Below are 55117 nucleotides of genomic sequence, written 5' to 3'. Positions count from 1 at the left end.
GCTTAGGCTGACCCCATGAGCGATGACTGGATCGCGTTGGGGACGAGCCGGGGGCGGTGGGTGCTCGCGGCGACGGCGCTGGGGTCGGGCATGGCGTTCCTGGACGGCACGGTGGTGAACGTCGCTCTGCCGGCGATGGGCGAGGACTTCAACGCGGGCATGGCCGGCCTGCAGTGGATCGTCAACGGCTACATGCTGATGCTGGCCGCCCTGATCCTGCTCAGCGGCTCCCTCGGCGACCGGCTCGGCCGGCGGCGGGTGTTCGTCATCGGGGTGATCTGGTTCGCGGTGGCCTCGATGCTGTGCGCGGTGGCGCCGACGCTCGAGGTGATGATCGCGGGCCGGGTCCTGCAGGGCATGGGCGGCGCGCTGCTCACTCCGGGCAGCCTGGCCATCCTGCAGACATCGTTCCAGCGCTCCGACCGCGCCAAGGCAGTCGGCATCTGGTCCGGCCTCACCTCGGTCGCCGCGGCGGTCGGCCCGTTCGTCGGCGGCAGCCTGGTCGACAGCGGCTCGTGGCGGCTGATCTTCGTACTGAACGCACCCATCGCGCTGGTGACCGTCCTGGTCACTCTCCGGCACGTGCCCGAGACCCGCGACGAGACAGCGACCGGCAAGCTCGACCTCAACGGCGCAGCCCTGGTGACGATCGGTCTGGCCGGTCTCACCTTCGGCCTGATCGGTGCCGGCGATGATGGCTTCGGTTCTGCGCGCGTCCTGATCAGCCTCGCGATCGGCGTACTCGCGCTGGTGGCCTTCGTCGAGGTCGAGCGCCGCAGTTCGCACCCGATGCTGCCACCCGGCATCTTCGCCAACCGCCGCTTCACCGGCGCGAACCTCGTCACGGTCGCCGTGTACGGCGCTCTCGGCACCTCGACCTTCCTCCTGGTCGTGTACCTGCAGACCGTCCTCGGGTACTCCGCTCTCTGGGCCGGCGCGTCCCTGCTGCCGATGACCCTGCTGATGCTCGGCCTGAGTGGGTACGCCGGTGGTCTGTCCGAGCGGATCGGCGCCCGGATCCCGATGACGGTCGGACCGCTGCTGATGTCAGCCGGATTCCTGCTGATGCTGCGGATCAAACCGGGCTCCAACTACTTCATCGACGTACTGCCCGCCGTCGTCGTCCTCGGACTCGGCCTGGTGTCGACGGTGGCGCCGCTGACCGCCACCGTGCTGTCGTCGGTCGACGACCACCACGCCGGGATCGCGTCCGGGGTGAACAACGCGGTCGCGCGGTCGGCGCAACTGATGGCGGTCGCCGCGATCCCGATGGCGGCCGGGATCACCGGCGACAGCTACCGCGATCCCCTTGCCTTCCAGAACGGGTTCGACAACGCGCTGTGGATCACGGCGGTGCTGGCCATAGCCGGCGCGGCGATCGCCTGGTTCAGCCTCGCCGAGCCGAGGACGAAGCCGAGCAAGATCCGGGGCCTCGTCCACCACCACACCACCTGCGCTCTCGAAGCCCCGCCCTACGCCGATCCCCGGCTGAATCAGCGCAGCGCGAGGTAGTGCTTGCGTACGGCTGGATCGAGCCGCTCGATCGCATAGCGGAGCATGGTGCGAGGCATCTGCGTCGCGTGCTGGTCGAGGAACGCCAGTAACTCCTCCTCCGAGACTCGCTTCCCGGCTTCGCGCAACATCCAGCCGGACGCCTTGTGGATCAGATCCTCCCGATCGCCGAGGACCTCGGCGGCCAGCGCGTAGGTGTCCGCGGTCTGACCGACCCCGATCAGGAACTGCGTCGCGATCAGCGCGATCCGGCGCTCCCACAGTGATGCCGAGCGGACCAGCGTGTAGAGGATGTCCCGGGGCTTGTCGACCACGTAGCCGCCGACGACCTGCGGAGCACTGCAGTCGACCAGGTCCCAGTTGTCGACGTACGCCGTACTGCGTAGATAGAGTTCGTGGATCGCGGTGAGTTCGGCCGGGTTCGCCGTACGCGGCTTGAGACTGCGGGACGCGCGATCGGCGAGCAGGCAGAGGATCGTCAGCCGGTGCTCGTGAACCGGGCTGGTCAATGCTTGCTCGAGCTCGGGCAGCGGGAGGTCGGCGCGCAGGTACGGCTTGAGGATGCCGCGGATGGTCGACAGCTTCACCCCGATCATCCGGTCGCCGTGGCCGTAGCCACCCGGCTGCAGCTGGAAGTACCGTGACAGCGCCTCGGCCACCGCCGGGTCGGCCGCGGCGTCGACCTCGGCGAGCAGGTCCTTCGTGGTCAGGTCCTTCGTGGTCAGATCAGCAACCCTCCGCTGGCCTGGATGTTCTGACCGGTGAGCCAGCGACTGTCGGGTCCGGCCAGGAAAGCGACCACGTCGGCGATCTCGGCGGGCTGGCCGAGGCGACCGAGGGCGGTGATTCCGGCCAGCTTCGCCTCGGCTTCCGGCGGATTGGCTCCGTGGAACATGTCGGTGCTGGTCGCGCCCGGCGACACCGTGTTGGCGGTGATCCCGCGGGAACCGTACTCGCGCGCGGCGACCTTCACGAACTGCTCCAGCGCACCCTTGCCGGCGGCGTACAGGGAGATGCCCGGCCCCGGGAGGGCCGTGTTGACCGTGGAGATCGCGATGATCCGGCCGCCGTCCGGGAGACTGCGGCCGGCGCGTTGGAGAGCGAAGTACGGTCCCTTGACGTTGACCGCGAACGTTGTGTCGAAGTCGTCCTCGATCACGTCGGCGATCAGCTGGACCGACGCCTGCGCCGCGTTGCAGACGAAGATGTCGAGGGTGCCGGTCGGCTCGGCCGCGCGGTCGAACAGCTCGTCGACAGCGGACAGGTCGGCCTGGTCGGCCTGGATCGCGATCGCCTCACCGCCGGCCGCTTTCACCTCGGCGACCACATCCGCGGCCGCGGCCTCGCTGCTCGCGTAGGTGAAGGTGACCACAGCACCGTCGGCGGCCAAGCGCCGTACGATCGCGGCGCCGATGCCGCGCGAGCCGCCGGTGACGAGAGCTGCCTTGCCTTCGAGTACGCCCATTGTTCTTGTCTATCACCGCGAGTGGGTCTTTCGTTTGCTTGAGTCTTCGAATCGCTTGCCTGCCAATTGGCAGCGCTTACAGCGGTCAGGTCACGCTCCGAGGTCATCCGCACGAGAACCGTTGTGACGCCGGCGCGTTGGGGCATACGGTGAGAGCAGGGCAGTTCCGTTCCGCCAGGACCGACCGGTGGTCATGGTGCTGCCCGGGGGAGAGACCGGCGTGACAAGCCACCGAGACCCGCGGGATGGCGAGATGATCAGAACCACGTTCGACGCTGAGACCCAGGAACTCGAACCCGGCGTACTGCTGGTCCGGCTGTCCGGTGAGATCGACATTGCCAGCACCGACTTCGCATCCGCGTCGATCCGCGCCGCGGTGGCGCCGCCGGCCCGGCTGGTCCTGATCGACGTTTCCGACGTCACCTTCTGCAGTTCCGCCGGTCTCGGCAACCTGGTCGAGGCCCGCAACCTGGCCGGCGAGCACAACATCACCCTGGCCCTGGTCGGCGTCGGCCGGCCGATCGACCGGCCGCTCGAGGTCACCGGTCTCGGCGCCCAGTTCCGCATCTTCGCCACGGTCCCGGAGGCGCTGGCGCAGCTCTGATCGTCGGATGCGGTAGTTTTCCTTGTCTCCGACAAAGGAAAGTCATGGGTGAGCTGACCAAGATCGTGGTCGTCGTGCCGACCTACAACGAGCGGGAGAACCTGCCCGTGCTGGCCGGACTGCTGGCCGACCTCAACCTGCCCGGCCTGGAGATGCTCGTCGTCGACGACAACTCCCCCGACGGCACCGGTGACATCGCCGACGAGCTGGCGAAGGAGTCGCCGGAGCGGGTCGGCGTACTGCACCGGACGGTGAAGGACGGTCTCGGCCGCGCGTACATCGCCGGGATCACCCGCGCCCTCGACGAAGGCGCCGACATCGTCATCCAGATGGACGCCGACCTGTCCCACCCGGCCTCGGTGATCCCGACCATGGTGGAGACGCTGCGGACGACGGACGCCGGCGTGGTGATCGGGTCCCGGTACGTCGAAGGCGGCGAGGCGGCGGCCGAGTGGGGCTGGCACCGGCGGGCGCTGTCCGCGTGGGCCAACTTCTACGTGAACGCGATCCTGCGGCTGCATGTGAAGGACGCCACGGCCGGGTTCAAGGCCTGGAAGGCGGACACGCTGCGCTGGATCGACGTGGGCACGATCGAGAGCAACGGGTATTCGTTCCAGGTCGAGATGAACTACCGGACGGTCAAGCGCGGCCTGCGCATCGCCGAGGTTCCGATCCGCTTCGAGGAGCGGACCGTGGGTGCGTCGAAGATGACCCTGAAGGTGCAGCTCGAGTCGGCCCTGATGCCGTGGAAGCTGCTGTTCTCGCGCTCCTAGCCGTAGCCCAGTTCGTGCAGGCGGGCGTCGTCGATGCCGAAGTGGTGCGCGATCTCGTGCACCACCGTGATGTGCACCTCGTCGACGACGTCCTCGACCGTGGCGCACATCCGCAGGGTCGGGTTGCGGTAGATGGTGATCCGGTCCGGCAGTACGCCGCCGTAGTAGTGCCCGCGCTCGGTCAGCGGGATGCCTTCGTAGATCCCGAGCAGCTCCCGATCCCCGGCCGGCGGCTCGTCCTCGACGAAGATCGCCACGTTGTCGATCAGCGCCGCCAGCTCGCCCGGCACCTCGTCCAGCGCCTCCGACACCAGCACCTCGAAGTCCGCCCGACTCATCTCGATCACGCTGCCAGCGTAGTGACCTAAAGCCAGCCCTGACGCGACGCTTGCACGCCGAGCTGGAACCTGGTCTGCGCCCCGAGCGCCTCCTGCAGGCGGCCGATCCGGCGCGCGATCGTGCGCTCGCTGACCCCGAACTCGCGGGCAATCGACTCGTCCGTCAGCCCTGCACTCAGGTAGGTCAGCAGCCGCTTCGCGTCCAGGCTGGGTCCAGCGGTCACGTCGTTCAGCTCGGTGCCGCCGGTGATCGGTACCGCGATCCGCCACAGTGCCTCGAAGATCCGGGCAAGCCCACCCAGCAGCGGCGAATCGTGCACCACCATCGCCACGAACTCCGGCCCCCGCTGGACGTCTGACCGTGCGCCGACCAGCGCCCACCGATCGTCGACGATCGTGATGTTGAGCGGTACGTGCGGGAACACCCGGGCCTGCTCACCGGCCTCGATGCACGCCTGTACCAGGTGCAGCGCGTCGGCGTCCTGGAGGACGTGGGCGCCGTAGATCACGTCGTACCTGACACCCCGCTCGAGGGCGTCGAACATGCCGTCGACGATCCGCAGCTCACGGGCGGCGATGTTGCCCATGGTCATTGCCCGGACCTGCTCCTCGGCCTCGGTCTGGACCGAGTTCAGGACCGCCTGCGCGGCGGCGTACGTCGGCAGGACCTCAAGGTAGTCAGGTTTGCCGGTGGCCGCCTTCCAGAGCTCCGACAACAGCTCGGCGCTGTCCCGGGCCAGCGCGGCCTGCTGCGTATGACGCTCCGCGAGAGCGCCGAGCGCGAGGCGGGGCGGCCGAACCACCACCGCGTCGGCGGTCCGCTCGATCAGACCGAGATCAGTCAGCTCGCAGAGGACGACGTCGAGGTCGTCGTGGCTCGCGGCCAGCTCGGCCGGGGTGGTCTCCGGATTCTGCAGCAGCTGGAGCAGGACCCCCTCCGCGCCGGCCGACAGACCCAGGGCCCGGAGCGCTTCCATGCCTCTGTGTATCACCGGCGACAGGTTCTCGCCATGCCGGTTTCTGACAGCTCCAGCCCTCGTAGCGTCCGCTACCTGCGGCAAATACTGATGCCGCCCAAGTCCCCCACGCGTTCCCAGGAGTCCCCGATGAGAAAACGCCTGATCTGGCCGGTGGTCGCCGCTCTCGCCCTGACGTTCGGCCTCGCGATCCCGTCCACCGCCACTGCGGCCCCTGTCGTGCAAAGCGCCGTACCGCAGAACCTGTCACCTGAGCTGCAGCAGATTGTCGACAACCTGCCGGCGATGCGCGAGCGGGCCGAAGCGGTCAAGGCCAAGCTCGGGCTGAAGGACAACACGGCCCAGGACGCCGTACTCGAGGCCATCGACCCGACCCAGTACGAGTGCTCCGACGCCACCCCGCCGGTGGTGTCCGCGATCATGCCGGACGTCACCGACTGGACCTTCGAGCAGCGGCTCGCCGTCCTCCACGTCCTGTTGTTCAACATGGCGCTCATGGACGCGGCGTACCTGCCGCAGACCGGTCCGTTCACGTACGGTGCACGGGGCGAGTTCAGCAACCAGGTCAACCGCACGATCCGCGACCTGAAGACGTTCTGGGACATTCCGTCCGGCGACGTCGAACTGGTGCCCGCGCACGGCCGAGCCATGCTCGACCCCGAGGTGAACTACCGCGTCTTCACCACGCTCTACGGCTTCGACCCGGCCGCGTCGCGCATCTCCGCGGACCTGGTCGCGCACGAGCTGAACAGCCCCGCGCTCGGGTACGGCGACCTGCCGATCTTCACGTTCAACGCGTACGCCGCACCGGGCGGTGAGGACATCCCCGGCCTCGGCAAGTCCCCACGGCGGATCGCCTTCGGTGACGGCGTGCTTGAAGGCTTCGCCCGGATCGGGCTGGGCGACGTGGCGCCGCAGGCGATCCTCGCGCATGAGTTCGGTCACCAGGTCCAGTACTCCGACGGCCTGATGCGGCCCGACCTGCCCGGGCCCGAGGCGTCCCGCTGGGCGGAGCTGATGGCGGACGCGTTCAGCGCGTACTTCCTCACCCACGCCCGCGGCGCCGCGATGCAGTGGAAGCGGGTGCAGGCGTTCGGCCAGATGTTCTACCAGCTGGGCGACTGCGGCTTCGCCGCGGACGGCCACCACGGCACACCCAACCAGCGGATGCGGTCCGCCCTCTGGGCCTACAGCGTCGCGGATTCGGCCCGCCCGCAGGGCCACATCCTTCCGGCCCTCGACTTCTACGGGCTGTTCGCCGCTCAGTACCCGCAGTTGGTTGCCCCTGACGCCACCAGCTGATTCCAGGGCGCCGTACGCCTCCCCCCAGGGCGTACGGCGCCCGCCCCGGAACTCGTTTTGGCTGCGGGCGCGGTCTCCTCTATGCTTACGGCTGTCCCTGGAGCTTCGGCTCCCGCGGGTCCGAGTCCCCATCGTCTAGTGGCCTAGGACGCTGCCCTTTCAAGGCGGTAACGCGGGTTCGAATCCCGTTGGGGATACGGTCGAAAGACCGGTGTCAGAAGCACCTCGAAGATGCTGTAGGATCATCGAGTCATCTGGCCCAGTGGCGCAGTTGGTTAGCGTGCCGCCCTGTCACGGCGGAGGTCGCGGGTTCGAGTCCCGTCTGGGTCGCCAGGAGAAGGCGGCGGTGTGAACACACCGCCGCCGAACTTTCTCCCGGTCAGGTAGCTCAGCTGGTAGAGCGTCCGCCTGAAAAGCGGAAGGTCGGCGGTTCGAGACCGCCCCTGACCACACCTCTCACCTACGGTTTCTCCTTCTGAGAATCGCCGACCCTCCCGCTAGTACAGCAACGGGTCCAGCAACGTCTGTCGGCTAGGTGTTCCGCGAGAGCTGATCCAGCCCCCGCCCGCCCTCACGGGATGCGTGCGCGTAGGCCGCGATCGTGACCTGGATGTCGGCATGACCCGACGATCGACTGAACGTTGTGCGGCGGCACCAAAGCCACTGATCACACCAGTGGTGGCTCTCCGAGACCCTGCAGGTGCTGGGTCTCGTTCAGAGACACGACCTGATGGCTGAAGTGGGTGTCGTTGCGGCGGAGGGTGGTGATACCGCCTGCAGCCAGGGGAAAGAAGACCCGGTCTGTCGACGTCATCGGCATGCCGATCCAGGCAGCAATCAGATAGCTCGATGCGGACCCGTGCGACACCACTATCTGGTTCGCGACTGGTCGACGGAGGATGTCATCGAGGGCCGGGTACAGACGTGCGACCAGTTCCATTCGTGTCTCCGCACCGGCTGGTCCGTCGTGGTGGCCGAGTCGATCGCCGTATTCCGGAAGTGGGATGCGGCGCTCGGCGAGCCACGCTTGGGGACGCCCGTCAGCCTCACCGTTGGACCTCTCGCGAAGCCGCGCATCAGTCTGGACCTCGACGACGAACCTCCGAGCAATTCGCTCTGCCGTTTGGCTGGCTCGCCGCAGATCAGAGGAGTAGACCTCGACCGGCTGGAGTCCGATCCTGCTCGCCAGAACCTCGGCGATGCGTTCGGCCTGCACGCGCCCGAGGGCTGTCAGATCTGAGTCGTGCCAGCCTCCAACGACGCCGTCAACGTGATGCTGTGCCTCGGGATGCGTGACGAGGTAGATGTGTCTCATTACCCTCCTTCGACCCACCTTTGCAGGCTCAGAGCCTCTCACCAGTCAGCGATACACGCCGAGGAGACGCTCTGCACGGGTCCCATCTGGGTCATGACGACGAGAGGTTTGGCGCCGGCAGGGCGGGTAGAAGCAGCTCCTCACCTCCGCTTGCGGACCCGGCGACAGGGGCTGACTCCGCGACTAGCATTGTCGTGCTGGCCTGGGGGACGTTCGGGAGGGCCACCGTGGCCGATCAGCAGAACTCAGCGAGCCGTATCGCCGAGAGCGTCATCGCCGCGATCATCCTCGCCGCGGTCACCTGGGCCTGGAAGCGGGATGTCGTCGGCACGCTCTGCATGTTCGTCGCCGTCGGCTGCGCGTACTACGTGATCAGAGGCGCCCGGAAGTCCGGCAACAGCAAGGCCTACTGGCGTGCCGCAGTTCCGTACTTCCTCGTCGGCGTCTTCCTGGCTGTCGTCCTGATCCTCTTGTTCCCGTAGCCCTCTGCGCTCCCCCAACGATCGTCGTACCCCGCAGGGCCGTGATCCTTCAGAGATCTCCGATGCCCTTAAAGGTCAAGCTGACACCTGCTCCGTGGCCGGGCGCTAGTGCCGCGTCAAGCAAGCAGGGGAGGTAATCCGCAGTGACCACCACCCCGAAGCCCGTCCCCCCTGCGGCCAGGTGCGGGGTTCACCCCTGATCTGGTCCCTTCACCCTGGGAATGCGTAGGTAGAAGGGTGCAGCTGCGAGGTTCTCCCCCAAAATTGACCGGGCGGAAGGCAAGTGCCGTAACGACCTCGACGCTTCCTGGCGAGGCACTAGCTTGTGTGTTGGCTGTTAGAACCCGAAGTTCCCGTGATGACCGAGGCCCTCCCGACGTTTGCCTTCGATCGGGGCTCAGGACCGCAGCGCCGGGGCAGGGGCCGGATCTCTTCGGCTCAACTGACCCGTCACCGCGCGCCCGGCTTCCCGGAACCACGCCTACAGGTTTCGTTCCCACTGAAGTCTTCGGTGACCGCAACCCGGGACCGCAACGGCTACCCGGCAACCAGCTCCGCGAGCTGATCGAGGGCCTTCCGCTGATCGTCCAGCGATACGTGCGCGTAGATCGTCTCGTCACGTGAATGTCCGCGTGCCCGACGATCACCTGCACGATGTGCGGCGGAACCCCGAGCAGCAGGAGCAGCCTCACGCAACTGTGGCGTTCACGCGCAGGCCCGACGACATCAAGCGGCCGGCGTGGCGATGTGCTTAGTGCGGGATTGGCGCGATGACTCCGACATCGGCCAGGCCGTCGAGGACCAGCTGCACAGCGATCGCAGCGATCAGGAAGCCGAAGACCTTCTCGGTGACCAGCATGCGGCCTTCGTCGAGCTTGTCGCTCACCCGGTTCGCCCAGCGGAACACCACGACGTCCAGCAGCAGGACGAACACGAGGATGCCGAACTCCACGGCGAAGACGCTGAGTGACTTCGCCTCAGCGGAGATCGTCATCAGGCCGACGATACCCACCGGGTTGAGCAGGTAGGGCACGGCCAGCGGGAACTGCGCAAGCTGCATCGGGTCTTTCCCGGCGGTGCGGTGGCTGCTGTCAGTGGGTGGCCCGAGAACCATCCACACCGCCAGCACGAGCAAGATCACGCCACCTGCGATCGACAGGGATCCGATCGTGAAGTGCAGCAATGCGCGCAACAACTCGCCCAGCACCATGAGTGCCACGGCCACCACCGCCGCCGTGGTCAGCATCTTGCGCAGCACCCGCCGCTTGACGGCCGGGTCAAGGGAAGCGGTGATTTCCAGGAACGGGACCAGCGCGAGCTTCGGCCCAATACCGATCAGCAGGACCAGGAACGTGTCGATCGCACCAGCGGCAGTGATCGATGTTTCCATCCACCAAGTGTCGCGGACGCCGCTCTCCGGCGCCTAGTCTGATTACCTGTCGTCTTTCGCGCCTTGGCATGTACGGACTTTCACGAACCTTCAGCAGCGCACGGGGTCGCGCCTTGTTCTGCTTTACCACCGGCCCAGACAACAAGCTGGATCATTGATCGGCGCTGTCGCCACGTCCCGGCGCCGTGAACCGGCCGCACGTGCGCAGTGAGGCAGGGGTTCTGGGAGTTGCTACTTCCCTCCATGAAGTGCCCCCTTGTGCCGGGGGACCGGGATGCCGACTAGCGAGTGGACCATGGCCAACGAGGAATACGGCTCGCGTCCGCGCCGCAGGCGGAAGACTTACATGATCATCGCCTTGGGTGTGCTGGCGTTCCTGGCGTCTTCGCCGTGCTCTATGTGATCGGTGAGCCAGGGGGTGCGAAGAGCTACAGGACCACCGTCGATTGCCAGGTGAACACAGTCGGATCGCAGGGCACGGTAACGATCAGCGGCACGATTTCAGGCGACGCGGCGAGCTATTCAGTTACCGCCGACGTCTTGGATGCAGCCTCTCACCAGGGGATCGTCGGTCAGACCTTCGAGGTTCGCGGCACGACCACATTCGGAGGAACCACCCCGGCGCAAGCTCCCATTGGATCGGCCGGCATCGAATGCAAGATCGCCAAGGTGGCCTAGCAGTCCTGACCAGGGAGGCTGGTTAGGCGGGTGAGGCCCGCGAGCCACGTTCGTGTCAGCGGCTGGGGCAGTCGAAGATGAGCTCCAGGCCGTCCTCCTCGTCCCACTGTTCGCCGTTCTCGACGAAGCCGAAGCCGGCGATGGTGGCCAGCGATGCCTCGTTGGTGGGGCTGATTGTGGCCCGCACGGTCCGTACTGCGGGTTCGGCCGCCGCACGTTCCAGGAGCGCGGTCACGATCGCCCTGGCGAAACCCTGTCGCCGGTACGGCGGGTCGACTGTGTAGCCGATCTCCACCATGCCGGCCTCGTCCGGTGGACCGTGGAAACCGGCATAGCCGACCACGATCCCGTCGGCCACGACGAGCTTGACGAGCCACCCGAAGGTGCTGGGATCCCGGGTCAGCTGATCGAGGCGGTACTGCCAGAGCCACTTGGCCCGGTCAGTGAGGAACTCGTCGCCGAGTGGGAAGCCGAGCTCGGTCTCTGCCGCGGGACGGTCGTCGGCCAGCAACGCGCTCAGCGCGGTACTGGTCATCTCGACGAAGCGAACCGCCCGGGGGGAAGTAGTAGTCATCGCACTCATCCTCAGCCCCGGCAGCCCGCGAGGCCAACCATTAACCCGCCAGCGCCTCGGCGTACCTGGTCGCGTCGACCCCGGCGCAGCGATCGGTACGGCGGCGGCCGAGTGGCTCCGGGGCAATCCGGTCACTCACGGCGAACCGAGGTACAGCGTTGATACGCGGAGGGTCTGCTCAGAGTAATCTGGTGACATGACTGCTCAGCCGATGCAGAGCTCGCTGGATGACCCCAGCGAGATCCTCCGCCTATTGCCGGCGAAGTGGCATGAGCAGTTCCTCAGCGAGTACCACGGCGCACTGGACGCTGCCCACGAGGTGTGGCGCTTCCAGCAACTGCGGGACGTATTGCACCTCTGGCGCCTGAGGGCGGCCGCGTACTCCGATCCGGGCTTCGATCATGCGCTGCAAGCGACCCGCGAGGATCGAGCTGACGAGTTCGTGCCGGCCGAGCAAGCGATACCCCCACGGACCTCAGTGCCCGCCGTCTCGGCCTAGGCCGAGGCCGAGAGCTTCGGCGTGATCAGGCCCTGTCCGAGGGCGATCATGATCGCGTTCGCGCGATTGACGGCGCCCAGCTTCTCGTACACGCGGGAAACATAGGTCTTGGCCGTCGAGAGACTGACGAACATCGCGCCGGCGATCTCAGGCACTGAATGACCCATGGCCAGGAGGGACAGAACCTCTTGCTCGCGCGGACTGAGCGCCAGACCAACCGGCACCCGATCACTGACAGACTGCCCACCGGTGGGCAGGCCGGCGCCGCGACGAGCCAACGCGTGCATCAGGCCGGTTGCGGTGAAGGAAGCGGCTGCCACGGCGGCGTGCCGGATCGCCCCGAGGACCTCGGCGTTCGGCGCGGTCTTGTCGACGAAGGCGGAGACGCCGGTCTCGAGCGCCCTGAACAGTAGGTCGTCCTTCGCCTGGGCCGTGAGTACGACGATGCCGAGCTCGGCGTACCGGTCACGGAGTTCACGGGCGAGCTGGAGGCCGTCCGCGTCAGGCAGAGCGACATCCAGGACCACGACGTCCGGCCGGGCGGACTCGACCAGTGCCGGCGCCTCAGCGGCGAGGCCGCATTCGCCGACGACGGTGATGTCGGCGTCAATGCTGACGAGCCTCATCAGTCCGTACCTGGTCAGTGTGTGGCCGTCGATGACGACGACTTTGATCGAGCTCTGCATTGCTTGCCCCCGCCGGACTCTCGGTGGCCCCCAGCCGGAGATGAGTAGATGTCACTTACTGGTCCGTTGATCGGCAATCGCCTACAACCCGTTACGGGATTCGGATGGGTGCTTTTTGCCGTAACAATCAGACAGTTGGTGACATAGTTCCTGCAGGCCACGCTCCACTCGTCACGCGACGGCGAGGATGGCCACCAGTGCGCCGCCGAGCATGAACGGGCCGAAGCTGATGCTGTGCTGGAGCGTGATCCGGCGTGCGATCAGCAGCACGAGGCTCACGACACCCATCAGGACGAAGCCCAGGGACGCCCCGACGAGCAGAGTCGGCCAGCCCAGCCAGCCGAGCGCGATGCCGATTCCGCCGGCGAGCTTGACGTCCCCGCCACCGAGCTGGCCACGGCTCAACACCGCCAGTACGAAGTAGCCGCCACCGAGCACCAGCCCGCCCAGCAGTGCACGCAGCAGGTACGACGGATGCCCGTCGACCGCCGTCGCGAGTCCGAACAGCGCAATCAGGCCCGGGTACAGCAGCAGAGTCAACCGGTTGGGTAACTGCTGGACCGCGATGTCGATGGCGGCCAACGCGACCCCCAACGCGCCGATGAAAGCGAACGGGGCCGCATCCGGAAGACCGGCGAACCGCCACAGCAGCAGGGCAACCACCGCAGCGGTCACCAGCTCGAGGACGAACGGAACGCCGAACCAGCCATGACACTGCGTACACCGGATCGCGAAACGTCCGCCGACCCTTGCCCCGCAGCGCGCGCAGCAGGTGGGGGCGGGTTCGCCGGAAGCCACCGACAGCCGGAAGACCGTGCTACGCAGCAGCAGTCCGGCCACGAAGCCAATGATGCCCCCGGCAACTGTCCACGCGATGTCCATGCCGGCCAAGGTACGGCGCACGTCACGCGCGAAGGAACCACATCACCGCAGAACCGGCCGACCGGAGCCGCGAAGCCGGCTGACCGGCCGACGGTGTCAGCCGAACGACCGACAGACCCTGTCATCTCCTGTCGGCCGGTCGGCGCTGGTCTCCGCCGTTGTCGGTCGATCGTCCTGCGCTGTCTGGCCGGTTGACCGATGCCGGGCCAGGCCGGCGATCCCGCACTGTTTCGGTACCGATCGGCAGGTCGCCGTTCGAGCAACGGGTGGGTCCCGCACCCGCCGCCAACTGAAGGAGTTCCCATGATCAACACCCTGCTTGCCTACGTGCAGAACGCTGTCCAGCAGACGCGTCGCGACGAGCGCGGCGCCACCATGATCGAGTACGGCCTGATGGTCGCGCTGATCGCCGTGATCGTGATTCCCGCGCTGGTGGTACTGGGCCCGGCCGTCCGCGACCTGTTCGCCGGCGTCGCCGGCAACCTCTGACCGATCGAACGATCTGCCGATCCCCTCCGTTCGATCGCGAGGGGTGGTGCGGCCCGGCCGGACGGTCGGGCCGCCACCGCCTCGCCCAGGTTGGAGTTCCGATGCTCAGTCTCGCGAGGTTGGTCAAAACCCTTGCCGGCAAGGTGATCCGCGACGATCGCGGCGCGAACCTGATCGAGTACGGCCTGGTGGCAACGCTGATCGCGCTCGTCGTCATGCCCGCTGTCATCATCCTCGGCCCTTTGGTCGCCGCTTTGTACACCGGCGTCATCGGCGCCTTCTGATCGATCTTCATCAACCGGGAGAGCTCATGTATCCGAGACGAGGGAAGCGCGGCGGGGAAACTCACCACGGCCGTCACGTATCTCGCATCCGGCCCGCGGCACGGGTACGCCGCATGCTCCCCTCGTCCGTACATGGGGGCAGCGGCGCGGACCGCGGCGCCGTCGCTGTCGAGTTCGCGCTTCTGCTTCCCCTGCTGCTGCTGATCGTGCTGGGCATCATCGACTTCGGCCGGATGCTCAATGCACAGGAGACCCTCACCAACGCCGCACGCGAAGGCGCTCGGCTCGTCGCACTCGGACAGCCGAACGTGGCGAGTCGCACGCAGGCTGCCGCATCCGGGCTGAGCCCCGTCGGCGTGTCGATCCAGTCGGCCTGCCCGGTTGGCGCCGGTTCAGCCAGCCAGGGCGCCGTGCAAACCAGCTTCACCTTCCAGTTCACGCCGGGCCTCGGATATCTCGTCGGCCTTTTCGGTGGCACCGGCCTGAGCGGCCAGACCACGTTGTCAGCCCGGGGAGTCATGCCATGCGAAACCTGATCCCACCGTTCGTCCGTCCGATGATGCGGCTGCTCGGCGCCGACGACCGAGGTGCCTTCGGGGTCCTGGTCGGCATGCTGCTCGCGACCGGCGTACTGCTCGGCATGGCTGCTCTGACCGTCGATGTCGGACAGCTGTACCAGGAGCGTGCCGAGTTGCAGAACGGCGCCGACGCCGGCTCGCTCGCCGTCGCGAAGAGCTGCCTCAGCGGCCCGGCGTGCACCCCCGGTACGGCGGCCACCTACGCGAACCTCAACGCCAAGGACGGCGTGTCGGCGGTGACCTTGGTCTGCGGTCGCGACATCAAAGGCGGTCTGCCGGGTTGTCCGGCGTTCTCGGGAACCATGGTCGACTGCCCGAGCGCACCTGCAACCGGGACGAACTACGTCGATGTGCACACCGCCACGAGGACCTCGGGCGGCTCCTCGCTGTTGCCGCCGGCGTTCGCCCGCGCGTTGACCGGAAACGCCGGCTACCAAGGCAGTACGGTCCACGCCTGCGCTCGCGCGATGTGGGGACCGGCCCTGCAGAGCTCCCTGTCACTCGCGATGACGCTCTCGCTGTGTGCGTGGACCCAGGCGACCGGTGGTACAACACCGCCGACCTTCGGCGCCGACGTACGGATCTTCGTGCGCGACGCGCCCAACGCGCCCACCTGCGCCGGTCTGAGCGCGCCCGGTGAGTTCGGCTGGCTGACCGACAGCGGTGGATGTAGGGCCGCGATCGACCTCACGCAGAGCGGTGCCATCGGGGGCAGCGACCCCGGCAAGAGCATCACCAAGCCGTGTCAGGACGTATTGACGTCGTACGTCGCGAGCGGGGCGCCGATCTTCATCCCGATCTTCGACACCACGACCGGTTCGGGCAGCGGCGCCACATATCACCTGGTCGGACTAGCTGCCTTCATCCTCACCGGCTACGCGAACATGAACCCCCTCAAGGACGCCATCCCATCGCCGTTCACCAAGAGTTCGTGCCCGAACGGGGGCACCACTCCGTCCTGCATCTACGGACATTTCACGCAGGCCCTGGTGCCTGTCTCCACCAGCGTCGGCACCGGCACGTACTTCGGCGCCGTAGCCGTCAAGCTCGCCGGCTAGAACCGCCAGCAGAAGAGAGAGAACCATGAAACGTCGAGTTTTGACCATCGTGCTGGCGGTCGTGCTGGCCGTACTCGGGACAGCCGCCGTGCTGGTGTACGTCGATCGCGCGGACGCCCGCGCGGTCGCCGGACAGCAGGCGGTGACCGTTCTCGTTGTAGGTAAGGCGATTCCGTCCGGAACCTCCGCCGCCGACGCGAAGGCATCACTGCACCAGGAGACCTTGCCGGCATCGTCGGTGTCGTCGGACGCCGTCATGGAGATCACGCCGGCGCAGGAGTCCCTCGTCACCTCGTCCGACCTCAGCCCGGGCCAGCTGCTCCTGAAGTCGACGCTGGTGACCCCCGCACAGGCAACCGGCGGACTGTCGATTCCCGACGGTAAGGTAGCTGTCACCATCACGCTCTGCAGCCCAGAAGCGGTAGCCGGCAACGTGAAGGCCGGGTCGGATGTCGCCGTCTTCGGTACGGTCGTCGTCGGCGGCACCGGCGATGTCAATGGGCAGCCGAACTGCACCGGCCAGCACAAACAGCAGGGCGGCGGCAAGGCCGTCGCCAAAACCGCGGTCGTCATCCCGAAGGTGCGCGTGATCGCGATCGGCCCGGCCACGTCCGGCACGCCGCAAGAGGATGCGAAGACGAGCAACAGCTCCTTCTCGCAGGGCGCCGCGTCGGGGCAGAACGACCTGACGCTGGTGACCTTCGCCGCGAATCAGATCGACGCCGAACGCCTGATCCAGCTGTCCCAGACCTCACTGCCGTACCTGGCACTGCTCGGCCCGTCCGCTCAGGTCAAGGTCCAAGACCACAACGAGCCGCTGTTCCCGGTGGCGCCGAAGACCACGAAGAAGTGAGGGCACTGCGATGACCATTCTTTGTCAGCCGGCCGCTGCGCCGGACGACCTGATCTCGAACCTCGGTGGGAACGTTCGGTCGGTCGACGACCTCGATGCCGCGCTTCGCGCCCTGAACGACGACTCCGCCGAGGATCTCGTCGTGGTCGGACCCGATGCCGACGCCCGGGCTGCCCTGCGGTTCGCCGCGGAGCTGCGGTTGGAGCGGCCGGCCACCGGTCTGATCCTGGTCCGCGAGCACGTGGACGTCGACCTGCTCACGGAGGCACTTCGGGCCGGAGTGCGGGAAGTGGTTGCCGCCGGCGACACCGTAGCGCTCGTCGCGGCGTGCGAACGCTCGCGCGCGCTGTCGGGCCGGGTGCGTGTCAACGACGAGCCGGAACCGGAGCACCAGGGGAAGGTCGTCACCGTGTTCGCCGCCAAGGGCGGCTGTGGCAAGACCACCATCGCGATCAACCTGGCCGCGGCGCTGTCCGCGAGCGACGGCATCCGAGTCTGCTTGGTGGACCTCGATCTCTCGTTCGGTGACGTGGCGATCAGCGTTCAGCTCGACCCGGTCCGCACGATCAGCGACGCCTTGCCGATGGCCGGCCATCTCGACACGACAGGTGCGGTCTCGCTGCTGACGTCGTACCGACCGGGGCTGGACATGCTGCTGGCGCCGGTGACCCCCGGCGATGCGGAGAAGATTCCCGCCACGCTGGTCGGCGAGCTGCTCACGGTACTGCGGGGGATGTTCGACTTCGTCGTGGTCGATACGCCGGCGCAGTTCAGCGAGCATGTGCTGACCGCGATGGACGTCTCCGATCACCATGTCCTGCTGACCACACCGGACACACCAGCACTGAAGAATCTGCGAATCACGCTGGACATGCTCGACCTGCTGTCCTACTCGCGCGACATCCGCTCAGTGGTGCTCAATCGCTCCGACTCGAAGGTCGGACTGTCCTCGGGCGATGTCGAGCGCGTGGTCCGCAGTGCCATCAACGGGCACGTGCCGTCCAGCCGCAACGTGCCCATTTCGATCAACAAGGGCACCCCGATCGTGATCGCGACCCCGACTCATCCGGTCAGCCAGGCGATTACTCGGCTCGCCCACGAACGACTGCTCAACCGGCCGGTTGCGACGAGGTCCAAGGCGTTCGGACGCCGTGGTGCGGGCAGGCGATCATGAATCTGTCCGAACGACTGGCCAAGCGCCAGGCACCCCCTGGGCAACACTCCCGGACGGTGCCGACGAGTTCACCGAGTCCGCAGACGTCGGCCGACGTACCGCGCCGGGCAGCGCGCAACGCGGACCCGTTCGCCGGCGTGAGGCGCAGCGTGCACCAGGGTCTGCTGGAGAGCCTTGGTCCCAAGCTGTACGACGCTCACCTCGATCAGCACGAGCTCGAACAGCAGGTCACGCAAACCCTGCAGGCAGTACTGCAGCGCGATGACACCCCGATGACCGCGGCCGATCGTGCGCGCGTCGCGCAGGAGGTCGCCGACGAGATCCTCGGCCATGGCCCCCTCGAGCCGTATCTGCGTGATGCCGGCGTCTCCGAGATCATGGTCAACGGTCACGACCAGATCTACGTCGAACGCGACGGGCGGCTGACCCCGGTCGACGCGGCGTTCACCGACGAGAGCCACCTGCGTCGCACCATCGACAAGATCGTCTCCCGAGTCGGCCGCCGGGTCGACGACGCCAGCCCGATGGTGGACGCCCGGTTGCCCGACGGCAGCCGGGTGAACGCCGTCGTTCCGCCGATCGCGCTGGACGGGTCACTGCTCACGATCCGGAAGTTCGCCGCCGACCCCTTCACGGTCGACGACCTGATCTCGTTCGGCACGCTGACCGGGCCGGTCGCGGAACTGCTGCAGGCCTGTGTGCGGGGCCGGTTGAACGTCCTGATCGGCGGCGGCACCGGCTCCGGCAAGACGACGACGCTGAACGTGCTGTCATCGTTCATTCCCGATGACGAACGCATCGTCACGATCGAGGACGCGGCCGAGCTACAGCTGCGGCAGGAGCACGTACTGCGGCTCGAGTCGCGTCCGGCGAACGTCGAGAAGCGTGGCGAGATCGCGATCCGCGAACTGGTTCGCAACTCCCTGCGGATGCGCCCCGACCGCATCATCATCGGTGAGGTCCGCGACGGCGCCGCACTCGACATGTTGCAAGCCATGAACACGGGCCACGACGGCTCGATCACGACCGTGCACTCCAACGCGCCACGCGACTCGCTGTCCCGGCTGGAGACCATGGTGCTGATGGCCGGCGTCGACCTGCCGCAGCGGGCGATCCGCGAGCAGATGTCCTCGGCGCTCGACCTCATCGTGCACCAGGCCCGCCTCAAGGACGGGACACGTCGCATCACGCACATCACCGAGGTCACCGGCATGGAGGGTGAGGTCATCACTCTCCAGGACGTGTTCCAGTTCGACTTCCGCGCTGGCGTCGACGAGCACGGCAGCTTCCGCGGCGCCCTGCGGTCGACCGGCCTGCGCCCAGGTTTCCTCGAGCGGCTCGCTGATCGCGGCGTCTACGTGCCGCCGCGGATGTTCGGCGTGGAAGAGGTCTACCGATGACGATCGCGCGACGCATCCGATGGCTGGGTGCCATAGTCCTCGGCTTGGCAGTGGTGCTGCCGGGAATTGCGCACGCGGACGGCAGTCCGTCGGCACGGATCGACTCTGTGCAGGTCAGCCATGGCCATGCCAGCTTCGTGCTCACGACCGCCAACGTGTCAGGAAAGCTGGACTCGAAGTCGGTGCGCGTCCAGGCCGGCAGCACCTCGCTGCCGGCACAGGTGACGCCGGTGAGCAGCACGACCATGACAGCGGCTCCGCCGCGCGCGGTGGTCATCGCACTGGACACCAGTGGCTCGATGGCCGGCTCGGGGCTTGCTGCGGCGCGTCAGGCCGCGCTCAGCTACCTTGCCAGCCTGCCGAACGACGTAAGGGCGGGCCTGATCACCTTCTCCGACCGGCCTCGTCTCTTGGTCTCGCCGACGACGAACCGCACGCTGGTTCGAGCGGCATTGGCGCACGTGCAGGCCATCGGCGACACAGCGCTGTACGACGCTGTCCGCGCAGCCGTCGCCACGCTCGATGCCGCCCGCCTCGGCCCGGCAGCCCAGCGCAGACTGGTCGTGCTGTCGGACGGCGTCGACACCTCCAGCAAGGCGAAGCTCACCTCGGTGACAAGGCAGCTCGCGGCGGATCGCGTCCCGGCTGACGTCGTCGCCTTCCGGTACGGCAGCGGCGACGCATCAGCGGCACAGGAGATCGCGTCGGCCGCGGGCGGACGGATACTGACCGCGCAGAACGCCAGTGAGCTGACGGCAGCCTTCGCTGCCGTGGCGCGGAACTTCACTGCGCGCGCCGAGGTCGACATCACTGTGCCCGACGCGTTGGCCGGCCGTAGTGTGATGCTGCGGGTCGCCATCGGTTCGGTCACCGCCAAGACCATGGTGACCTTCGCCGCGGCCACTCTGCCAACTCCTCCATCGGCGCCGACGAACGCCATACAGCCGGCTCGGTCGCACCAGACCATCTGGTCATGGCAGCTTCTCGCGCTGCTGGCCGGGGTCTTCTTGATCGTGGTGCTCGCCGTCGTACTACTGCGCTGGCAGGGCTCCCGGGAAGACACTGCGCGTCGGTTGGTCCAGAAGGTCAGCCAGTACGGGCCTCGCCGCGACGAGCACCACACCGGTGAGGTGGAGGGCGCTTCCGCGCGGACCGCGGTCGGACTCGTCGCCCAGGTCCTGCGGTCCAGTGGCGTCGAACAAGGACTTGCCAAGCGGCTCGATCTCGCGGACGTGAAGCGCAAGCCCGCCGAATGGGCGTCGCTGGTCCTCTGCGGCAGTGTGGCGCTGGGGGTCGCCCTGATGCTCGTGGGCGTCAACGAGCTGCTCAGTTTGCCGATCGGACTTCTCGTCGGCTGGCTCGCCCAACATGTCTTCCTCAATATCCGCATCGGGCGCCGCCGTGCGGCCTTCGGCGAACAACTCCCCGATGTGCTACAGCTGATCGTCGGATCGCTTCGCTCCGGGTTCTCGCTGGCTCAGGCCATCGATGCCGTCGTACGAGACGGCACGCAACCGGCCGCGAGTGAGTTCTCCCGGGCACTCGCGGAGACCAGGATCGGTGTCGATCTCGAGGACGGTCTCACCCACGTTGCGGACCGGATGCACTGCGAGGATCTACGCTGGGTCGTGATGGCCACCCGGATCCAACGGGAGGTCGGCGGCAACCTGGCCGAGGTACTGACGAACACCGTCGACACCATGCGCGAACGCGCACAGACCCGCCGCCACGTCCGGGCTCTCAGTGCCGAAGGGCGGCTGTCCGGCTACATCATCGTCAGTCTGCCGATTGCGCTCGGTGCGTGGCTGACGTTGAGCAAACCGCAGTACATGAGCCCGCTGTTCACCACACCGATCGGCGTCATGATGGTCGCCGCCTGCGTCGGACTCATCATCGTGGGCGCGTTCTGGATCCGCGTCTTGATCAAGGTGGAGGCATGAGATGAACCCGACCGTGCTCTTGATCGCGGGAGTCGCCGCGCTCGGTCTCGCCATTGTCATGGCAGTCATCAGCATCACCGCGCGAACTGCCGAAGGTGGCGTGGCGCGGGCACTCGCCACGATCGACAGTCACTACACGCGGCACGCACCTGTGGAGGTCGAGCCGAAGCGCGATCCGTTCGCCGCACTGCCAGGCTGGCTGCGCGGAGTCGCCGTACGCCTGTCGCCCTCGGGCATCAGTACGACGCTGCAGCGCCGGCTCGACCTGGCCGGCAACCCGTCGGGGTTGACGCCCGACCGAGTCCTGGCGGCGAAGGGCCTTGGTCTGTTCATCCTGGGCAGCCTGGGCGGCCTGTACGGGCTTCGGACGATCGGCCTGCTCGTCGTGGGCGCTGCCGTGGCGGGGACCGTCGGCTTCTTCCTGCCCGACGTCCTGCTGTACAACGCCGGGATCAAGCGACAGGAGAAGATCCAGAAGGCCTTGCCCGACGCGCTCGACCTGCTCACGGTCTGCGTCGAGGCCGGCCTCGGATTCGACGCGGCGCTGGCGCAGGTCGCCCGTAACACCACCGGTCCGCTGGCTGCGGAGTTCTCCCGGGTGCTGCAGGAGATCCAGATCGGCAAGTCGCGCTCGCAGGCTCTGCGCGCGATGACCGACCGGACGACGGTGCCCGGGCTGCGGTCGTTCGTGTCCGCGCTCGTGCAGGCCGGCGAGCTGGGCATCACCATCGCCGACGTACTGCGTGAACAGGCGAAGGAGATGCGGCTGCGGCGCAGGCAACGTGCCGAGGAGAAGGCGCAGAAGGTGCCGGTGAAAATCCTGTTCCCATTGGTGTTCTGCCTGTTCCCGTCCATGTTCGTCGTCATCATCGGGCCCGGAGTGATCAGCATCATCCACGTCTTCTCCGGGGTGTAGACGATGGCCTCGACCCCCTCCTACCTCAAGGGGTCGAGGCCATCGTGCCGATCGAACAAGAGTCACGTCAGATGTGGGCGCGTGGCGACTCCTTCAGATCGCGGTGGCTAGCTAGCCGTTGATGAACACGTAGTCGGCCTGGTACGGGACGTTGACGAGTGGCGTGGCCTGCGGGTCGCAGGTACCGGTCGGCGCGACGCCGCCGACTGTGTTGAGGCGAAGCACCTCGACGGCGTTCGACAGCAGTCCGGAGGAGTCGCCGATCTGGGTGGCGTCGAGGTCCAGTTCGGCGATGTTGCCCGCGCCGTTGGCGTTCTTGGTGACGACCTTGCCGGTGACAGCGCTGCCGTCGGCTGCCTGCCACTGCGGCGGGCCGGCGGCCGGCTGGACGAAGGTGTGGTGGATGCCGCCGGTGAGGCGTGCCTCGACGTTGTTCTGGGTGAAGGCGAAGGAGCCGTCGCGCTGCACGGTGCAGGCGTAGATCTGGCTGCCGAAGATCACCGACTCCTGCACTGCGGCCACTCCGGTCGTGCTGACCGCGTGACTGAGCTGGTGTAGCTGGGCACGTACGGCGCCATTCGGGAAGTCATCGTTTCGCAGGTCGGTGTAGAAGCCGCTCGGGTCTGAGCGCAACGCGTCAAGCACGGTCGGGTCGCTGACGGTCACGCTGCCGGAGGCGGAGCTACCCCCTCCGCTCGGCCTGGTGAACAAAGGTACGACGACGGGCCCGTCCGCTCCTCGACCGGCGGCGTGGATGGCTGCCTCGGTCGGGGCGCTGATACCGCGCCATGACACCGAATAGCTGAGCGTGTTGCCCTGAATGCCGATGAGTTCCAGCGCCCGCCCGTCCGGATCGCCGCCCGTGACCTCGTTGCGGCCCTCCAGGCTCGCGACGAGGGAGGCGGGTGCTGCGGTCGGGTCGCCCGGCACGGTGATCCCCGCCGGCGGTGTCGCCTGGCTGTTCGCTGACGCCGCGCTGACGGCGAGCGTGGCGGACGCGGCAGTCGCGACGAGGGCCGCGCCGATGCCGCGGGCCAAGCGGCGTTTTGTGCTGCTAGACATGACGTTTGTCCTTCCGGATCTGCGGCCGACGCTTGTGCACGGCCCACGCCAGGTAGTACGGCGATTTGCCGGCCGGCGCCCAACCGAAACCTGCGGCAAACCTCACAGCCGCCAAGGTGAACTGAACCGATGCCGCATGCGTACCGCGCGAGGGCCTGGTGGTGCAGGATGAGACGGCCTCGACGAGCGGTCCCAAGTCCGCACCCGCCTCACCGACGAGGTGAGCTAGAGCTTGATGCGGCCGGTCTCGTAGGCCCACATGGCGATCTCGACCCGATTCCGGGCGCCCACCTTGCCCATCACGCTGGTCAGGTGAGTCTTCACGGTGCTGAGGCTGATGTGCAGCTCGGTCGCGATCTCGGCGTTGGTCCGGCCGGTGGCCGCGGCGATCAGGACCTGTTCCTCGCGGGCGGTGAGCGGATCGACCGGTTGGACCGGTGTGCGGCCACTCGGTGGTTCGGAGAACGCGGCCAGCAGCCGCGCGGTGATCTTAGGTGCGATCAGTGCGTCACCGTTGGCGGCGGCGTGGATCGCCTGGACCAGAAGGTCGGGGCCGGCATCCTTGAGCAGGAATCCACGCGCGCCGGCCTTCAGGGCGCCGTACACATACTCGTCGAGATCGAAGGTGGTGATCACGACGATCGCCAGTGGGTCGTCGACGCCGGGGCCGGCGAGTTCGCGGGTCGCCGCAATCCCGTCCAGGCCGGGCATCCTGATGTCGAGCAGGCAGACATCGGGCCGCAGCCGGCGGGCGAACTGGACCGCTTCCAGGCCGTCGGCCGCCTGACCGACCACCTCGATGCCGGGTTGCGCATCGAGGATCATCGCGAGTCCCGTCCGGACGAGATCCTGGTCGTCGGCGACGAGTACGCGGATGGTCATCGGCCGACCGCCGTTCGCGGCAGCACCACGTCGACGGACCAGCCGCGGTCCGCATCGGGTCCCGCGGCGAACGTGCCGCCGAGGAGCGTGGCCCGCTCGGTCATCCCGACCAAGCCGTAGCCGAGCGAGTTCCGGGGCGCCGAGGTGGCTGCTCCGTCGTCGCGGACCGTCAGGCGGACGGAGTCGTCGTACGACGTCAGCCGGACGTCAATGCGAGTTGCCTGCCGAGCGTGCCGTACGGCGTTCGTGATCGACTCCTGCGCGATGCGATAGATCGCGGCGCCGACCGCTGGTCCGAGGTCGTCGAGGTCCCCCGACACTTCGACCTCGACCCGCGGCCGGTCCCCGACGCTGCGGGCGAGCCGCTTGAGGTCGGCCACTCCCGGTTGTGGAGCCAACGCCGCCGTTCCGTCATCGCGCAGTACGCCGACCATCGTCCGCATCTCGGCGAGAGTACGCGTGCCCTCCGCCTCGATGATGGCGAGCGCGTCGACCGCGGCTTCCGGGCGGGTGGCCGCGACGGCTCGGCCGGCCTGGGCCCGGATGACGATGGCCGAGACGTGGTGAGCGACCGTGTCGTGCAACTCCCGGGCCAACTGCTCGCGCTCCCGGAGTCGCACCTGGTCCAGCTCGCGGAGCCGGGCGGACCACCAATAGCGGACCGCGGCCCCGACTGTCGCCGGGAACAGCAGGAACATGCTGCCGGCGGCGGCTTCGCCGTACCCGGTGAAGTCACTGATGATTCCCAGCACCAGCGCCACGAGGATGAACGCGAGCCCGATGAGGATCTCGCGGCCGGATCCCCAGCGAACGAGTGAGTACGGCAGTAACACCACGCAGATCATCGAGTACAGACCGAAGGTCGCGTCCCCACTGATCAGGGCCGCGATGTTGACCACGATGAGGGCGCCGAACACGGCGGCCACCACGGCCAGCGGGTGGGTACGACGCCACAGGAGAGCGCACACGGTAGCCACAGCGAGCGCCACCGCGACGGGCCTCCAGACCACGTCCTCACGGAGTATGCCTTCGAGAACGACCGCCGTCAGCAGACCGCCGACGAGCACCCAGTCGCGCCACACCCGCCTGGGTGGGTCGGGCGCTCGCGGCTCGGCCAGCAGCGAGCGGACGGCGTTTCTCACCATGCCCACAGCGTAGGGACTCCGGGCGCCGAGCGGATCGGCTCAAAGTACGGGACGCGACCCGGCTGATCGGCCGAGGGAAGTCCGGCTCATCGCCTGAGGTGGTGGCCGGCCCCACGCCCACACGATGAGTCCAACTCTCGCTGAAGGGATCTGTGATGAGGTCGAATCTGTACAGACTGGGCCGGTACGCCGCACGTCGGCCCTGGGTGGTGATCGGGGCGTGGCTGGTCGTGGCGGCGCTCGTGATCGCGGCATCTGGCGCCTTCGGCAAGAAACTCGAGGAATCGTTCGGAGCACCTGGCGTCGACTCTCAATCCGCGACCGATCTGCTGTCGGCCGCGGGAGCGGATCAGGCCGGGCTGACCGCGCAGGTAGTCGTGACTCCGCTCGACGAGGAAGCCACGCTCAACTCACCCGAGCTGCGCGCAGCCATGACGCGGGTCCAGTCGACCGCGGCTTCGTTGCCGCACGTGCTGCGGGTCGGTGATCCCGTCATCTCGCCGGACGGCCGGGTCGGGCTCATCCGGCTTCAGTATCCAGTGCTCGACAAGCTGGAGCCAAGCGACCTCAAACAGCTCAAGACCCTGACAGCGGTGGCATCTCCGCTGCGGATCGAGCTGGGCGGGGATCTGTTCTCCGCGTTCGAGGAGGGCCCGGCCGGCCTCAGCGAGGCGTTCGGGTTGATCACGGCGATGGTCATCCTGCTGCTCGCGTTCGGATCGATCATCGCGATGGGGCTGCCGATCGGGATGGCCGTGTTCGGCCTCGTGCTGGCGATCAGTTCGCTGTCGTTGGTCACATATCTCATCGAGCTGCCCAGTTGGGCGCCCGTACTCGGCAGCATGATCGGACTCGGCGTGGGCATCGACTACGCGCTGCTCATCGTCACCCGGCACCGCGAGTACCTCGCCCGCGGGATGGAGGTCGAGGAGTCGGTCGGGCGTGCTGTCGCCACGGCCGGGCAGGCTGTGCTCTTCGCTGGTGGCACAGTGGTGATCGCGATCCTCGGTCTGGTGGTGGCCGGCGTACCGTTCATGACCGCCGGCGGGATTGCCATCTCACTGATCGTGCTGACCATGGTGCTCGCTTCGCTCACCTTGCTACCCGCGTTCCTGGGTCTGGCCGGGCACTGGATCAATCGCCTTCGAGTACGGCGGATGCAGGCGTCCCCTGGTTCGGGTTGGCAGCGGTGGGCGGGGCATGTGTCCAGGCACGCCGCCGCCTACGCCGTCGGCGCCACCGTCCTGCTGCTGGCGCTGGCCGCACCCGTGCTCGCACTCCGTGTCGGTACGCCCGATGAGGGCACCCTTCCGGTGCAGCGCACCGAGCGCCGGGCGTACGACCTGGTTGCCGCAGGATTCGGTGCCGGTAGCAACGGTCCGCTGGTGATCGCCGTCGACGTCTCGCGAGATGCGAGCGTCGTACAACCCCTGTTCAACGCCGTCCGGGCCGATCGGGGCATCGCGTCGGTCGCACCTCCGCAGGTGAATACCGCGGCGGGCGTCGCGACGTTGATCGCCGTACCGACGACCGGACCGCAGGACGATGCCACGATGACGACGGTCGAGCGGCTTCGCGCGGAGGTCTTCCCCTCGGTACTGCGTGACAGTCCGGCGAAGGCCCATGTCGGTGGTCAGACGGCGACCCAGGCGGATGTGGGTGCAAAGGTCAACGATCGGCTGCCGTGGTTCATCGGCGCGGTGATCCTGTTGTCCGTCGTGCTTCTCACGGTGGTCTTCCGCTCGGTCGTCGTACCACTGAAGGCTGCTGCGATGAACCTGCTCAGCATCGGCGCGTCCTTCGGCGTCATGGTGATGATCTTCCAGTGGGGTTGGGCCGCGAACCTGATCGGGCTGGAGTCGACCATTCCGATCCTCCCGTTCATCCCGATGTTCATGTTCGCCGTGGTGTTCGGGCTCTCGATGGACTACGAGGTCTTCCTGCTCACCCGGATCCGTGAGGAGTACGTCCGGACCGGTGACAACACCCCCTCGGTCGTCCACGGCATCACCACCACCGGCCGCGTGATCACCTCGGCAGCGCTCATCATGATCGCGGTCTTCGTCAGCTTCTCCCTTGCCGACGACCCAACGGCCAAGATGTTCGGCCTGGGCCTGGCCACCGCCGTCTTCATCGATGCGACCATCGTGCGACTGGTTCTCGTGCCGGCCTTGATGAAGCTGCTGGGCAACGCGAACTGGTGGATGCCTCACTGGTTCAACCGCCGGTTGGCGACCGGCGTCGACGTCATACCTCATGTCCCTCGCCGGACCGTTGTCCAGCGAAGAGGTCGTCCAGGGTGACGACGCTCCCACCCACCCGACGTTCCTTGCGGGCTACCGCTGGTGATCTTGTGCCCTGTAGAGATTCTCCCGGCCTTGTCGATTTGCGAGCGGTTGAGGCATCGGAGAGGTAGGTGGCCCGATGGTCGGCGGGCGCGTGCCGACTCGAACGAGATCGATCAGGACTATGGAGGGCTGCGGAAGTGAGTGGTGTTGTGATCGCGGGGATCGTTAGGCCTGAGCGTAGGTTGTCGGGGTCGTGGCTGGAGGTGATCGGCTCGAATCTCGAGTATCACCGGGCGACCTTCTTGTGGAAGTGCGAAGGGCTGTCGGAGACTCGGCTTCGGGAGCGGCCTTTGGTGTCGTCGGAGTTGACCTTGTTGGGGCTCATGCGTCATGCGCAGGGAGTCGAGCGGTACTGGTTTCAGCGGCGGCTTGCGGATACAACGCCTCGGTTCTTTCCTTATCGGACCTATGTCACGGGTGATGGTGGCGATTGGTTCGACGAGGCGGACCCCACACCGGCCAAGGATGTCTACGCGGACTACCTGGCGGCGTGTGACGAGTCGCGGGAGGTGTTCGCGAAGGTGACCGAGGACGTCGTACGCATTGTGCCGAACCCGGAGTTCGGGGACACGGATGTGCGGTTCATCCTCGAGCACGTGATCGAGGAGTACGCGCGCCATGTGGGTCACGCGGACCTCCTCCGCGAAGCCATCGACGGCACCACCGGGGAATAGGCCGGCAGCCCCTGCCCCGGGCAACGGGTTCTGACCGGTCAGGCGAATCACTGGGATCAGGTGATGCCTGCTCACCTGCCGTACGGCGAGCCTGGTTGTGGCCCGCCTCTCCGGCAGGAGATTGCAGCGGTGGATTGACGTTGGCGAGCCCGCAGGGGACCGCTCCCGAACCGACCCACCCGAAGGGAGTTTCTCCGTGAGCACCGAGCAGCGACAGAACCTCGAAGTAATGCTGCGACAGTCAGCCTTCCCCACCGATATCGACCTCAACGAGCAACGCCGACTGCTCCGGGAGTTGCTCTCGGCGCAGCCGCTGCCGGCCGACGTGACCGTGACCGCAGCCACGCTGGGCGGTGTCCCGACCGCCGAGATCACTATCGACGGAGTCGAACCTCGCCACGTTGTTCTCTACTTCCACGGCGGCGTCTACGCACTGGGGGACGCCTTCCTCTCCGCTGACCTGGCCTCGCAGGTCGGCCGGCGTACGCGCGCCAAAGTCATCTCCGTCGACTATCGACTCGCCCCCGAGCATCCGTATCCGGCGGCGGTCGACGACGCACTCGCCGCCTACGAGGCCCTCCTGCAGAACGGCACTGCCCCCTTTCACATCGTCTTCGTAGGAGAGTCCGCCGGTGGTGGGCTCGCCGTCGCCACGCTGATCAACGCCCGAGATCACGGGCTGCCGTTGCCGGCCGCGGCTCTCGTCATGTCGCCGTACGCCGACCTCACGCTGGCCGGGTCGACCATGGAGACCAAGCGTGAGGTCGATCCCCTGATGAGCCGAGAGAACCTCCAGGCCCGAGTGACCGACTATGCGTCGGGACAAGACACCGCCCTTGGTCTCATCAGCCCGATCTTCGCCGATCTGTCCGGCCTGCCGCCCCTGGTCATCCAGGCCGGAAGTCATGAGGTACTCCTCGACGACGCCGTACGCCTAGCGCAACAAGCCGCCACCGCCGACGTCGAGGTCACCCTGGATATCAGCCCCGGCGTACCGCACGTTTTCCAGGCCTACTACCCGATCCTCGACGAAGCCGCAGCCGCGCTGGACAGAGCCGGCCAACTCCTATCAGCCCATCTCGCCGCCGCAGAACACGTCACCGCCTAGCGGAAGCAGAACGCAGAACTGCACCGGCCGAAGGTTGTTCGGCCGGTGCAGTCTGGTGTTGGTGGTCAGGGGATGGTCGGGGACAGGGTGTTTCTCAGCGATCTAGTGGCGCCGGTTGAGGCGGACTTGGCGGCGGCTGCGGCCGGGGGCTCGGGGGCGGGGACCGGGTCGCATTGGACGTCGGAGCGGTTGCCGGGCTTGCGGGGTGGCAGGGCTCCGGTTTGGAGGTACGCCGCGATGCGGTCGTCGGTGCAAGTCACGCCGGATAGTGAGCCGGCGTGAGTGGTTCCGCCGACGCCCTCGATCAGGACGGAGTGCGGGAACGTCTTGCGGGTTTGGAGTGCGCCCGAGTACGGCGTTGCCGCGTCCAGCGTTTCGTTGATCATCAAGAGGCTCTGGACCCCTCGGCCGTCGACCTTGACCGGGCGGCCTGCCTTCGCCGGCCAGTAGAAGCACGGCGCGTTGAACCAGGCGTTGGCCCAGGTCAGGAACGGCGCCTTGGCGAACGTGCGCCAGTTGTCACGCTGCCACGTGCTCCACTTGCTCGGCCACGGGGCATCGGTGCACGAGACGCCGAGGTAGATGGCGTACCCGTTGTCGTCGAATGGCGGGCCGCCGTACAGCGCGACGAGCCCTGAGGCGTCGCCGTTGTGCACCCACGCGGCGAACGCGTCGGCCACATCCACCCAGCCGTACACGTAGTACGCCGCCTGAGTGAAGACGTCGGTCCACTCGGACGGACCGATCTTGCCGTCGGCCGGGTGGCCGATGAGCTTGACCATCTCGCGGTAGTACAGGCGCTCGACCGCGGCCTCGGTCTTGCCGAGGTGCCAGGTCGAGTCGTGCGCCGCGACGTACTGGAAGAAGACCTTCACGCTCTTGTTGAACGCGATGTCCTGGTCGAGGTTCGCGTCGTACCAGACCCGCGTCGCGTTGACGACGCCGTCGAAGACGACCCGGCGCAGCCGGTTCGGGTACAGGGTTCCGTACACCTGGCCGAGGTACGTGCCGTAGGAGAATCCGTAGTAGTTGATCTGCGGTGCGCCGAGGGCCTTGCGGATGCTCTCCATGTCGCGCACCGAGTCGGTGGTCTTGAGGTGGCCGAGCAGCGCGTGCTGGTTGGCGTCGCAAGCCTTGGCGTACGACCTGGACAGCTTGAGCCAGGTCTGCTCGATCCTCGGCGTGACCGGCACGTAGAACGGACGGTTGTAGCCGGCGTAGTCCGGGATGCAGCTCAGCGCCGGCTTGCTCGAGCCGACACCACGCGGGTCGAATCCCACCCAGTCGTAGGCGTCACCGGCACCATGCGGGACGAACTCGCCGAGGATCGCCAAGGTCAGGCCGGAGCCGCCCGGGCCACCCGGGTTCACCAGCATCGGGCCCTGCGCCTGCGCGTCGGGCGTCTTGTGCATGATCCGGGACACCGCGAGCTGGATCTTCGTTCCGTTGGGATGCTCGTAATCGAGCGGTACCACGACGTAACCGCATTGAGCACCAGCGTTCGCCAGGCGTGGACTGGTGCATGCACCCCATTGCACGGGCGGCGGCGTGTAACTGGTCGAAGACGGGCTCGACGGCACCGCAGTCGCGACGGGGACCGACATCACCCCGGCGACCAACGCGGACGAGACTGTGGCAGCAACAATCAATTGGCGGATTCTCATGTGCCCTCCCTCCGGCATCCTGAACCCGCACCCCAGGCAGAAACAAGGGCCTGGATGGCAATTAGTTGCTAGACCGTCAGTGCGCTGGGGAAGCGGGTTTCGAAGTCGAGCACCGCCACCCACGTCGGTCTGACGCCGACGCGCGCCATTCGTTGCCCTCGCAGTTGCGATACCCACGCAGCGCCTTGCTCGGGTCCGAAGTAGCGGTTGGCGGACTGCGCGTACTCCGGTACGACGTCGTCGTACATCTCGACCGTTGCGGTGCCGCGCAGCAGCAACACCTTGTCCGGCCATGACGACGAGTCATCGATGGTGACGGCAACGTCACTCGCTGCGGCCAGCGCCTTGAGCTTCGGCGCCCCTGGCGGACAGGCGCACACGAGCTCCTCACCGGTCCAGGTGAACCAGATCGGTACGACGCGCGGCGTTCCGTCCGTCCAGGTGTACGCGAGCCGCGCCGGCTGACGCGATACCAGTAGTTCCTGCGCGATCGGGTCCTGCAGAAGTGCAAGGTCACCCTGTGCTGTGGTCATGGCAGCCTCCCCCACGAAGCCTGAAGCTCCCTCCACAATCACAGAACGCCGACAGCCGCCCGCGGTCAGGAGAAGGCCTGGGCTGCGGCGGCGACCACCTCGTCGTGAGGGACGTCGCGCAGGTGCTGGTCAACGTTCCAGCGGTGGCCGAACGGGTCGTCGAACTGACCGTGCAGATCGCCCCAGAAGGTGTCCTGCAGCGGCTGGCGAACCTCGGCGCCGGCGGCAACCGCCTGCGCGAACACCGCCTCCGCGTCGGCGACACCGAGCGCCAGTACGACGGCGGTCCCACCGATCGTGGGCGGAGCGAGAACGCCCATTTCCGGAAACTCGTCGGCCACATGGAGGAGGCTGTCGCCGATGCGCAGCTGAACCGACATGAGCCGGCCGTCCGGTGTCGGGATGCGCTCGATCTCCTCGGCGCCGAACGCTTCCCGGTAGAAGGCCGCGGCGCGCTCGGCGCCCTGAACGACAATGTGTGCGGTGATCGACATGCCCGCACCGTACGTCGTCGCGAAGCGCCCGTCTTGAACGTTCTTGCACCTGCCTAGCATGGTGACGTGGCGACTGAGCAGGTTCGGATGTGGCGTGCACCGGACGAGCACCGGGTCCTGCTGATGGCGGGCCGAACCACTCGGTACGCCGTGGAGCCGCGCGGCGAGTACGTCTTCGGAATCGTGGGCGAACAGCCGATGCGGTCGTGGCGCGGTCGCGAGCACCGCCTGGTCCGCCCGGGCCAGCTGGTTGCCTGGGACCCCTCCCACGCCCACACGGGCAGCGCCGTCGACGAGCGCCCGTGGCGGGCTCGCCTGCTGGTCATCGAAGTCGCGGATCTCGCGGCGCTCGCGGACGACTCCGAGTCCGACCCGTTGGCCGACGTACTGTTTCCCGATCCGGTGCTCTCCGACACCGAACTCGCGGCAGGCTTCGTACGGCTTCACACAACCCTGGAGTCGGCGTGCACCCGACTCGAACAAGATGAGCTCCTCGCCGAGTGGTTGCGGCTCCTGATCGACCGCACATCAGCCGTCCGCTCGCCGCGGTCGGCGACCACGGCTCGTGAGGACACTGCGCTTCGCCTCGCCTTCGACTATCTCGCCGACCAGCCGCAGCGCAACGTCGGACTCGATGAGCTCGCCGCTGTCGCGGGCATCGGGAAGTTCCGCCTCATCCGGCTCTTCCGCCAGCGCACCGGGCTACCTCCCCACGCGCTGCAACTAGCTCACCGCATCCGAGCCGCCCGCCGCATGCTCGAGACAGGCGCCACCATCGGCGAAGCCGCCACAGCCACCGGCTTCGCCGACCAGAGCCACCTCCACCGCCACTTCCAACGAAGCCTCGGGCTGACGCCGGCCCAGTACCAGCAGCGATTCAACGCTTGAGTCAGCCTTGGAGGGCGTCGCCGGGAAAGCTCCGGGTCGGGTGGATGCGGTAGGTGAAGACGCCGGCTCGGACACCGGGGTCGTCGTCCATGATTCGGCGTACGTCGTCTGCCGTGCCGGTGAAGATGCCGACGCCGCAGAGTGGAGAGTCGTCGGTGATCGGGCAGACGATGTTGAGGATGCCGTCGGCCCGGAGTTCGAAGTTCCGGCGGCCGTGTTCCCAGATCACCGGCTTTGCCGCCTCAGTCCCGTACTGCGGCCCTGCTTCGAGCACCACCACGGTGTACTCGCGGGTCTGGGTCATTGCCGCCTGCATCTGCTCATCGGAGAAGCGCGTCATACGAGCAGTGTGAACCCTTCAGGAGCAGATTGCCTTGTCTATCAAGGCATTGACGGGGACGTCGGGGTTGTTGGTGAAGTTGGGGGTGACGGCAACGGTGATCTGGCGGTGGGTGTCGGCAGTGGAGAAGGAGTAGGCCTGATACGCGAGCGCGTCGCCGTCGTTGCCGTAGACGCGAGCGCCGCAGGAGGTGTCGTGCCAGGAGAGGCCGAGGCCGTAGGTGCCGTCCTTGGTGCCGGGGGTCTTCATCTCGTTGAGGAAGCGGAGTGGGAGGAGCTGTCCGCCGAGGAGGGCGGCGAAGAAGGTGTTCAGGTCGGCTGTCGTGGAGATCATCTCGCCGCTGGCGCCGAACAACGACGGGTTCAGCTCCGTGTAGTCGAGCAGGCCTTGCTCGGTTCGGATGTAGCCGTGCGGATGCGGGCCGCGGATCCGCGGTGACGTGCCCGGTACCGACGTACCGTGCAGGCCCAGTGGGCGGATCAGGCGGCGTTCGATCTGGTCGCCGTACGTGTGGCCGGTGGCCTTCTTGATGATCTCGCCGATCAGCAGGTAGTTGGTGTTCGAGTAGGCGTAGGACGACCCCGGCGGCTCGAACGTCGGCGGCTCGGCGACCGCACGCTGGATCAGCTCGGACGCGGTCCACGTCCGCCACCGGGTGTCCAGGAACTCCTGCGACGGCGGCATCGGCAGAGTGTCCTTGTAGTCGAACAAACCACTGGTGTGGTTGAGCAACTGCCGCACGGTGATACGTGAGCCGTTCGGTACGACGCCCGGCAGCCAGTGCTCCACTGAGTCGTCCAGCCGCAACCATCCCTCGTCGACCAACTGCAGTACGACGGTCGCCACAAACGTCTTCGTAATACTCCCGACCCGCACACGCGCACCAACGGGCACAGCCTTGGTGGTCTCCACCTCGGCGACCCCGCTGCTCCCTCGCCACACCCGCTGCCCGTCCCGGACCTCCGCCAGTGCCCCGACAGCACTCGCGGCCACCACGTCATCAAGGCCCTTCTGCAGCCCTCCACGATCCCCCGCCATCGCCACGCCCGGCGACAACCCCACAACAGCCGCAGTAACTACAGCAAGCAGCTTCATCCCCAGCTCCCATCACCAGTCCGTCCCTCAACCCTCACGGACCAGACCGCCCCAGACATCCGGGAACCACCCGAGGCATTCCCCCAAGGATCAACTAGTGGAGCCGGTCAGTCAGGGCGGTGAGTTGGCTGGAGGTCGCACCGGACTGCAAGAGGTAGCGGGCGGTGCCGCCGTACCTCATGCTCAGGTGAGCCAGGACGTGGAGGATGGTGTCGGGGTGGGGTGGGGCCAGTTCGGGGAGTGGATTGGTCGTGGTGGTCTCGGGGGCTGTGGCGTAGTCGGTGGCGATTGCCGGGAGAGGTACGCCGAGTAGGTCGAGGGTCAGCGCGATGACGAGACCTGTCCGGTCTTTGCCTGCGTGGCAAGCGACCACCACACAGCCGGGAGGTGCGTCGCCGATGGCGGTGACGGCGGCTGCGAAACGGTGCGGATAGTCGTCGATCAGCATGCGGTATTGCTCGAACATGTCCTGCTCACCTACATCAGGGTCGGCGGGATCGGTGAGCGGCACGTTGAGCCAGCGCTCGTCGTTGGCGAACGGGGACGGGTACTTCTCGCACTCCCAGGCACTGCGGAGATCGACGATGCGGCTGACCCCCGCGGCCTGGACGGCGGCGAGGCCGTGGGAGTCCAGCTGATCAAGGTTGTCGCTGCGGATCAGAGCACCTGCCCGCACCTGACCGCCATCGCTGATGGGGAGTCCGCCGAGATCTCGAGCATTTCGGCAGCGGGGCCAGGTCAACGAAGTCATGGACACCACAGTAGATGGCATCGGGGAGGTTGCCTTGAGCAACTGAACGAGCCCCGGCCGGTGGGCCGGGGCTCGTTCAAGGGGTTGTCAGGCGGCAGCTGTGGCTTCGGTTAGTTGTTCAGAGGTTGGCTGGAGTTGGGGAGTGGCCATGGTCAGGAGGACGTTGGCCAAGGCGAAGGCGGCGGCTGCCAGCAGGCCGCGCTGGAAGCCGGACTGGAGGGCTTGCAGCTGGGTGGCGCCGTGGGTCAGTTCGTGGGTGGTGTGGCTGATGGAGAGCGTGGTCACGATCGCGAGGCCCAGCGCACCGCCCACCTGGTACATCGCGTTGACCACACCGGATGCCGCACCGGCCTCAGCGGGGCGGACTTCGGACACAGCGGTGATCTGGCCGGGCACGCCGACGCCGATGATGCCGAAGCCGAAGATGATCAGGCCGGGAAGTAGCTGAGAGGGGTAGCTGCCGGCGGCGTCGGCCTGCGAGAGCCAGAACAGGCCGGTGACGCTCAGGACGGCGCCGGCGAGCTGCACCGTGCGAGTGCCGACCCGCTGCACGAGCTGGGAAGCCAGGATCGCGCCGACGATGGCCGCACCACCCATCGGCAGGAAGTGCACACCAGCCTCGAGTGCACTGTCTCCACGGACCTGCTGCAAGTAGATAGCGGTCAAGAAGAACATCGAGAGGAACGCAGCGCCGTTCAAAGCGAGCGATGCGCCCGAAACACTCAATGCACGCGACCGGAACAGCCGCATCGGCACCAGTGGCGCAGCAGACCGCCGCTCCACCACAACAAACGCCGCAAGCAGGACCACTCCAGCGGTCAGTACGCCGACAACCTCAGCAGATCCCCATCCCGCGGGCTCCGACCGCACCACGCCGTACACAACAGCCATGAGGCCCGCAGTCCCGAGCACTGCGCCCAGAGAGTCGAAGGTACGACGCCCAGACGAGTGCCGTACGTCGGGAACGAACACCGGGATCAAAGCGACCAGTGCGAGCACGATCGGCACGTTGACGAAGAACACCCACTGCCAACTGAGTGAATCGACCAGTACGCCGCCCGCCACCACACCGAGCGTCCCACCGAGGCCGGCGAGACCACCCCAGACGCCCATGGCGATGTTCCGCTCGCGGCCATGCGCGAACGTCATCGTCAAGATCGCCAGTGCAGCCGGTGACAGCAATGCACCACCAAGACCCTGTACGGCGCGCGCACCGATCAGGAACTCAGGTGAGTTGGACAACCCCGCCAGGAGCGAGGTGACACCGAACAGCAGCAGGCCGGCCACGAACACCCGGCGCGGCCCGAGCAGGTCGGACATCCGCCCGCCCAGCAGCAGGAAGCCGCCGAAGAGCAGGGTGTAGGCGTTGATCACCCACTGCAGGGAGTCGGCGGAGAAGTGCAGGTCCGCCTGGATGTGGGGCAGCGCGACATTCACGATCGTCACGTCGAGCACCACGATGAACTGCGCAAGAGCCAGCACCGCCAGGGTGGCCCAAGGACTGCGTCGCATGACTACCTCACTCAGAAAGAGAGTCTACGCCGTATGTATACGTCGTAAGCTTACGTAGTAGACACTAGGTCTACGGTGTAAACTTGTCAACGTGATCACCAAAGAGAGCGGCCGCCGCCTGGATCCGGAGAAGGTCGTCGACAGCGCGTTGGCCATCGCCGACGACGAGGGACCGGCCGCTGTCACGTTCCGCCGGCTAGCCGGCCAGCACGAGGTCACGCCGATGGCGCTGTACCGGCACTTCAAGGACAAGGACGACTTGCTGGCCGCTCTCGGCGATCGCCTGCTGGCGGACGTCGTACTGCCGGAGCCGACCGACGAGCGGTGGGACAAACAGTTGCACAAGGTGCTGACGGCGTTCGTGACCGCCTTGCGCGGGCATCCACGGCTGGCAGACCTCACCCTCGTCCGGATCCTGGCGTCCGAGCCAGGGCTGGCCATGGCCGAGCGGACGATGGAGCTGCTCACCGAAGGCGGGTTCTCGATCGATGACGCGGCCGAGGTCGGCCGCCAGTCGCTGTGCTCACTGATCACCCTGGTGACGACGGATCCGATCACCCGGGAAGTCAGTGACCCGGTCAAGCGCGAGGATTCGTTGCGGATGAAGCGTGCGGCGCTCGGCGCGCTGTCCCCGCGCAAGTACCCGCTGATCACTGCCGCCGCGGACACACTGATCTGTCCGTCGTCGACCGACCGCTACTACACCTTGGGGATCGATCTGGTGGTCGCCGGCGTCTGCGGCGTACTGAACAAGGAGTAGCAGCTTGGCTCTCAGCGTCATCACCTATCTGCAGCAGAACAGTCCTGACGAGCTAGTGCCGGCGCGAGAGCAGCCGATAGAGGTCAGGCGGGTCGAGGAGGTCTCACCGGAGTTCGCCCGCTACCTCTACACCGCTGTCGGCGGTCACTGGCATTGGATCGGCAAGCACGGCTGGAACTGGGACCAGTGGGTCGACTGGCTGAGCCGGCCCGGCTTCGAGACCTACGTGCCGTGGGTAGGCGGCGTTCCGGCCGGGTACGTCGCTCTGCGCGGAGTGGGCCAGGAGACCGAGATCGAGAACTTCGGGCTGTTGCGTGGCTTCATCGGCCGCGGGGTCGGCGGCCATCTGCTCACGGTCGGCCTGCGGAACGCGTGGACCCTGCACGAGCGGCACGCCGGCGTGGACCCGATCACACGGGTCTGGGTGCACACGAACACCCTCGACGGACCCGCCGCGGTGGCGAACTACAAGGCGCGCGGCCTGACGCCGTACCAGACGGTGGAAGAGGAGCGCCCCGACGCCGACGGGCCGCCACCCGGGCCCTGGCCGGGCTGGTCCGACGCGCCCGGCGTGGTGCGCGAGGTCCCGCCGGGCTGACGGGACTACGCTCCGAAGCGGAGCCATACCACTACACGCGGAGGTTTACCGATGGCGGGGAAGTTCGAGCTGTACGAGGACAAGTCTGGTGAGTACCGCTTCCGGCTGAAGGCCGGGAACGGCGAGGTGATCGCGACCAGCAGCGAAAGCTACAAGACCAAGGCCTCGGCTCTGAACGGCATCGAGTCGATCAAGAAGAACGCCGCCGACGCGAACGTCGACGACCAGACTTCCTGAAACCTCAGGAAAACAAGGGGGTTCTCCACAGACTGTGGAGAACCCCCTTTGTCGTGGACAGTCAGAGACCGTCGGAGAACACGACCGGCCGGACCTCGACGCCGAGGCCCTCGATGCCGGCGTCCGGGATCATCGCCGCCAGTTCGTGCATGCGCTCCGGGGTGGCCGCCTCGATCAGGTAGTAGCCACCCAGGAACTCCTTCGCCTCCACGAACGGCCCGTCGGTCACCGCCGGCATGCCGTCGCGGACCTTCACGACCACGGACTTGGCCGGCTCCGCCAGCGCGACCGTGCTGTGGAACTCGCCTGTTGCCTTCGTCGTCTCCATGAACTTCTGGTGCCCGGCGCCGATGGCCTGCTGCTCCTCTTCGGTCAGCGCGGCCAGCACGTCGGGGTTGATGTTCATCACCAGTAGGTACTTCACAGTGTCTCCTTCGCCCGTGGCCCCCGGTGTGGGCGCCTCTCGTGCATCAGTACGGAGCGGACCGCGCCATCTTGACATCGCTCGCAAGCAGATAGCGTCACCCCATGGCCGAGCTGAGTCTCACAGATGTCCGGGCCGCCGCGGACCGCATCGCCGGGGTCGCCCACCGCACGCCGGTACTCACCTCGCGGACCCTGGACGAGCGGGTCGGGGCGCAGGTGTTCCTGAAGGCGGAGAACCTGCAGCGGATCGGCGCCTTCAAGTTCCGCGGCGCCTTCAACGCGATCAGCCGGCTCACCCCGGAGCAGCTCCGGTACGGCGTCGCGGCGTACTCGTCCGGCAATCACGCGCAGGCTGTCGCCCTGGCGGCCCGGATCGCCGGCACGAAGGCGGTCATCCTGATGCCCGCGGACGCGCCGCCGACGAAGCTCGCCTCCACCCGCGGGTACGGCGCGGAGATCGTCGAGTACGACCGCTATACACAGGACCGGGCCGCGCTGGCCAAGGAACTGGCGACCGAGCGTGGGCTCACGCTGATTCCGCCGTACGACCATGTCGACGTGATGGCCGGGCAGGGGACGGTCGCGCTCGAGCTGATCGAGGACGTCGGCCACCTCGGGGCACTGCTGGTCCCGGTCGGCGGCGGCGGGCTGATGGCCGGCTGCGCGACCGCGGCGACGATGATGTCGCCGGGGATCCGGATGATCGGCGTCGAGCCGGCCGCCGGGGACGACCACGCCCGGTCGCTGGCCGCGGGCGAGCGGGTGGAGATCGACGTACCGCGGACGATCGCCGACGGGCAGGCGATCTCGACGCCCGGCGAGCTGACGTTCGCGGTGAACCGGCGGCTGGTGGACAGCTTCGAGCTGGTCAGCGACGAGGAGATCCTGGTCGCGATGGCGTTCGCGTTCGAGCGGCTGAAGATCGTCCTCGAGCCGAGCGGAGCGAGTGCGCTGGCGGCCCTGCTGGCCGGCCGGATCCGAGGGCTGCCCGAACGCGTCGGAGTGGTGCTGTCGGGCGGCAACGTCGGCCTGGACCGGTTCGTCGAACTGCTCGGAAATCGCTGAAATCGCAAGGACTTTAGAGTGCCCTGGACACGCACTGTGCCCGTTGTCACAGAAAGCCACGATGAAATGTGACCGAGGTCACATCGAACCCGCCATTTGTCGTCTGAGCCACGCTCAGACGCGCTCAGGACACCTGGTGTTCACTCTGACTCCCTGACCCGTCAGACAGCCCTCCAGGGCCTTTCCAGAGGGTCTCTGTGGATCTGAGGGTTTGCGTCGTGATCGTTCTGTTATACAGTCGGCGGCGGTTCGGTAAAGACGACGAACCGCAGACGGGTCAACGCCGAGCCCTGCCAAGGCCCGCCTGCTCCCCTCGAAAATTTATGGCAGGGGTGGGGGACCCAGGAAGTTGGGTCTCGACCGTGAGTGGTCGAAACCCTGGGGTGAAGTCCGCGGGAGCGGACCGGGCTATGAATCCCAGCCCGAACCCGACAGCTAACTTCACAGGCGTCGGGAGACAACCATGCCCGTCACTGCCCGACGGACGTCGCTTTGGCGCGCCGTCAGTCAGACCAGCGAGGACAGCCTCCGGCGATCCGGCCGGACTCGCGCGAAACACCGCAAGCCCACCAAGTCGGCGACTCCGCGGGCAACCGCCGCCGTTCTGTCCGTCGGCCTCGCAGTAGGCGGTGGCGCTGCGATCAGCCTCACCGCGTCCCCGGCAACCGCCTCGGCGAGCACGACCGCCACCACCACCGTTCCGCGTGGGTACTGGAGCATCCCCAGCAAGCCGCTGCTCCGGTACGGCGACAGGGGCCCGACCGTGAAGTACGTCCAGCGGGCTCTGCACCTGGGTCCGGACGGCTACTTCGGCACCAGCACGGTGCGGATTCTGAAGAAGTACCAGGCATCCTGGGGTCTGCGCGCCACCGGCTACACGGACAAGGCGACCTGGGGCCGCCTCACCTACACCGCCAAGCACCACCTGCTCTACGGTCCCCACCGCAGCGGCTCGAGCACCTCGACCGGGACGTTCCGGGCCCGCGTGCTCCGGGAGGCGGCGAAGCTCAAGGGCACGCCGTACCGCTACGGCGGCACCACCCCGCGCGGCTTCGACTGCTCCGGCTACACCGGCTACGTGTACAAGAAGGCCGGCAAGAAGCTGCCGCGTACGTCGCGTGCGCAGTACAGCGCGACCAAGCACATCAGCCGGAAGGCCGCCAAGCCAGGTGATCTGGTGTTCTTCAAGAGCGGTGGCGGCGGCGTCTACCACGTCGGCATCTACGCCGGTGGCAACATGCTGTGGCACTCCTCGCGTCCGGGTCGTCCGGTCGCCAAGGCGAAGATCTGGACCAGCAGCGTGGCCTTCGGCCGCGTCTGAGTCCCGCCGGTCAGCGTCCTTCCCCCCCGGGCGCTGCCGGTTCGTCAGCGTTCCCTCCCCCCAAGGCGCGCTGACTACTGAAACCGGCACGGGCCGTCGTCCCCCACCCCTCCGACGGCCCGGGCCGGTTTCTCATCGGTCGTGTCTAACCGTCCAGAAGACCGGCCTCGTAGGCGAGGATCGCGACCTGGACCCGGTTGGTGGCCGAGAGTTTCACCAGCGTCCGCGAGACATGCGCCTTCACCGTCGCCTCGCTCATGAACAGCGTCTTGCCGATATCGGAGTTCTGCAGTCCGCGGCCGACCTCGATCAGCACCTCCCGCTCCCGTTCGGTGAGCTTGCTGATCCGCTCCTGGGCCAGCCGCCGCCGATCCGCGCGCGGGTCCGCGGCGAAGTGCCCGATCAGCCGCCGGGTCACGGCCGGCGAGAGCATCGCGTTCCCGGCCGCCACGATCTTGATCGCCTGCACCAGCTCCCGCGGCGGTGTGTCCTTCAGCAGGAAGCCACTCGCGCCTGCCTGCAGCGCCCGGAACACATAGTCGTCCAGGTCGAACGTCGTCAGGACGACGATCTTCGGCGGATCCGGCAGCGCCTGCACCGCGCGGGTAGCGGCCAAGCCGTCCAGCCGCGGCATCCGGATGTCCATCAGAACGACATCGGGACGGTGCTCCTTCACCATGGCCGCCGCGTCGGCTCCGTCGTCGGCCTCGGCGACCACCTCGAGGTCGTCGTCGGACTCGAGGATCATCTTCAGCCCGGCCCGCACCAGCGCCTCGTCGTCCACGATCAGCAGCCGCGTCATCGTTCCCCTTCATCCACGAACACAGGCTCAGCACTCCGTCGGTAGTCTTCCCAGGGCAGCCAGGCTTCCACCCGCCAACCACCTTCCGCCGTCGGCCCGGTCGTCAGCCGACCGCCCACCAGTTGCACTCGCTCCCGCAGGCCGACCAGTCCGGCCCCGGCGCCCGGGAGCAGTGAACCAGCAGCCACCGGCCGCACGTTCGTCACCCTGACCGTGACGCCTTCACCAGGAGCGCCGTGCACTTGCACCTCGGTCGACGCTCCCCGCGCATGCTTGTGGACGTTGGTCAGCGACTCCTGGACCACGCGATAGATCGTCCGCCCGAGCGATGTCGGTACGTCGTCCGGCAGCGCGAACTTGCTCGTCACGCTGACCCCCGCGTCCCGCGACGCCGCGACCAGCCGTTCGAGATCCGCCGCCTGCGGCACCGGCGCCAGGTCCGCGCCGTCCACGCTGACGTCGGAGCGCAGTACGCCGAGAACCTCGCGAAGATCCTCCATCGCCTGCCGCGCGGTCTCCCGGATCAGCCGGGCCGACCCTTCCACCTTGTCCGGGCCGACAGCCGGGTTCACCTCGAGGCCGCCGGCGTGCAGTGCGATCAGCGAGACCTTGTGCGCGAGTACGTCGTGCATCTCCTGGGCGATCCGGGCACGCTCCCCCAACCGGGCCTGCTCGCTGCGCAGCTCGCGCTCCGCCTCGGCCCGCTCGGCCCGGTCCCGCAACGACACCATCAGGTCGCGGCGGGCGCCGATGTACGCGCCGATCGCGACCCAGGTCCCGATCAGGAACAGCCCGGTGAACACCGGCACCCAGAACTGGCCGTCGGTGCGCCAGGTGTTGAGGACAGAGGCGGCGTACGCGGCCAGGCTCAGGAGCACCAGGACCAGGTCGCGCCGGCGGATCGCCAGGGTCAGCAGGGCGAGGCCCATCGGGACGAAGATGCCCGCGGTCAGCATCGCGAGGACGGTGATCACGGTGACGGTCGCCGGGAACCGCCGGCGCCAGAGCAACGCGACCGACGCCACTACACCGACACCCAGGACGTACCAGTCCTTGATCGTCCAGCCCCCACCACCGGTGGCGGCCTGCGCGACGATGGTGAGCAGGCTGAAGCCGACGAACAGGAAGTCGCGCAGGCGCGCGGCATGCCTGACCCACCAGGCGTACCACCGGCGCAACCGTCGCATTCTGTCAGCGTAGTTGTCCGGTGGACGCGATCACGTCCCCCTTCCGGGTGTGATCCAGGGCGTTCCCGGACGACTTTCGTAGGGGGTCGGTGCAGCCGGTCGTCCGATGCGCGACAGGGGTCGGCGACGGTTGACTCGTTGCCATGATCACCGTCGAGAATCTGACCAAGCGCTACGGCAGCACCACAGCTGTCCAGGACGTTTCGTTCACGGTCCAGCCCGGCAGCATCACCGGCTTCCTCGGCCCGAACGGCGCCGGCAAGTCCACCACGCTGCGGATGCTGACCGGGCTCACCCCGCCGTCGTCCGGCACCGCGACCATCACCGGCAAGCGGTACGCCGACCTGCCGAATCCGGGCCGGGTCGTCGGGGTCATGCTCGACGCCGCCGCGCAGCACCCCGGCCGCACCGGCCGGGAGACGCTGCTGCTGAACGCGAGCCTGCTCGGCGTCCCGAAGGGCCGCACCGACGAGATGCTCGAGGCGGTCGGACTCAGCGACGCCGCGAAGCGCCGCGTCGGGCAGTACTCGCTCGGCATGCGGCAGCGGCTCGGTATCGCTTCGGCGCTGCTGGGCGATCCTGCCGTACTGATTCTCGACGAGCCGGCCAACGGCATGGACCCGGAAGGCATCCGGTGGATGCGCGGTTTGCTGCAGGACTTCGCCGCCCGCGGCGGCACAGTGATCCTGTCCAGCCACCTGCTGGGCGAGGTGCAGGCGACGGTCGACCGGCTGGTCGTCATCGGCGGCGGCCGGATCGTCGCCAACGGCTCGCTGCAGGAGTTGCTGGCCGGGACCGGCACGCTCGTCCGCGGTCTCGATCCGATCGGCCTGAACCAGGCCCTGACCGCCGCCGGCCTGGAGCTCGAGCCGCTGCACGACGGCGCGCTGCGGGTCGACGCCACCGCCGAGCAGGTCGGGCGGGCCGCCGCGGCCGCCGGTCAGATCCTTCTCGAACTCCGCCAGAGCGACGGTGCCGGCCTGGAGGACCTGTTCTTCCAGCTGACCGCCCCGGTCGCCGCAGCGGCCTGATCACACCTACTTCTTGGAGCTCATACTCATGACCACCGTCACTAACATCGCGCCCACGGCGCCTGCGAAGCACCGGGCCGAGGTGGCGACCGCGCTGCCGCCGGCCCGCGGGCAGTCCTTCCTGAAACTCGTCACCATCGAGCTGCGCAAGTCCGTGAACACCCGCAGCGGCCGGGTCCTGATCGCGGCGATCCTGCTGCTCGCGGCGGTCGCGATCACCTGGCAGCTCACTCACCTGCCGGAGGGCCCGGCCGGCTTCGACGGCTTCCTCGGCGCCGCCTCGACCGGCGTCATGCTGATCCTGCCGGTGATCGGCGTGATGGCGATGACCAGCGAGTGGACCCAGCGGACCGCGCTGACCACGTTCACGCTGTCGCCCCGCCGGGTGCGGGTCCAGCTGGCCAAGTTCGTCTCCGCGATCGTGCTGAGTGTCGTGGTGATGACCGCGGTCGTCGTACTCGCGTTCGCCGGTACTGCGCTGGCCGGAGCGGTCACCGACCACACGACGACGTACGCCGGACTCGGCGGACAGCTCGCTGGGGCCTACCTGACTGTCGCGCTGAACGTGGTGATGGGCGCCGCGTTCGGTGCGGTGATCGCCCAGACCGCGGTCGCGATCCTGGTCTACTTCATCGCTCCGACCGCCTGGTCGCTGGCCGGGCCGGCGCTGTTCAAGGACAACGCGAACTGGCTGGACGTGTTCGGCGCCTTCGGCCGGATCGCGGAGCGTGATCTGCACGGGATGCTGCCCGAGACGCTGGTCGCGGTCGGGGTCTGGATCGTCGTCCCGACCATCGTCGGACTGTGGGCAAGCTCACGTCGCGAGGTCAAGTAACGGGGCCGAACGCGGCGGGGTGGGCCGGTTTGAGGGGACCGGCCCACCCCGCCGGCGGTGTGATCGGACCTCTCCGGATTCCAGCCAGGGGGCGGTGCGTGTGTCGATCCCCCGCTCCGGGTATCCTTTAACCACGATTACTGACGACTGATCCGTGGGCGCCACGCTGCGTACCCGGTTGACTTGTGCGAGGGGGTCGACGCTATGGGGCGCGGCCGTGCAAAGGCCAAGCAGACGAAGGTCGCACGCGACCTGAAGTACCGCACCTGGGACACCGACTTGGACCAGCTCAAGCGTGAGCTGTCCGGCGGAGACCAAGGTGGCGACCGTTCTGCCAACGGCGAGAACGACGGCGACGACTACGACGCCGACGACTACCACCCCCGTCGGTAAGCAACACCAGCCCGGCTGACTGCTCAGCACCCACCAGGGTGCCTGAGCAGTTCACCGTGCGCCGACGAGTTCCACCACACCAGCAGTACCCGATGCAGTGCCGCCTACCCTGAAACCCCGGAGCGCTCCTGCGTGCCGTGATCTCGGGGTAGGCGGGGCCTACTTCGCGTAGGTGCCCTCGAGGGTGACCGTGCCACCGGCGTTCGCGGTGACCTCACCGCACACCCAGGCCGGGATGTCGCGCGCCGCCAGTGCGGCGATCGCGGCATCGGCTGCGGACGGGTCGAGTACGGCGACCATGCCGGCGCCCATGTTCAGGGTCTTCTCCAGCTCCGGCAGTGCGACGTCGCCGAGCAACCCGACCAGGCCGAAGATCGGCGCCGGCGACCACATGGACCGGTCGATCCGGACCGACAGCTCGTCCGGGATCACCCGCGCCAGGTTCGCCGCGAAGCCACCGCCGGTGATGTGGGACATCGCGTGCAGCGGTCGCTCGTCCCCGTCGTTCAGCTCCTGGATCAGCTCCAGGCAGTGCTTGGCGTACACCCGGGTCGGCGTCAGCAGCACCTCGCCGAGCGTGGCGCCCAGCTCCGGGACCTCCCGGTCCAGCGTCCACTTGGCCCGCTCGAAGAACACGTGCCGGACCAGGCTGTACCCGTTCGAGTGCAGCCCCGACGACGCCATCGCCACGACGACGTCGCCCGCGCGCACCCGCTCCGCGCCGAGCACCTCGTCGGCCTCGACCACACCGGTCGCCGCGCCGGCCACGTCGTACTCGTCCGGCTCGAGCAGGCCGGGGTGTTCCGCGGTCTCTCCGCCGACGAGCGCCGTACCGGCCTCGACGCACGCCTCGGCGATGCCCTTCACGATCTGCGCGATCGTCTCCGGGACCACCTTGCCGGTGCAGATGTAGTCGGTCATGAACAGCGGCTCGGCGCCGCACACGACCAGGTCGTCGACGACCATCCCGACCAGGTCGAACCCGATCGTGTCGTGCTTGTCCAGCTTCTGCGCGATCGCGACTTTGGTCCCGATCCCGTCGGTCGAGGTCGCCAGCAGCGGTCGCCGGTACGACGTCAGCGCGGTCGCGTCGAACAGCCCGGCGAACCCGCCGAGCCCGCCGACCACCTCCGGGCGGGTCGCCTTGGCCACCCACTCCTTCATCAGCTCGACGGCCCGGTCACCGGCCTCGATGTCGACTCCGGCCGCGGCGTAGCTCGCGCCTTGACTCACGTTCTTCTCTCCTTGGTACGGCGTACTACGGGCGGCTGAGCGCGTCGGCGGCGCCACCACCGCCGGAGACCGTGGCCAGCCCGTCGGCGTCGGTGGCCACCGGCAGCTCGAGCAGGTGCTTGCCGAGCTGCTCCGGCTCCGGCAGCGCGACGGGGTAGACACCGTCGAAGCAGGCGCGGCAGAGCCGCTCCTTCGGCACCGTGGTGGCCTCGACCAACACATCCAGGCTGATGTACCCGAGCGAGTCGGCGCCGAGCGAGCGGCAGATCTCCTCGGTGTTCAGGCCGTTCGCGATCAGTTCCGCGCGGCTGGCGAAGTCGATGCCGTAGAAGCACGGCCACTTCACCGGCGGCGCGGTGATCCGGACGTGGATCTCCCTCGCGCCGGCTTCACGCAGCATCCGGATCACCGCGCGCTGGGTGTTGCCGCGCACGATCGTGTCGTCGACCACAACCAACCGCTTGCCCTCGATCACCTCGCGCAGCGGGTTCAGCTTGAGCCGGATGCCGAGCTGGCGGATGGTCTGACTCGGCTGGATGAACGTGCGGCCGACGTACGCGTTCTTGACCAGGCCGGACCCATACGGGATGCCGGACTCTTCGGCGTACCCGATCGCGCCCGGTACGCCGGACTCCGGGGTGGCGATGACGAGGTCGGCCTCGGCCGGGTGCTCACGCGCCAACCGGCGGCCGATCTCGACTCGGGTGGAGTGGATCCGCTGGCCGGAGATCTGAGTGTCCGGGCGGGCCAGGTAGACGAACTCGAACAGACAGCCCTTCGGGTCCGGCTCGGCGAACTTGGTCGAGCGGAGCCCCTCGGCGTCGATCGCGACGATCTCACCCGGCTCGACCTCGCGGATGAAGCTCGCGCCGACGATGTCGAGGGCCGCGGTCTCGCTGGCGATCACCCAGCCGCGCTCCAGCCGGCCCAGCACCAACGGGCGGATGCCCTGCGGGTCGCGAGCGGCGTACAGGGTGTTCTCGTCCATGAAGATCAGGCTGTAGGCGCCCTTGACCTTCGGCAGCACCTTCGCGGCGGCCTGCTCGATGGTGAGGTCCGGGTAGCCGGCGAGCATCGAGGTGAGGATGTCGGTGTCGGACGAGGCGCTGTGCTTGGCGTTCGCCTTCGCGTGCTCGACCTCGACGTCCAGGCCGAGATCGAGATCACCCTCGCCGTTCAGACTGGCGGCCAGTTCACCGGTGTTGGTCAGGTTGCCGTTGTGACCGAGCGCGATCGAGCCGGTCGCGGTGGACCGGAAGGTCGGCTGCGCGTTCGCCCAGACACTGGACCCGGTCGTCGAGTAGCGGCAGTGCCCGATCGCGATATGCCCTCGGAGCGACGCGAGCGTCGCCTCGTCGAACGCCTGACTGACCAGCCCCATGTCCTTGTAGACCAGAATCTGGCTGCCGTTACTGACCGCGATCCCCGCCGACTCCTGCCCGCGATGCTGCAAGGCGTAGAGCCCGAAATAGGTGAGCTTGGCAACCTCTTCGCCAGGAGCCCAGACCCCGAAGACGCCACACGCGTCCTGCGGCCCCAGGTCCTGAGGGTCAAGTTCATGAGTAAGCCGACCATCGCCACGAGCCACACCAGCAGTCTACGGGACGCGGACGGGTGCACCGTCCGGGCAGGTCCAGCACGCAGACTCACCCGGCGGCCACGACAACTCCTTACGACAGCCAGCACACTCCAGCTGGACCGCATTCCGGGTACGCGGCATCGGCCGCGAGCGGCGAGAGCGCTCCGAGCACAAGCGCCAAACTAGCTACTGTCAGCAACTTCTTGATCACAAGCAGCCCTTTCGAAATAATCCGACCCGACCTATTGAGTGCTCTTTGTCGACGCACTCTGTATATGGTCGGTTCCGACAAGTTCTGGAGGAGAGGGATCGTGCTCGAACCGCTGGGTGTGGACGAAGCCACCTTTGCGGTCTACCACGCCCTGCTCAGCCACCCAGACAGTACGCCGGAGCAGATTGCCGCGCTAGTAAATAGTCCATTGACCGGCGTGATCGAACTGATGGACAGGCTCCGGGACCTGGAGTTGCTGGTGCCGACCTGGACCAACCCCGACGGCGAGCACGCCGTCCATCCACGCGTAGGGCTGACCGGGCTGGCTGAACGGCGCCGTGCGGAGCTCAACAAGATGCTCGGTGAACTCAAGGAGGCCGAGGCAACAGCCGAAGTAGTCGCCGAGCAGTACAACGAGCTACTCACGTCCCGTAGCAGTGGTGACGTCGAGGTCCTCCAGGGGCGCGCGAATGCCTCTCGCCGCATCGAGGAGCTTGGTCTGAAGGCGACCGAGTCGTTCTGGGGCCTGCTGCCCGCACACGTGGACGACACGATCCTGCCGCTCGAGCGATCGCCGGATCTGCCCCTGCTCGAGCGAGGGCTGAAGATGCGGACGGTCTACCTGCAGAGTATGACCACATCGAAGCAGGCGCACGACTACGCCGCGATGATCCACCGACTCGGCGGTGAAGTGCGGGCTACCCCCACGCTTCCGATGCGTCTGCTGATCTTCGACCAGGAGATCGCGATCATGCCGATGGACCCCGAGAACCCGACGGCCGGCGCAGTCATCCACCGCACCCCCGCGGTCGTCTCCGTTGCTCTCGCCCTGTTCGACGCCTACTGGGCGCGCGCGACCGAGATGTTCGACCCGGACGAGCGCGACGACGACAGCCCCCTCACTCCGCACGAGGCTGAGGTACTGCGTCTCCTCGCCGGCGGAGCCAAGGACGAACAGGTCGCCCGCCTGCTCGGCATCTCGCTCCGCACCGCCCGCCGCATCACCGCCAACCTCTCCGAACGCCTCGATGCCGCGAGCCGCTTCGAACTCGGCGTGGCTGCTGCCAAGCGTGGCTGGGTCTAGTCCGAGGGCCGGCTTGTTCGAATCGTTAGGTCTGGCGGAGCGCACCCTCACCGTTTATCGAGCGTTGTTGCAGCGGCCAGAGCTGATCCGACGCAACAGATTGCTGGATCTTTGCACCGAACTCCAACTCAGCGCAGACGAGGCGATTGCCGAACTTGATCTGCTCCGCAAACTGGGCCTGCTTGTTCCTCGCTGGAGCGCTGCCGACGAGGAATACCCCTTGCACCCTGCTGTGGGATTCGAGCGCCTCGCCGCCAGGCGCCAACAGGCAATTGATGCCATGCTGAACACACTTCGCCACGACCAGCCGGCAGCGAGCCACTTCGTCGCGGACTACAGTGAGTTCGTCAGGCAATCGAATGTCGCGGATGTTGAGGTGCTCGAGGGCCGCGACAAGGCGTACCAACGCATGCAGCATTTCCAACCACCAAATCGGTGTGGGCAATTCTCCCACCGCCTTACGTCGCGCCATCCCATGAGCCGCACGAAAGTCCGGACATTCCATTCCTCGAGCGCGGAGTAGATGCCGCACTCTGATGGCCGAATCTGTCCTGAATATTCCGGAGGCATTTCCGCTAGCTACTCGGATTCGGCTCACAGTTCCGGACGATGCCGACCGTACCCCCGAAGTTGGTCATCTTCGATGGGGAGTCCGTGGTCTCGGGGATCGATCCTGACGACCCATCCGTTGGCGCGGTGGTGCACCACAGCCGAGCGGTAGTCAGGATGGCCCAGGAACTCTTCCTCAGCTACTGGGCCAGGGCAGTCGACCCCTTCGCCGCGCATCGGATTGAACGGCAAGGAGGTATCAACGACCAAGAGAGAGCATTTCTCGGCCTCCTCGTACAGGGCGCGACCGACGAGCAGGTTGGGCGGAAGTTGGGGGTTTCTCTGCGGACTGTTCGGCGGATAGCTGCGAAATTGAGTGAGCAGGTGGGGGCTTCGGGGCGGTTTGAGTTAGGGGTTCGGGCGGCGCAGCGTGGTGGTGGATTAGTCAGCCCCAGTCCCAGGCGCGGCGGGGTTTGCTGGATGGGCAGCACAAAATGATCTCCTCTGTGATGGGCGGCGTGAGGGACTGGCGCGCGCGGCCCATATTCCTCATCGCCGGAAGTCAAACAGAGGCGCAAGTTGGGGGTCAACGATCCGCGGTGGCCGGGGTGGGTCGTCGGCCGCAGGCGGCCAGGTCGTCGTCAACAACTATCGGCGTGGGCAAGAAACCGGACTGGACCGCTTGAAAGCCGTCCAGTCCGGAAGTGTCAACGATTGCCACAAAGGCTCAGCACGTGGTCTAGTTCGCGACTTTCCCAGGTGACAACGAAATCCCCGAGTCAGACCGTCTTGAGGGCGGCCAGGAGTTTGGTCAGGGAGTCTCGGGCGTCGCCGAACAGGAGGGTAGTTCGGGGGTCGTAGAGGAGTTCGTTCTCGATGCCGGCGAAGCCGGGGCGCATGGAGCGTTTGAGGAAGATGACTCGCTGGGCCTCGTCGGCGTTCAGGATGGGCATGCCGTAGATGGGGGCCGACGGAGTGTTGCGGGCTGCCGGGTTGACTACGTCGTTGGCACCGACGACCAGGACGACGTCGGTGGACTTGAAGTCGCCGTTGATGTCGTCCATCTCGCGGAGCTGGTCGTACGGGACCTGGGCCTCGGCCAACAGCACGTTCATGTGGCCGGGCATGCGGCCCGCGACCGGGTGGATCGCGTAGTCGACCTTGACGCCGCGGCTCTGCAGCTCCTCGACCAGGTCGCGCAGGGTGTGCTGGGCCTGGGCGACGGCGAGACCGTACCCGGGCACGATGATGACCCGGTTCGCGTACCCGAGCAGGATGGCGACGTCCTCCGCGCCACCCGAGATCACCGGCCGCTCGGACACCGTGCCGGCACCCAGCGTCGACCCGCCGCGGACGGCACCGAAGAGGATGTTGAAGACCGACCGCCCCATCGCGTCGGCCATCAGCTTGGTCAGCAACGTACCGGCCGCGCCGACCAGCGTGCCCGCCACCAGCAGCAGCGTGTTGCCGAGCACGTAACCACTCGCGGCCACCGTCAGACCGGTGAACGCGTTCAGCAGCGAGATGACGATCGGTACGTCGGCCCCGCCCACCGGCAGCACCAGCATCACACCGATCGCGAGACCGACCAGGCAGAGCAGTACGCCGACCCACACGCGCGGATCGGAGACCAGCCAGCCGGCCAGCGCGAGACCGCCGAGGATCGAGGCGATGAACAGCACCGGCAGGCCTGGGAACGTCACCGGCCGCGTGGTCATCAGCTCCTGCAGCTTGGTGAACGTCACCACCGAACCGGAGAAGCTGACCGCACCGACCAGGATCGTGAATGCCGAGGCAATCGCGGCCACCGTCGCGTCGGCGGAGACCTCGCCCAGCTCGATCAACGCGACCAGCGCCGCCGCGCCGCCGCCGACGCCGTTGAACAAGGCAACGAGCTGCGGCATGTGCGTCATCTGCACCCGCCGTGACCCGACCACGCCGCCGACCGTGCCGACCGCGAGCGCGATCAGGATCGGGGCCAGGTGGTCCGGCTTGTACGCGACGAACGTGATGATCACCGCGAGCACCGCACCCGCGGCGCCGAGCAGGTTGCCGGCCCGGGCGCTCCGCGGCGACGACAGCGCCTTCAGGGCGACGATGAAGCAGACCGCGGCGACCAGATAACCGATCTGGGCCCAGGTGGGGATCACTTGTGCAGCTCCTTCTTGCGAGCGCCCGGACCTTTGAACATCTCCAGCATCCGGTCGGTGACCACGAATCCGCCGACCATGTTCACCGTCGCCAGTACGACGGCCAGCAGCCCGACGATCACCACGATCGTCGAGTCGGCCTGCCCGGTGACGATGATGGCGCCGACCAGGATGACGCCGTGGATCGCGTTCGCCCCGGACATCAGCGGGGTGTGCAGGGTCGAGGAGACCTTGCTGATCACCTCGACCCCGACGAACGCGGCCAGCACGAAGATCGTCAGCAGCGCGATGGACTCACTCACAGGCCCTGTCCTTCTAGGAGTTCGCGGGTTGGCTCGTGCAGGACGCTGCCGTCGTGGGTGACGCAGCAGCCGCGGACGATCTCGTCGTTGAAGTCGGGGTCGAAGGCGGCATTGCGGGTCATCAGCCGGATCAGGTTGGTGAGGTTCTGACCGTAGAGCCGGCTGGCCGGTCCGGCCAGCTGGCTCGCGACGTTCGCTCCACCCCAGACCAGCGCGTTCCCGATCGTCAGTTCCGTGCCGGCCACGGATCCCTCGACGTTGCCGCCCTGCTCGGACGCCAGGTCGACCACGACCGACCCCGGCTTCATCTGCTCGACCATCGACCGCGACACCAGCATCGGCGCCGTCCGGCCGGGTACGGCGGCTGTCGTGATCAGAGCGTCCGCGGCGGCGACGTACGGCGCGAGCAGCTCGCGCTGGAGTTGAGCCCGCTCGGCCGTCATCTCGCGGGCGTATCCACCGGGGCCGTCGAGGGTGCCGAGCTCCAGTTCGATCGGTACGGCGCCCACCGAGGCGATCTCCTCAGCGGCCGCCGTCCGGACGTCGTACGCCTTGACCACCGCTCCGAGACGCTTGCAGGTCGCGATCGCCTGCAGGCCGGCCACGCCGGCGCCGAGGACGAGCACCTGGGCCGGCGGGACGGTGCCGGCCGCGGTCATGTTCAGCGGGAAGAAACGCGGCAGCCGCTCGGCCGCGACGATCGCGGCCCGGTAGCCGGCGACCAGGGCCTGGGAGGACAGCGCGTCCATCGACTGGGCCCGGGAGATCCGCGGGATGAGCTCCATCGCGAACGCGGTCAGCTTGGCCCGCGTGGCGGTCCGGACCACATCCGGCGGATTCGTCGGCAGGAACGACATCAGCGCCGTACCGGCGTGCAACCGCTGCAGGCGCTCGCGCTCGAGCGGCTGCACCGACGTCACGATGGTGGCCGCGTGGTCGGCACCCCAGGCGACCTCGGCACCGGCGTCGCGGTACTGCTCGTCGGAGAACAGTGCGCGCTCCCCGGCGGCCGGCTCGACCGCCACCTCGTAGCCGAGCTCGATGAGTTTCGCGACTTGTTCCGGCACCAGCGCGACCCGGCGCTCGGCCGGTCTGGTCTCCCGCACGACTGCGATCTTCACTCGCCGAAACCTATGCCAAACACTGGGTCGCCGGAAAGCCCGATCACGCCTGGTCTGCCAGGTTTTGAAGCAATAACGCCTCGGCGAGACAGACCTTGGCGAACTCGGCGAGGTGCAGACCTTCGTCGATGCCGTGGGCGCGGGTGTCCGGATCCTCCACGCCGGTGACCAGGATCGAGGCCTGCGGGAAGGTCTGCTGGAACTCCGCGATGAACGGGATCGAGCCGCCCATGCCCATGTCGATCGGCTCGACGCCCCACGCGGTCGCGAAAGCGGAGCGGGCCGCCTCGTACCCGGCGCCGCGGGCGTTGACGCTGCACGGCTGGCCGGTCTGCCCCTCGGTGACCGTGACCTGGGCACCCCAGGACGCGTGCGACTCGAGGTGCTCCTTCAGCGCGGCACTCGCCTTGGTCGCGTCGTCGCCCGGCGCGACCCGGAGGCTGACCTTGGCCCGCGCGACCGGCACCAGCGTGTTGCTGGCCTCCGCGACCGACGGTGCGTCGATCCCCAGTACGGCGATCGACGGGCGGGTCCACAGGCGGTCGACGAGCGAACCCGAACCGGTCAGTCGCACGGACTCCAGCACACTCGACTCAGCCCGCAGCCGATCCTCGGGATACTCCACATCCGCCGCCCGGGAGGCGTGCAACCCGTCCACTGCGACGTCACCCTTCTCGTCGTGCAGGGTGGCGAGCAGCCGGCACAGCGTCGACAGCGCATCCGGGATCGGACCGCCGAACAACCCGGAATGGACCGCGTGATCGAGCGTCCGCACCTCGACGTACGCCTCGACCAGGCCGCGCAGCGACACCGTCAGCGCCGGCCGGCCGACGTCCCAGTTACCCGAGTCGGCGATCACGATCGCGTCGGCGGCGAGCTCGTCGGAGTACTCGTCCAGCAGTTGCAGCAGAGTCGGTGAGCCGATCTCCTCCTCGCCCTCGACGAACACGGTCACGCCGACGGGCAGGTCGTTGCCGAAGGCCCGTACGGCGGCCAGGTGCGCGGCGATGCCCGCCTTGTCGTCGGCCGCGCCCCGGCCGTACAGCCGGTCGCCCCGCTCTGTCGGCTCGAACGGGTCCGACGTCCACTGCTCGACCGGTCCGGTCGGCTGGACATCGTGGTGCGCGTACAGGAGGACGGTCGGCTTCCCGGCCGGCGCGGCCTTCTTCGCGATCACGGCGGGCGCGCCGTCGTTGACCCGGACGATCTTCACCGTGAAACCCTCGGCCTCGAACAGCGCCGCGGTCGCCGCGGCGGAGCGCTGGACGTCGGCCGCACGGGCCGGTTCGTAGCTGACCGACGGGATCCGGATGAGGTCCTCGAGGTCGGCACGGACACTGGGCAGAACGCGGTCGATCGCCGCTGACAGATCGGTCATGCGCCTACCGTACGGCGTCCGTTCGCGGAGCCGACGCCCGGGAAACCCTCGCGCGTTACTCATTGGCGATCTAATCTGGAATTCTCGTAGGTTTCCGCCCAACCTCCAGAGGATCCCATCATGGCCAAACGCCCTTCAGCCATCCTCACCGCCCTCATCACGGCCGGCGCCGCGCTCACCGCCGCACTGC

59 protein-coding genes, 3 tRNA genes and 1 riboswitch (1 of these 63 only partly in view) are annotated in these 55117 nt (G+C 67.5%); of the genes, 33 read left to right on the top strand and 29 right to left on the bottom strand.

The window, feature by feature from the left end:
- Positions 1-15 precede the first annotated feature (15 nt).
- On the top strand, positions 16-1512 hold the full coding sequence (locus OG555_RS16740; RefSeq protein WP_329483817.1) for an MFS transporter: 1497 nt from the start codon (positions 16-18) through the stop codon (positions 1510-1512).
- Here the strand turns inward: OG555_RS16740 and OG555_RS16735 are convergent.
- Together OG555_RS16735 and OG555_RS16730 are read right to left on the bottom strand one after the other, a co-directional pair.
- Positions 1494-2171, bottom strand: a complete 678-nt coding sequence (locus OG555_RS16735) for a DNA alkylation repair protein (RefSeq protein WP_329483816.1) — start codon at positions 2169-2171, stop codon at positions 1494-1496. The two genes, OG555_RS16740 and OG555_RS16735, sit on opposite strands and share 19 nt — an antisense overlap.
- 62 nt (positions 2172-2233) lie before the next feature.
- The gene (locus OG555_RS16730) at positions 2234-2977 is read right to left on the bottom strand and encodes an SDR family oxidoreductase (RefSeq protein ID WP_329483815.1); all 744 of its coding nucleotides are present in this window, start codon (positions 2975-2977) and stop codon (positions 2234-2236) included.
- A 253-nt stretch (positions 2978-3230) separates the two neighbouring features.
- On the opposite strand from OG555_RS16730, the gene OG555_RS16725 reads away from it, so the two are divergent.
- Together OG555_RS16725 and OG555_RS16720 are read left to right on the top strand one after the other, a co-directional pair.
- Positions 3231-3581 carry an STAS domain-containing protein gene (locus tag OG555_RS16725; RefSeq protein WP_329483814.1) on the top strand — a complete coding sequence of 117 codons (351 nt, stop codon included), beginning with the start codon at positions 3231-3233 and terminating at the stop codon, positions 3579-3581.
- Between the two features lie 44 nt (positions 3582-3625).
- The gene (locus OG555_RS16720; protein ID WP_329483813.1) at positions 3626-4354 is read left to right on the top strand and encodes a polyprenol monophosphomannose synthase; all 729 of its coding nucleotides are present in this window, start codon (positions 3626-3628) and stop codon (positions 4352-4354) included.
- Here the strand turns inward: OG555_RS16720 and OG555_RS16715 are convergent.
- Positions 4351-4701 (bottom strand): metallopeptidase family protein, encoded by a 351-nt coding sequence (locus tag OG555_RS16715; RefSeq protein WP_329483812.1) that lies wholly within the window; start codon positions 4699-4701, stop codon positions 4351-4353. The genes OG555_RS16720 and OG555_RS16715 overlap by 4 nt on opposite strands.
- Before the next feature lie 17 nt (positions 4702-4718).
- Complete coding sequence (locus tag OG555_RS16710; RefSeq protein ID WP_329483811.1) at positions 4719-5669, bottom strand: hypothetical protein; 951 nt, start codon at positions 5667-5669, stop codon at positions 4719-4721.
- 129 nt (positions 5670-5798) lie between these two features.
- Between OG555_RS16710 and OG555_RS16705 the strand changes: the two genes are divergently transcribed.
- The 4 genes from OG555_RS16705 to OG555_RS16690 all read left to right on the top strand — a co-directional run bounded on the left by OG555_RS16705 (position 5799) and on the right by OG555_RS16690 (position 7421).
- On the top strand, positions 5799-6971 hold the full coding sequence (locus tag OG555_RS16705; RefSeq protein WP_329483810.1) for a hypothetical protein: 1173 nt from the start codon (positions 5799-5801) through the stop codon (positions 6969-6971).
- A 124-nt stretch (positions 6972-7095) separates the two neighbouring features.
- Positions 7096-7168 (top strand) — tRNA-Glu (locus OG555_RS16700).
- Between the two features lie 59 nt (positions 7169-7227).
- Positions 7228-7304, top strand: a tRNA-Asp gene (locus OG555_RS16695).
- 44 nt (positions 7305-7348) lie between these two features.
- A tRNA-Phe gene (locus OG555_RS16690) sits at positions 7349-7421 on the top strand.
- 217 nt (positions 7422-7638) lie between these two features.
- Here the strand turns inward: OG555_RS16690 and OG555_RS16685 are convergent.
- Entirely contained in the window at positions 7639-8328 is a 690-nt protein-coding gene (locus tag OG555_RS16685; protein ID WP_329483809.1) for a histidine phosphatase family protein, read from the bottom strand.
- A 185-nt stretch (positions 8329-8513) separates the two neighbouring features.
- On the opposite strand from OG555_RS16685, the gene OG555_RS16680 reads away from it, so the two are divergent.
- Positions 8514-8768 carry a hypothetical protein gene (locus OG555_RS16680; RefSeq protein ID WP_328525507.1) on the top strand — a complete coding sequence of 85 codons (255 nt, stop codon included), beginning with the start codon at positions 8514-8516 and terminating at the stop codon, positions 8766-8768.
- Positions 8769-9519: 751 nt separating this feature from the next.
- Here the strand turns inward: OG555_RS16680 and OG555_RS16675 are convergent.
- Positions 9520-10158, bottom strand: a complete 639-nt coding sequence (locus OG555_RS16675; RefSeq protein ID WP_329483808.1) for a MarC family protein — start codon at positions 10156-10158, stop codon at positions 9520-9522.
- A 390-nt stretch (positions 10159-10548) separates the two neighbouring features.
- Between OG555_RS16675 and OG555_RS16670 the strand changes: the two genes are divergently transcribed.
- Positions 10549-10836, top strand: a complete 288-nt coding sequence (locus OG555_RS16670) for a hypothetical protein (RefSeq protein ID WP_329483807.1) — start codon at positions 10549-10551, stop codon at positions 10834-10836.
- A gap of 55 nt (positions 10837-10891) precedes the next feature.
- On the opposite strand, the gene OG555_RS16665 is transcribed toward OG555_RS16670, so the two are convergent.
- Entirely contained in the window at positions 10892-11410 is a 519-nt protein-coding gene (locus OG555_RS16665; protein WP_329483806.1) for a GNAT family N-acetyltransferase, read from the bottom strand.
- Between the two features lie 196 nt (positions 11411-11606).
- Here OG555_RS16665 and OG555_RS16660 point away from each other — a divergent pair, with 196 nt between their 5' ends.
- A complete protein-coding gene (locus tag OG555_RS16660) occupies positions 11607-11909 on the top strand; it encodes a DUF6247 family protein (RefSeq protein ID WP_329483805.1) in 303 nt (100 codons plus the stop codon).
- On the opposite strand, the gene OG555_RS16655 is transcribed toward OG555_RS16660, so the two are convergent.
- The gene (locus OG555_RS16655; RefSeq protein ID WP_329483804.1) at positions 11906-12595 is read right to left on the bottom strand and encodes a response regulator transcription factor; all 690 of its coding nucleotides are present in this window, start codon (positions 12593-12595) and stop codon (positions 11906-11908) included. The two genes, OG555_RS16660 and OG555_RS16655, sit on opposite strands and share 4 nt — an antisense overlap.
- Positions 12596-12766: 171 nt before the next feature.
- A complete protein-coding gene (locus OG555_RS16650) occupies positions 12767-13477 on the bottom strand; it encodes an A24 family peptidase (RefSeq protein ID WP_329483803.1) in 711 nt (236 codons plus the stop codon).
- Between the two features lie 303 nt (positions 13478-13780).
- Between OG555_RS16650 and OG555_RS16645 the strand changes: the two genes are divergently transcribed.
- The 9 genes from OG555_RS16645 to OG555_RS16605 all read left to right on the top strand — a co-directional run bounded on the left by OG555_RS16645 (position 13781) and on the right by OG555_RS16605 (position 22169).
- Positions 13781-13966: a Flp family type IVb pilin gene (locus OG555_RS16645; RefSeq protein WP_329483802.1), complete on the top strand. Its 186-nt coding sequence runs from the start codon at positions 13781-13783 to the stop codon at positions 13964-13966.
- A gap of 101 nt (positions 13967-14067) precedes the next feature.
- Positions 14068-14250, top strand: coding sequence for a Flp family type IVb pilin (locus tag OG555_RS16640; RefSeq protein ID WP_329483801.1), 183 nt, complete (start codon positions 14068-14070; stop codon positions 14248-14250).
- Positions 14251-14363: 113 nt separating this feature from the next.
- Positions 14364-14786, top strand: a complete 423-nt coding sequence (locus OG555_RS16635; RefSeq protein ID WP_329483800.1) for a TadE/TadG family type IV pilus assembly protein — start codon at positions 14364-14366, stop codon at positions 14784-14786.
- Positions 14774-15886 (top strand): TadE/TadG family type IV pilus assembly protein, encoded by a 1113-nt coding sequence (locus tag OG555_RS16630; protein ID WP_329483799.1) that lies wholly within the window; start codon positions 14774-14776, stop codon positions 15884-15886. The genes OG555_RS16635 and OG555_RS16630 overlap by 13 nt, the downstream gene beginning before the upstream one ends.
- Before the next feature lie 25 nt (positions 15887-15911).
- Positions 15912-16739 (top strand): Flp pilus assembly protein CpaB, encoded by an 828-nt coding sequence (gene cpaB, locus OG555_RS16625; RefSeq protein WP_329483798.1) that lies wholly within the window; start codon positions 15912-15914, stop codon positions 16737-16739.
- A 10-nt stretch (positions 16740-16749) separates the two neighbouring features.
- The gene (locus OG555_RS16620) at positions 16750-17913 is read left to right on the top strand and encodes an AAA family ATPase (RefSeq protein ID WP_329483797.1); all 1164 of its coding nucleotides are present in this window, start codon (positions 16750-16752) and stop codon (positions 17911-17913) included.
- Positions 17910-19313 carry an ATPase, T2SS/T4P/T4SS family gene (locus OG555_RS16615; RefSeq protein ID WP_329483796.1) on the top strand — a complete coding sequence of 468 codons (1404 nt, stop codon included), beginning with the start codon at positions 17910-17912 and terminating at the stop codon, positions 19311-19313. The genes OG555_RS16620 and OG555_RS16615 overlap by 4 nt, the downstream gene beginning before the upstream one ends.
- Positions 19310-21253, top strand: a complete 1944-nt coding sequence (locus OG555_RS16610; protein ID WP_329483795.1) for a VWA domain-containing protein — start codon at positions 19310-19312, stop codon at positions 21251-21253. The genes OG555_RS16615 and OG555_RS16610 overlap by 4 nt, the downstream gene beginning before the upstream one ends.
- Position 21254: 1 nt before the next feature.
- Entirely contained in the window at positions 21255-22169 is a 915-nt protein-coding gene (locus tag OG555_RS16605) for a type II secretion system F family protein (RefSeq protein ID WP_329483794.1), read from the top strand.
- 111 nt (positions 22170-22280) lie between these two features.
- Here the strand turns inward: OG555_RS16605 and OG555_RS16600 are convergent, their stop codons facing one another.
- From OG555_RS16600 to OG555_RS16590, 3 genes are all read right to left on the bottom strand, one after another.
- Positions 22281-23231 carry a DUF3455 domain-containing protein gene (locus tag OG555_RS16600; RefSeq protein ID WP_329483793.1) on the bottom strand — a complete coding sequence of 317 codons (951 nt, stop codon included), beginning with the start codon at positions 23229-23231 and terminating at the stop codon, positions 22281-22283.
- Between the two features lie 225 nt (positions 23232-23456).
- The gene (locus OG555_RS16595) at positions 23457-24113 is read right to left on the bottom strand and encodes a response regulator transcription factor (RefSeq protein WP_329483792.1); all 657 of its coding nucleotides are present in this window, start codon (positions 24111-24113) and stop codon (positions 23457-23459) included.
- Positions 24110-25258 (bottom strand): sensor histidine kinase, encoded by a 1149-nt coding sequence (locus tag OG555_RS16590; RefSeq protein WP_329483791.1) that lies wholly within the window; start codon positions 25256-25258, stop codon positions 24110-24112. The genes OG555_RS16595 and OG555_RS16590 overlap by 4 nt, the downstream gene beginning before the upstream one ends.
- Before the next feature lie 155 nt (positions 25259-25413).
- Here OG555_RS16590 and OG555_RS16585 point away from each other — a divergent pair, with 155 nt between their 5' ends.
- The 3 genes from OG555_RS16585 to OG555_RS16575 all read left to right on the top strand — a co-directional run bounded on the left by OG555_RS16585 (position 25414) and on the right by OG555_RS16575 (position 29388).
- On the top strand, positions 25414-27561 hold the full coding sequence (locus OG555_RS16585; protein WP_329483790.1) for an MMPL family transporter: 2148 nt from the start codon (positions 25414-25416) through the stop codon (positions 27559-27561).
- A 113-nt stretch (positions 27562-27674) separates the two neighbouring features.
- Positions 27675-28280 (top strand): DinB family protein, encoded by a 606-nt coding sequence (locus OG555_RS16580; RefSeq protein ID WP_329483789.1) that lies wholly within the window; start codon positions 27675-27677, stop codon positions 28278-28280.
- A gap of 196 nt (positions 28281-28476) precedes the next feature.
- Complete coding sequence (locus tag OG555_RS16575) at positions 28477-29388, top strand: alpha/beta hydrolase (protein WP_329483788.1); 912 nt, start codon at positions 28477-28479, stop codon at positions 29386-29388.
- Positions 29389-29453: 65 nt separating this feature from the next.
- Here the strand turns inward: OG555_RS16575 and OG555_RS16570 are convergent, their stop codons facing one another.
- The 3 genes from OG555_RS16570 to OG555_RS16560 all read right to left on the bottom strand — a co-directional run bounded on the left by OG555_RS16570 (position 29454) and on the right by OG555_RS16560 (position 32079).
- The gene (locus OG555_RS16570) at positions 29454-30863 is read right to left on the bottom strand and encodes an alpha/beta fold hydrolase (protein WP_329483787.1); all 1410 of its coding nucleotides are present in this window, start codon (positions 30861-30863) and stop codon (positions 29454-29456) included.
- A gap of 257 nt (positions 30864-31120) precedes the next feature.
- Positions 31121-31585 carry a pyridoxamine 5'-phosphate oxidase family protein gene (locus OG555_RS16565; protein ID WP_329483786.1) on the bottom strand — a complete coding sequence of 155 codons (465 nt, stop codon included), beginning with the start codon at positions 31583-31585 and terminating at the stop codon, positions 31121-31123.
- A 65-nt stretch (positions 31586-31650) separates the two neighbouring features.
- Positions 31651-32079 carry a VOC family protein gene (locus OG555_RS16560; protein ID WP_329483785.1) on the bottom strand — a complete coding sequence of 143 codons (429 nt, stop codon included), beginning with the start codon at positions 32077-32079 and terminating at the stop codon, positions 31651-31653.
- 66 nt (positions 32080-32145) lie between these two features.
- On the opposite strand from OG555_RS16560, the gene OG555_RS16555 reads away from it, so the two are divergent.
- Complete coding sequence (locus OG555_RS16555) at positions 32146-32967, top strand: AraC family transcriptional regulator (RefSeq protein WP_329483784.1); 822 nt, start codon at positions 32146-32148, stop codon at positions 32965-32967.
- A 1-nt stretch (position 32968) separates the two neighbouring features.
- On the opposite strand, the gene OG555_RS16550 is transcribed toward OG555_RS16555, so the two are convergent.
- From OG555_RS16550 to OG555_RS16535, 4 genes are all read right to left on the bottom strand, one after another.
- Complete coding sequence (locus OG555_RS16550; protein WP_329483783.1) at positions 32969-33307, bottom strand: hypothetical protein; 339 nt, start codon at positions 33305-33307, stop codon at positions 32969-32971.
- Positions 33308-33325: 18 nt separating this feature from the next.
- On the bottom strand, positions 33326-34402 hold the full coding sequence (locus OG555_RS16545) for a serine hydrolase domain-containing protein (protein ID WP_329483782.1): 1077 nt from the start codon (positions 34400-34402) through the stop codon (positions 33326-33328).
- A gap of 94 nt (positions 34403-34496) precedes the next feature.
- Positions 34497-35153 (bottom strand): tyrosine-protein phosphatase, encoded by a 657-nt coding sequence (locus tag OG555_RS16540; RefSeq protein WP_329483781.1) that lies wholly within the window; start codon positions 35151-35153, stop codon positions 34497-34499.
- 87 nt (positions 35154-35240) lie between these two features.
- Positions 35241-36665, bottom strand: a complete 1425-nt coding sequence (locus OG555_RS16535; RefSeq protein ID WP_329483780.1) for an MFS transporter — start codon at positions 36663-36665, stop codon at positions 35241-35243.
- Between the two features lie 91 nt (positions 36666-36756).
- On the opposite strand from OG555_RS16535, the gene OG555_RS16530 reads away from it, so the two are divergent.
- Genes OG555_RS16530 through OG555_RS16520 form a run of 3 tightly spaced genes read left to right on the top strand, consistent with a single transcriptional unit; the run spans position 36757 to position 38260 of the window.
- Positions 36757-37425 carry a TetR/AcrR family transcriptional regulator gene (locus tag OG555_RS16530; RefSeq protein ID WP_329483779.1) on the top strand — a complete coding sequence of 223 codons (669 nt, stop codon included), beginning with the start codon at positions 36757-36759 and terminating at the stop codon, positions 37423-37425.
- 4 nt (positions 37426-37429) lie between these two features.
- Positions 37430-38023, top strand: coding sequence for a GNAT family N-acetyltransferase (locus OG555_RS16525; RefSeq protein ID WP_329483778.1), 594 nt, complete (start codon positions 37430-37432; stop codon positions 38021-38023).
- A 51-nt stretch (positions 38024-38074) separates the two neighbouring features.
- Positions 38075-38260 carry a YegP family protein gene (locus OG555_RS16520; RefSeq protein ID WP_328525471.1) on the top strand — a complete coding sequence of 62 codons (186 nt, stop codon included), beginning with the start codon at positions 38075-38077 and terminating at the stop codon, positions 38258-38260.
- Between the two features lie 61 nt (positions 38261-38321).
- Here OG555_RS16520 and OG555_RS16515 read toward each other — a convergent pair whose 3' ends face one another.
- A complete protein-coding gene (locus tag OG555_RS16515) occupies positions 38322-38684 on the bottom strand; it encodes a YciI family protein (RefSeq protein WP_329483777.1) in 363 nt (120 codons plus the stop codon).
- A gap of 104 nt (positions 38685-38788) precedes the next feature.
- Here OG555_RS16515 and OG555_RS16510 point away from each other — a divergent pair, with 104 nt between their 5' ends.
- Together OG555_RS16510 and OG555_RS16505 are read left to right on the top strand one after the other, a co-directional pair.
- A complete protein-coding gene (locus tag OG555_RS16510) occupies positions 38789-39751 on the top strand; it encodes a pyridoxal-phosphate dependent enzyme (protein ID WP_329483776.1) in 963 nt (320 codons plus the stop codon).
- A 291-nt stretch (positions 39752-40042) separates the two neighbouring features.
- A riboswitch (cyclic di-AMP (ydaO/yuaA leader) is annotated at positions 40043-40215 on the top strand.
- On the top strand, positions 40215-41072 hold the full coding sequence (locus OG555_RS16505; protein ID WP_329483775.1) for a C40 family peptidase: 858 nt from the start codon (positions 40215-40217) through the stop codon (positions 41070-41072). It overlaps the preceding riboswitch by 1 nt.
- A gap of 145 nt (positions 41073-41217) precedes the next feature.
- Here OG555_RS16505 and OG555_RS16500 read toward each other — a convergent pair whose 3' ends face one another.
- Together OG555_RS16500 and OG555_RS16495 are read right to left on the bottom strand one after the other, a co-directional pair.
- Positions 41218-41874 (bottom strand): response regulator transcription factor, encoded by a 657-nt coding sequence (locus OG555_RS16500; RefSeq protein WP_329483774.1) that lies wholly within the window; start codon positions 41872-41874, stop codon positions 41218-41220.
- Positions 41871-43061 carry a sensor histidine kinase gene (locus OG555_RS16495; protein ID WP_329483773.1) on the bottom strand — a complete coding sequence of 397 codons (1191 nt, stop codon included), beginning with the start codon at positions 43059-43061 and terminating at the stop codon, positions 41871-41873. Before OG555_RS16495 ends, OG555_RS16500 begins: the two co-directional genes overlap by 4 nt.
- A gap of 143 nt (positions 43062-43204) precedes the next feature.
- On the opposite strand from OG555_RS16495, the gene OG555_RS16490 reads away from it, so the two are divergent.
- From OG555_RS16490 to OG555_RS16480, 3 genes are all read left to right on the top strand, one after another.
- A complete protein-coding gene (locus OG555_RS16490; RefSeq protein ID WP_329483772.1) occupies positions 43205-44092 on the top strand; it encodes an ABC transporter ATP-binding protein in 888 nt (295 codons plus the stop codon).
- A 28-nt stretch (positions 44093-44120) separates the two neighbouring features.
- Entirely contained in the window at positions 44121-44927 is an 807-nt protein-coding gene (locus OG555_RS16485; protein ID WP_329483771.1) for an ABC transporter permease, read from the top strand.
- Between the two features lie 204 nt (positions 44928-45131).
- Positions 45132-45320: a DUF3073 domain-containing protein gene (locus OG555_RS16480; RefSeq protein WP_329483770.1), complete on the top strand. Its 189-nt coding sequence runs from the start codon at positions 45132-45134 to the stop codon at positions 45318-45320.
- Positions 45321-45479: 159 nt separating this feature from the next.
- Here the strand turns inward: OG555_RS16480 and purM are convergent, their stop codons facing one another.
- Together purM and purF are read right to left on the bottom strand one after the other, a co-directional pair.
- Positions 45480-46553 (bottom strand): phosphoribosylformylglycinamidine cyclo-ligase, encoded by a 1074-nt coding sequence (purM, locus tag OG555_RS16475; RefSeq protein WP_329483769.1) that lies wholly within the window; start codon positions 46551-46553, stop codon positions 45480-45482.
- Positions 46554-46578: 25 nt separating this feature from the next.
- On the bottom strand, positions 46579-48141 hold the full coding sequence (gene purF, locus OG555_RS16470) for an amidophosphoribosyltransferase (RefSeq protein ID WP_329483768.1): 1563 nt from the start codon (positions 48139-48141) through the stop codon (positions 46579-46581).
- Between the two features lie 302 nt (positions 48142-48443).
- Here purF and OG555_RS16465 point away from each other — a divergent pair, with 302 nt between their 5' ends.
- Positions 48444-49427, top strand: coding sequence for a helix-turn-helix transcriptional regulator (locus tag OG555_RS16465; RefSeq protein ID WP_329483767.1), 984 nt, complete (start codon positions 48444-48446; stop codon positions 49425-49427).
- 25 nt (positions 49428-49452) lie between these two features.
- On the opposite strand, the gene OG555_RS16460 is transcribed toward OG555_RS16465, so the two are convergent.
- The 5 genes from OG555_RS16460 to OG555_RS16440 form a co-directional block, all read right to left on the bottom strand.
- Positions 49453-49899 carry a hypothetical protein gene (locus OG555_RS16460; protein WP_329483766.1) on the bottom strand — a complete coding sequence of 149 codons (447 nt, stop codon included), beginning with the start codon at positions 49897-49899 and terminating at the stop codon, positions 49453-49455.
- Positions 49900-50755: 856 nt separating this feature from the next.
- Positions 50756-52126, bottom strand: coding sequence for an NAD(P)(+) transhydrogenase (Re/Si-specific) subunit beta (locus tag OG555_RS16455; protein ID WP_329483765.1), 1371 nt, complete (start codon positions 52124-52126; stop codon positions 50756-50758).
- Positions 52123-52428, bottom strand: coding sequence for an NAD(P) transhydrogenase subunit alpha (locus OG555_RS16450; protein WP_328525458.1), 306 nt, complete (start codon positions 52426-52428; stop codon positions 52123-52125). Before OG555_RS16450 ends, OG555_RS16455 begins: the two co-directional genes overlap by 4 nt.
- Positions 52425-53549, bottom strand: coding sequence for an NAD(P) transhydrogenase subunit alpha (locus tag OG555_RS16445; RefSeq protein WP_329483764.1), 1125 nt, complete (start codon positions 53547-53549; stop codon positions 52425-52427). The genes OG555_RS16450 and OG555_RS16445 overlap by 4 nt, the downstream gene beginning before the upstream one ends.
- A 43-nt stretch (positions 53550-53592) precedes the next feature.
- Positions 53593-54927: a dipeptidase gene (locus tag OG555_RS16440; protein WP_329483763.1), complete on the bottom strand. Its 1335-nt coding sequence runs from the start codon at positions 54925-54927 to the stop codon at positions 53593-53595.
- Between the two features lie 120 nt (positions 54928-55047).
- On the opposite strand from OG555_RS16440, the gene OG555_RS16435 reads away from it, so the two are divergent.
- On the top strand, positions 55048-55117 hold the beginning of the coding sequence (locus OG555_RS16435) for a hypothetical protein (RefSeq protein ID WP_329483762.1). It continues 872 nt past the right edge of the window; only the first 70 of its 942 coding nucleotides appear in the window; it begins with the start codon at positions 55048-55050; its stop codon lies beyond the right edge, outside the window.

This window comes from Kribbella sp. NBC_01484 (assembly GCF_036227145.1).
In the GTDB taxonomy this organism is placed as follows: domain Bacteria; phylum Actinomycetota; class Actinomycetes; order Propionibacteriales; family Kribbellaceae; genus Kribbella.
This window is presented reverse-complemented; position numbering and strand designations above follow the sequence as displayed.

Excerpts from the sequence above, each read along its gene's own strand:
- OG555_RS16665 (WP_329483806.1), bottom strand. The coding sequence starts at position 11,410 with ATGACTACTACTTCCCCCCGGGCGGTTCGCTTCGTCGAGATGACCAGT.
- OG555_RS16655 (WP_329483804.1), bottom strand. The coding sequence starts at position 12,595 with ATGCAGAGCTCGATCAAAGTCGTCGTCATCGACGGCCACACACTGACC.
- OG555_RS16720 (WP_329483813.1), top strand. The coding sequence starts at position 3,626 with ATGGGTGAGCTGACCAAGATCGTGGTCGTCGTGCCGACCTACAACGAG.
- OG555_RS16595 (WP_329483792.1), bottom strand. The coding sequence starts at position 24,113 with ATGACCATCCGCGTACTCGTCGCCGACGACCAGGATCTCGTCCGGACG.
- OG555_RS16590 (WP_329483791.1), bottom strand. The coding sequence starts at position 25,258 with ATGGTGAGAAACGCCGTCCGCTCGCTGCTGGCCGAGCCGCGAGCGCCC.
- OG555_RS16585 (WP_329483790.1), top strand. The coding sequence starts at position 25,414 with ATGAGGTCGAATCTGTACAGACTGGGCCGGTACGCCGCACGTCGGCCC.
- OG555_RS16660 (WP_329483805.1), top strand. The coding sequence starts at position 11,607 with ATGACTGCTCAGCCGATGCAGAGCTCGCTGGATGACCCCAGCGAGATC.
- cpaB (WP_329483798.1), top strand. The coding sequence starts at position 15,912 with ATGAAACGTCGAGTTTTGACCATCGTGCTGGCGGTCGTGCTGGCCGTA.
- OG555_RS16490 (WP_329483772.1), top strand. The coding sequence starts at position 43,205 with ATGATCACCGTCGAGAATCTGACCAAGCGCTACGGCAGCACCACAGCT.
- OG555_RS16640 (WP_329483801.1), top strand. The coding sequence starts at position 14,068 with ATGCTCAGTCTCGCGAGGTTGGTCAAAACCCTTGCCGGCAAGGTGATC.
- OG555_RS16510 (WP_329483776.1), top strand. The coding sequence starts at position 38,789 with ATGGCCGAGCTGAGTCTCACAGATGTCCGGGCCGCCGCGGACCGCATC.
- OG555_RS16675 (WP_329483808.1), bottom strand. The coding sequence starts at position 10,158 with ATGGAAACATCGATCACTGCCGCTGGTGCGATCGACACGTTCCTGGTC.
- OG555_RS16650 (WP_329483803.1), bottom strand. The coding sequence starts at position 13,477 with ATGGACATCGCGTGGACAGTTGCCGGGGGCATCATTGGCTTCGTGGCC.
- OG555_RS16740 (WP_329483817.1), top strand. The coding sequence starts at position 16 with ATGAGCGATGACTGGATCGCGTTGGGGACGAGCCGGGGGCGGTGGGTG.
- OG555_RS16600 (WP_329483793.1), bottom strand. The coding sequence starts at position 23,231 with ATGTCTAGCAGCACAAAACGCCGCTTGGCCCGCGGCATCGGCGCGGCC.
- OG555_RS16495 (WP_329483773.1), bottom strand. The coding sequence starts at position 43,061 with ATGCGACGGTTGCGCCGGTGGTACGCCTGGTGGGTCAGGCATGCCGCG.
- OG555_RS16545 (WP_329483782.1), bottom strand. The coding sequence starts at position 34,402 with ATGAAGCTGCTTGCTGTAGTTACTGCGGCTGTTGTGGGGTTGTCGCCG.
- OG555_RS16460 (WP_329483766.1), bottom strand. The coding sequence starts at position 49,899 with ATGGCGCGACGTAAGGCGGTGGGAGAATTGCCCACACCGATTTGGTGG.
- OG555_RS16520 (WP_328525471.1), top strand. The coding sequence starts at position 38,075 with ATGGCGGGGAAGTTCGAGCTGTACGAGGACAAGTCTGGTGAGTACCGC.
- OG555_RS16615 (WP_329483796.1), top strand. The coding sequence starts at position 17,910 with ATGAATCTGTCCGAACGACTGGCCAAGCGCCAGGCACCCCCTGGGCAA.
- OG555_RS16605 (WP_329483794.1), top strand. The coding sequence starts at position 21,255 with ATGAACCCGACCGTGCTCTTGATCGCGGGAGTCGCCGCGCTCGGTCTC.
- OG555_RS16440 (WP_329483763.1), bottom strand. The coding sequence starts at position 54,927 with ATGACCGATCTGTCAGCGGCGATCGACCGCGTTCTGCCCAGTGTCCGT.
- OG555_RS16610 (WP_329483795.1), top strand. The coding sequence starts at position 19,310 with ATGACGATCGCGCGACGCATCCGATGGCTGGGTGCCATAGTCCTCGGC.
- OG555_RS16705 (WP_329483810.1), top strand. The coding sequence starts at position 5,799 with ATGAGAAAACGCCTGATCTGGCCGGTGGTCGCCGCTCTCGCCCTGACG.
- OG555_RS16550 (WP_329483783.1), bottom strand. The coding sequence starts at position 33,307 with ATGACGCGCTTCTCCGATGAGCAGATGCAGGCGGCAATGACCCAGACC.
- OG555_RS16500 (WP_329483774.1), bottom strand. The coding sequence starts at position 41,874 with ATGACGCGGCTGCTGATCGTGGACGACGAGGCGCTGGTGCGGGCCGGG.
- OG555_RS16630 (WP_329483799.1), top strand. The coding sequence starts at position 14,774 with ATGCGAAACCTGATCCCACCGTTCGTCCGTCCGATGATGCGGCTGCTC.
- OG555_RS16565 (WP_329483786.1), bottom strand. The coding sequence starts at position 31,585 with ATGACCACAGCACAGGGTGACCTTGCACTTCTGCAGGACCCGATCGCG.
- OG555_RS16485 (WP_329483771.1), top strand. The coding sequence starts at position 44,121 with ATGACCACCGTCACTAACATCGCGCCCACGGCGCCTGCGAAGCACCGG.
- OG555_RS16710 (WP_329483811.1), bottom strand. The coding sequence starts at position 5,669 with ATGGAAGCGCTCCGGGCCCTGGGTCTGTCGGCCGGCGCGGAGGGGGTC.
- OG555_RS16635 (WP_329483800.1), top strand. The coding sequence starts at position 14,364 with ATGCTCCCCTCGTCCGTACATGGGGGCAGCGGCGCGGACCGCGGCGCC.
- OG555_RS16730 (WP_329483815.1), bottom strand. The coding sequence starts at position 2,977 with ATGGGCGTACTCGAAGGCAAGGCAGCTCTCGTCACCGGCGGCTCGCGC.
- OG555_RS16560 (WP_329483785.1), bottom strand. The coding sequence starts at position 32,079 with ATGTCGATCACCGCACACATTGTCGTTCAGGGCGCCGAGCGCGCCGCG.
- OG555_RS16480 (WP_329483770.1), top strand. The coding sequence starts at position 45,132 with ATGGGGCGCGGCCGTGCAAAGGCCAAGCAGACGAAGGTCGCACGCGAC.
- OG555_RS16725 (WP_329483814.1), top strand. The coding sequence starts at position 3,231 with ATGATCAGAACCACGTTCGACGCTGAGACCCAGGAACTCGAACCCGGC.
- OG555_RS16505 (WP_329483775.1), top strand. The coding sequence starts at position 40,215 with ATGCCCGTCACTGCCCGACGGACGTCGCTTTGGCGCGCCGTCAGTCAG.
- OG555_RS16645 (WP_329483802.1), top strand. The coding sequence starts at position 13,781 with ATGATCAACACCCTGCTTGCCTACGTGCAGAACGCTGTCCAGCAGACG.
- OG555_RS16540 (WP_329483781.1), bottom strand. The coding sequence starts at position 35,153 with ATGACTTCGTTGACCTGGCCCCGCTGCCGAAATGCTCGAGATCTCGGC.
- OG555_RS16620 (WP_329483797.1), top strand. The coding sequence starts at position 16,750 with ATGACCATTCTTTGTCAGCCGGCCGCTGCGCCGGACGACCTGATCTCG.
- OG555_RS16535 (WP_329483780.1), bottom strand. The coding sequence starts at position 36,665 with ATGCGACGCAGTCCTTGGGCCACCCTGGCGGTGCTGGCTCTTGCGCAG.